The following is a 46,823-nucleotide window of genomic DNA, read 5'->3' as shown; positions in this document are numbered from 1 at the left end:
TCCTGAAGTTTTTGCACCAGAACCTCATAATCTGCCATTGAACAGTCTATGTAGGTTTCTATGTCTCTATCAAATGATTTTTGCGCCAGAACCAAATTTTCAAAAAATAAAAAGGTTTTTAGATATTTTTGTCGAAATTTACTATTTGAAACTTATTAATCAGGAGGAATATACATGAATATTAAACTAGATCAAGAACAAAGTGAATTAATTCTAAAAAAAACTGGAGTAACACTACAAGAGATTCAGCTTAATGGAGAAGATTTAAATCAAATTAGTTATGGTCCTGTTACTACCATGGCTCTGGGAGAAGAAGACCGCTGGTTTTAATAATTAGAGATAGATAGAGACAGGACAAATAATTTGATTGCCTGAATGATTAAATTATTTGTCCTCCTTGCTCTAAGAGAGGAAATAAAATATGTCCTTACTTATCGTCAACCCAATGGATGATTTTCATTGTAATTATCTGATGTATAAACTAAAAAAAAGGAATATATCTTTCACAGAATTAGGACCTGTTCATAGCAATGAATATTCCTTTATTGATAATAAGCTAATTTATAACGGGAAGGTAATAGATATAGATAATGTTCGTTCTATTTTTATTAGGAGTAACATGATTTTTACACCTCAATTAGTTAATACACCTTATATAGATACATATAATGAACAAATGCAATTTAAAAGCCAAATCGAGAATTTACGTTCTTGGCTGCAAATCATGCAACTTAATGGAGTTAGAATGATAAATCCTCCTGCAGACCATTCTAAATACTTTCAACTGTATAAACTGATTCATGCAGGATTACCTATTCCAAAAACTTGTATCACAAACTCTTACAAAAGATTAGAAGAGTTCATAAAATCAACGGATAGAATTGTATATAAACCTCTCGTAGGTGGATATTATTGTAGAGAAGTGAACGGCGATGAATTATTAAAGATGAAGTCTTTAAATTTAGAGCCCGTTATTTTTCAAGAGTATATAGAGGGAAAAGATATTAGGGTCTATACTCTAGATGGGGAAATTTTATCTGCACATGAAATTCAAAGAGAATCTAACAAATCCACAATTGATTATAGAACAGATCCTATGTTTTCGAAGGGAAAACTGAATTACAAAATGATTCATCTTCCATCTTCAATCGAGAATGTCTGCTTAGAAGCCGCGAAAATATTAGGACTTGAATTTTCAGGCATAGATTTAAAATTAAATAATAAAGGAGAATTTTATCTTCTTGAGTGTAATAGCATGCCTATGTATTTGGATCTGGAACTAAAAAATCATATAAAAATCACTGATTATATTATCAATTTTTTAAATGCCAATATCGTTGAGAATTTCGAACCTTCTTTTGAGGAAGCTACACATGAACAGACGGAGATAAACAAAAAAAGCCTGTTTGATTATAAAAGTGTTTACGAGGATTTTTATAAGTACAAGAGCGAAAAGCAAAAAATAGTGATCTTACCCATTAATAGAGAGCAAAAAAATACGCTTAAAGACCATAAAATAAACCATGACGAAGAAGATTATGTAATTTTAAGTATCAATGGAAAGAATAATGCTAAAATAATTGATTTGCAATGACAATGTGTTTAATCAGTGTAATTACATACTGTTCTAAGTTTAGGAATGGAATAACATAATGTTATATATCATATAAAACCCGCACCATAAATTAACGATTCTGTTACAAAAAAATGATAAATTACAAAAAAAGTGGTTCTGTTGCAAAGTTCTTTAACAGATAAAAAGTCAAATTCAGTACAATCAAATTTTATGCAATAGTAAGTAATCGCTGTAATTCATTGTACGTTGAAAAACCGAAGTTTGGCCGCAAACTTCGGTTTCGTTTATATAGAGCATGAATCGTTTCGATTCCTTTAATCGTACGAAAAGCATGACGTAGATTTTGAAATCCTGCAAATTTAGCAAAGCGTCGCTTTATGTGTCTATGATCCTGTTCAATACGATTGTTCAAATACTTGCTTGTATAATGAATAGTACGTGCATAAAAGCCTTGCTCCTTTAACTTGTTCCATGCACAAAGTAATGCTGGAGCTTTGTCTGTTACGAGAACCATCGGTTCTCCAAATATTTTCACTCATCTTTTCATAAAAGCATATGCAGCTTGAGGTTCTGTTGCGAAGTTTTGTTAAGGTTAAGTGGTGCCAACAAAAAGTTGTACATTTTATGCAATTGTTAGTAGCTCCTGTAATTCATTGTATGTCGAAAAACCGAAGTCTGAGCCAAGACTTCGGTTTCGTTTATATAGAGCATGAATGGTTTCGATGCCTTTCAAGGTACGGGAAGCGTGGCGAAGATTTTGAAATCCTGCGGATTTGGAAAAACGTCGCTTCACATGCCTATGGTCCTGCTCAATGAGATTGTTCAAATGCTTGATTGTACAATGAGTTGTATTTATATAAAAGCCTTGTTCTCTTAATTTGTTAAATGCACAAAGTAATGCTGGTGCTTTGTCTGTAGTGAGAACCGCTGGTTCTCCAAACGTTTTGACCAACCTTTTCATAAAAGCATAGGCAGACTGATGATCCCGTTTTTTACGAAGTTGAATATCCAATGTGTGCCCGTCTTTATCAATTGCACGATATAAATAACACCATTTTCCTTTGACTTTTATATAGGTTTCATCTAGTTTCCAAGATAATGGAACGTTTTTATTTTTCTTCTTCCAAATTTGATAGATAAGGTTTCCATATTCATGAACCCAGCGCATGATGGTTGTTGGGTGAACCGAAATACCACGCTCTTTCAAGATTTCAGATACATCGCGATAGCTTAAAGAAAAACGACAATAGTAGCCGACAGCTACCAAAATAATATCCTTTTTAAACTGTTTTCCTTTAAAATACCCCATATATCATTCTCCTGCTCACACTTTTTCTACAGGTTATCTTAGTTTAGAAATCTTTGCAACAGAACCCAGCTTGATGATCTCGTTTTTTACGAAGTTGAAACTCTCATGTATTCCCCTCTTTATCGATTGCACGATAGAGATAACACCATTCACCTTTAACTTTTATATAAGTCTCATCCAACTTCCACGATCGTTGTACATGCTTATTTTTCTTTTTCCAAATTTGGTAGATTACATTTCCATACTCATGAACCCAGCGCATAATGGTTGTAGGATGAACGGAGACACCACGTTCTCTTAGGATTTCAGATACATCGCGATAGCTTAAAGAAAAACGACAAGAGTAGCCCACGGCTACTAAAATAATATCTTTCTTGAACCGTTTTCCTTTAAAGTATCGTATTTGTGATTCTCCTTGTTCTTTTTTTCTAGAGTGTAGCCTCATTTAGAAAACTTTGCAACAGAACCCTTAAATTTGAGGTTGAAAACTCAAATTTAAAAGAAAAGAGAACCCAAATGGATTCTCTCTTCTTGGCATATTTACAACATGGAGAATATTGAGACAACTCTTTCAAAACTTTATTAGGGGAAAGTTTTAAAAAATGCCCTTATAACAATACTTACATAAATATAATATATAGTAAATTGATAGAATTGAGACTGATTATTCTTAATTTTATATAAATTAAACCCTTGCCATACTAGGAGTGCCACCAGCATTTCGAAAAAAACCCACGCTAAGCAAATTTAGACAAAAAAAGAGCCAGATTTTACCCCGTTAAGAGTAAATCGGCTCTTTAATATTCAAAGGACGTAAGGATTGTAAACTGGTTGAATGTAATCCCTCAAACTTATATTCTCCTAAGAAATTGATGTGTTCCCAACCTAAAGGGCCTCACCCTATCAAAAAAAGAAAATTGTACATTTAAAGGTGTTTGCTGTACGTTAAGACTATTTTTGCTAATACTCATTCAACAATAGGGAAAGTAAACAACTGTTTACAAAGGTATACCTTTACAAACTGAAGGACCCTATCTATGAAACATTGTTTGATAGCCGGAAGTTTCGTGAAATGGGGGATATGGGCAGATTAATGGAGGATCAATTTTTATCTTTACTTTCTTATGTTGCAGATCAAGAGCGTAAAAAAATTCGTCAGCGACAAGCTGAGGGGATTGCGGTTGCTAAATCTCAAGGTAAGCATTTAGGGCGTCCTCCATTTAACCTTTCAGCATTAAGTCAAAAGCAACTAATTATAATAGAAGAAACTTATCCAAAGTGGAAAAAAAGAGAAATAACGGGTTCTAAATTTATGGAGCTGTTAGAACTTAAGAAAAATACTTTTTATAAGATATTGAAAGAATATGAGGAGAGCAAATTATAAACTAAATAAAGAATATCAGCCGAATATTCCTTAGAGTAGGAAATTCGGCTCATTTTATGTCCAAATTTGCTTAGCGTATATTTTTGTTGAAATGTGGATGGTACCCCATCAAGTTATATAAGGATGGTAAAGCGAAAAATTATAAAGTAGCAAAAATTATTGAAAATACCTTTCCTGAAGGTATTAAGAAACGTAAAATACCCGTCACACCAACGTTTAGTATTTACATCAAAAAAAATACCCATTCTAGTTCTTAATAAGAATCCAACGCTTTTTAGCGATTATGACTGTTTTATCCATATCAACCTCATATCTTCAGTTTTTTAAAGAACAATCTGTTTGTAATTAGTTTACCACCATCTTTTGGCTAGTGTGCCAAATTGGAATTGCTCTTCCACCTAACGTTAGGCTCCCGCCTTGCAAACGTTTAAGAAAAGAGACTTCTTTTGGATAATTTGTTAAATATGAAAAAACAGACCTTCACCTGAAACAAAAGGGGCAAGTCTGTTTTTATTATTCCTATCATTTTTTATTGTTTTTTTTACTAAAATATTAATTACAAATTGACAGAACTAATTAACTCATTTCATAAGTTCATTAATATCTGGTGTTATATAGTATTCAATCAAGGCTGAAATAAACAATAACAAAACAACTAAAGAAAATCCTATAATAAAAGATGTGATATCTTTTTTATCCAAGAATTTTTTCCTTCTTTCAAGTAACAATAAAATAGAATTTTTAAGAAAAAGAAATCCTAAGGCTCCAGAAATTAATATAGCTAACATTTCAGTAATTCCATGAGGCAACAATAGTAGAAAGATTTGTCCCTTATGTTCAAGATAAGGAGATGAAACTTTTATCGCCCCCCCAAGAACCGAACCATTAACAAAAAGAATATACATACTAGATAAACCAAAACTTAAGACACCTATCATAATAAAGATACATACTTTTAAATTATTAAAAAAATAATCTGTAAATTGAGCTTGGCTATTTAACCTCATTAAATCAGTTGATTCACTATGTTTTGAAAACATATAACCGAAAACAAAACTAATCGCTACTATAACTGAAGAAATTATAAGTAAATATTTAAATTCACTAAAGAATAAGCTAATGTGTTTTTTTACAAAGTTTTTCATCCTGAAAACAACTCTCTTAGATTATGATCTGTTACATTTTCAAGCTTATGATTATTTAAATGGTATATCTTATCACTCACTTGTTCAACAAGATCTAAGGTATGAGAAGAAAGTAAGACACTACCATGCAACTTTGAAAATTCTTTTAATGCTTCCATTAATTTAATACAACTAGTTGGATCTAAACCATTGAACGGTTCATCTAGAATTAGAAGTTTCGGTTTTATAAGTAATGCAGCCGCTATCGCAACTTTCATTTTCATCCCTTTTGAATATTCTCTAATTAATTGATTTTTTTTAGATTCTAACTCAAAAAATGTTAGTATATTTTCCACATCATTTTTATCAATTTTCTTATTATATAATGCTGCAATAAATTCGATATATTCTCGACCATTTAGGTATTCATGAACCAAGGGGATATCCGGTATAAAGAACAATTCTTGGAAATACGTTTCTTCATTAGGTTGTTTATTGAAGAAATATATTTCTCCTTTACTAACTTGAATCAGACCGCAAATCATTTCAAATAATGTAGTTTTTCCAGCACCATTCTTCCCCACAATACTTACTATTTCATAAGGGTTAACAGTCAAATTTGTTTTTTTAAATATAAATTTCTCGTCAATACAAAAGCTCGCATTTTTTAAAATTAACATTCTTATCCTCCCTTTAATCTCTTTTTAATTGGTTTCCATGTTTATTCAAACGTAAATACCGCATTTTTAAATTTGCTAGCCTATAAAGAATAATAAAATAAAATACATTTAAAAGTATTGTGCTACAGAAAAAAATTGTATGGCTAGAAGATACATAAAAAATAAAGACTTCTATTGACAAGCTAATAAAAATTAAAATATTGGCTAAAATCTTAGCTTTAGCAGAAGGTAAACTTGTAATAAGTTCTACTCTGAAATTAGGATGGCTAATACTTGCTATACAATAAATCAAATTGAATAGTGCAACTTGAATACCACATAAAAATAGTATAAAAACAATATTTAATATAGGTACTTTTATAAAAATAGTAAAACAAAATAAAACTATAGTTGTTACAGTGAAATTTAAAAAACTATTAAACATTACTTGACTAAATATAACTTTTTTATTGGATACTCCTGCCAATTTAAAAAGAAAAAATTTCTCCCCGTGGATATCAATACAAGATAAAAAGCAATACGTATCAGTTGCGGTTTTCACAATCATACCTGATAAAAATAGATAAAATATCAAAATATGTTCATTGATTACATTTGGTATTCGAATATACAGTAGTACACAAACACCAACAATACAGATAATGGAACTTACTAATGGTAAATAAGTCATCATAATTTCTTGCTTTTTTTGTCTTTGTATATAAACTTTCAATAATTTAATTAAATTCAATTCCATTCTTTTAGTACTAGAAAAAGTAACCGCTTTGATTTTATCTCTAGTATTTGTTGTTAATTTTTCATACTGAAATGTTTTGCGTTCTACCTTATTTATATAATAAATAAGTAGCATATTAATTATTAATAGAATAATCGAAAATATACCAGCATTATTCACAGCCGTATGTGCAATATAATCTAAAGGTAAGTTCATTATATTTTTATACACGTATACAACAATAGAAATCTCTGAAATAATAGGATTATTGATATTTATAAGGTAAGCAAGAGAAATTATTAAAGAAATAAATTTTAAAATTGATAAACATAAAACAATAATATTAGTAAATAACTTTCTCTGTGTAAAGGAAAGCAAGAATATCGAAATTTTTATAGCATAAATAAAGAAGATTGAATTTACTGTGAATAGTAAGCTAATAAATAAATTATTAGTAGTATATAAAAAATAACTTAATACCCCAACAAATATATTGAATACTAAGAATATTTCGGTGAAGAAAATGGTTTCGAAAAATTTCATAAATAATACTGACTTAGGAGAAATAGGTTTAGTAAGTAAAATCTTTATATCATTTTTTTTATTAAGCTTACTACTTGAATTTATAATTGCTTTGTTAAGGCCAGAGACACATAAAGATACACTGAAAAAAATAGTAATATAAAATGCAGAATTATTATCTAAAAACTTATTATATAATTGATCAAACATCGTGTAGCTACCTACTACCGAAAATATGATCAAGCTGAAATAAACATAATATATGTAAGGTAAACTTAATTTAGCTTTAGGAAACTTATAATACAATAATGATTTATGTCTAAAAAATAGATATGAAAATATTTGATTCATAGTTATTCTCCTATGTAATAAATTATTGGTACCTGAAAAAATTACTCCTTATTTCTCTTTACTATGCTAAATCCAATGGTAATAAGAAAGTATTGATTGGTACATAAAATATGAAATTGTAAAAGTAAAAGTATAAATGTAATACAGCACAATCTGTGTGCTGTATTACATTTATACCCAGGATATTGAGCTAATTTCACTATTTTTCTTCTAAACTATTTAAATAGTTTAGAATGTTATTTATAAGTATGTTGTTTTTTAACTCTTCTTGATAATATATAGAAGAAACGCTTTTTAAAAGTTAAATAAATCTAATAAAACCCAATATTTTAAATTTCTAAAGTGTACAATTACGCAGCAAGAATTAGCGGACAGCAGATTTCTAAAATCCCTATTCTATGCCCACTAACATGCTTAACAACACCTCAATTAATGTCTACTAATGCTTATTGCGTAATTAGGTTCTATTTTCACATAGACTTCTAGTTCATTAAGAGAAATCTTTAATAGCAGAAGGAACATAATAATGTAAACATACTTCCAAAACAGCAAAAAATATTGCCAGTATGATTACCCTCTGCACCTTAACTTTAGTTAATACATAAAATCCACAAGCCAATAAAATATATCTCCATATATTTAACGGGCTCGTAAAAAAGTATAATGCAGCTTCATAAAAATTATTTGCATTATTTATTAAAATTGAACTTAATTTGGGGAAAATGCTGATCAGTACAGCTAGAAAAAATTTAGGAAATTGGGTGTACCCATAGATAGATAATACTTTTTTAAATGACATTTCCTTTTCTAAAAGTACAAGTGACAAAAGTAAATAAATCACAAAAGAAGTTATAAAAAAGGTTATTAATGAAAATAGGGATACTAAAAAAGCAATTAAAATGATCCATTTAGTACCTTCAATTTCAAACTGGTTTAGCACCGGATTAATTGATAATAGAGGTGTGACAATAGATAATAACAAAGGGAAAATAATTTCAGGTTTTTTATCTAAAGATCTCATAAAGTTTAGTGGGTTAATAAAAAAGTCTATAAATTTAATCATAAAAATATCGCACCTCTTGTTTAAGGTATATTTGATTTTTACAAAAGAAAATCTCCTTATAAGTTCAGGAGATTTTCTTTCTTGATTTTTACCAATTTACTGCCTGTCTAAATCCCCATTTCGCAACAGCACCTCTTATAAGTGGATAAGCTACTGCACCCCAACCGTATGTAGCACCTGCCAAAGCAATAATAGTCATAATACCCATTCCATTATTAATTGCATTTACGATAGCTTCAGCCGTAGAAATACTCAAGAAAAATTTAGCTGCAATTTCCATTACCATATATTCTCACCTCCTTTCAATAATACAATTGAACTTTTATTGTTGTTTTTTTGAATCCCCTACAATTTCTTTTCTGTAAAAATCAATTAAATTGAATATTATCCAAGCAATAAATAAGAAGTATGCAATTTTACTGTATTTTGAAAGATTGTTAAACAGAACTGTCATCACTATAAATGGAATAATCATAAATCCATAGTATCTTTTCCACCAAATAGACAAATTCCCCATGGTTTTTCACCTCTTAATTTTAGAATTCTTAATTAATAAATTCATAATCACGTTTCCATGATTCTATAAAAACATATCATTCTACATGACTTTGATTATTTATCCGAATACAAATTTGCAATCATTCATAAACTTTACAATTCATTTTAAACTTCCTTATAAATTTTATAAATGAATTAGAATACGTTATCCGCAACATCATTTTCAATTATTATCCAATCCTAAAAACCTTATAAACTAATATTAGACATATAATATAATTCAAACAAGACTATTTTTAAAATGAATTCTTTGATACAATTACTAAGAATTAACATAAAAGGTTAACTTTGTTTACTTTTTATGATATATATTATTAGCAGAATTAACTAGCAACACAGAATTAACTAGCAATTAAACTAACTCAAATCTCTCCTAGATAACCAGACTAATATACTTCTCTTTTGAACAGATACGTAACAATATAAAAGCTACAGAAATCATACCTATAAGGGATTACTCCTAAATAAATGTTTAAACATCGTTTATGAGGTTCGAACAAGATAAATGATTTGTTGTAACAGAACCATTTGAAATCCATAGTATTGGTTCAAAAACATATTAACTTGACCTAATTTTTAGTTCTCTATGCTGAACCCGCTATAATTTTTAAACCTCTATAAGCTAACTTTCAAATTCCCTCAAAACTCATATAATATCTTTATATAAAAATAAATAAATTTAAATTGCAATAAAAAAATAGTTATGAAAAATTTAGATTATCCAAACTTGTTCTCAAATAAAATTTCATACTAAAATCTTAATTTGAAATTATATATTCGAATAAACTAGCCAAAAAATAATCAATCCTCACGCAAGATTGATTATTTTTTAAAAAGTATATATAATCCAAAAAGTATATCATCATGAAAGGGGATGCATTATGTTACCAAATACAACGCGGACATCAAACAAAAAGAAAAAATGGATTATCATTGGAGTTATTGCGCTAATTGCTGCCATTACAGCTATTAATATCTTCTTGCTGCAAGGAAAAAATAAGAGCAAAGAAAAGACTGAATATATCCATTTTGAAAAAGTAACAGAACGTAAGCTAAACAATACTAAATTGATTTCTGGACAAGTAAAGCCTGGAAATATCGAAAGTTTCTACGCGGATTCCACAAAAGGGAAAGTGAAGAATATTGAGGTAAAAGAAGGGCAATCAGTAGAAAAGGGAACGAAATTATTCTCTTACGATAATGAAGAAATTAATCTTCAAATGAAGCAAGCAGAGCTTGATCAGAAGATGGCTGATATGCGTTATGATCAAGGGAAAAAGAAGATTGATTCGTTGAAGAAAGAAATTAAGAAGGCAAAAGATAGCGGAGCTGGGAAAGAAGTAACAGATCCGATGGAAGAGCAAGTAAGTGAGTTAGAAATAGCGCAAAAAACAACTGATCTTGAGAAAGAGAAAGGGAAGTTACAGAAAGAAGAGTTAAATAAAAAGCAGAAAGAGCTTACGATTTATAGTAATTTTGCTGGTGTTGTTCAAAAGTTAGATAAAGATGCGGCGCAAAGTTCATCTCAAGCGTTAGGTGGACAAGGAAAGGCATTTTTACAAGTTGCTTCTAAAGACCCGTTCCAAGTTCAAGGGACTTTAACAGAGCTTCAGAAGTCACAAATCCAAAAGGATCAAACATTCACTGTAACTGCGAAAGCAAATAATAAGAAGAAGTGGACAGGTAAGATTACAGAGGTAAGTGAATTCCCAACAAGTGCAGAGATGGGTCAAGCTGGTGGTGTAGGTGAAGCAACTCAAAATATGTCCCAATATACATATAAAGCAAGTCTTGATAGTCAAGACGGTTTATCTCCAGGTTACCATGTTTCATTACAAGTAAACTTAGAGAATAAGACGATGATTGCTGTTTCAAGTAAGAGCATTGTAGAAAAAGACGATGATGCATTTGTTTATATCGAAGAAAAAGGAAAGCTTCGTAAACAAAATGTGAAAAAAGGTGCTACTGATGGAGATTGGACAGAGATTACTGAAGGCGTAACAGTGGGGCAAAAGGTGGTTAAAAATCCTTCCGACAATGTGTATGACGGAATGGAAGTGAAAGAGAAATGATTACGCTAAATAATATTGCTAAGACGTATTATCAAGGAAAGCTTGCGGTACCGATTTTGCATGGTATTAGTTTAACGATTCAGAGTGGTGAGTTTGTTTCGATTATGGGGCCTTCTGGTTCTGGTAAGTCAACGCTTATGAACATTATTGGTTGTTTAGATCGTCCAACAGAAGGCGAATATATGCTGAATGATGTGAATATCTTAACAGCAGACGAGTCAAAGCTTGCTTTAATTCGTAATGAATATATCGGCTTTGTATTCCAGCATTTTAATTTACTGCCACGTCTTTCTGCGGTGGAAAATGTTGAACTTCCGCTCGTATATGGTGGCGTGAAGAAAGCAGAACGTCGTAAGCGTGCCTTAGAGGCGCTAGGTAAAGTTGGATTAGCGGATCGCGTACATCATTTACCGAATGAATTATCGGGTGGACAAAAGCAACGTGTAGCAATTGCAAGAGCGATTGCTAATAATCCAACGTTCATTATGGCTGATGAGCCGACGGGGGCGCTTGATACGAAGTCTGGTGAACAAGTTATGGATATTTTCACAAAGTTAAATGCAGAAGGTACAACCATTGTTATGGTTACGCATGAAGAAGAGGTAGCAGCGTATTCTTCCCGCCGCATTGTACTACGAGACGGGAAAATTACAGAAGATAGCAGGTGTGCAGTATGAGTTTACTAGATAGTATAAAGATTGCCCTATCTTCTATTCTAGCTCATAAACTACGCTCAGCCCTGACAATGCTTGGGATTATTATTGGCGTGGGCTCTATTATTACCGTTGTTGCGATTGGACAGGGTGGGGAAGCTACATTGAAGTCACAATTTGTTGGAGCTGGTAATGGTGTAGTTTCCATTCACTATACTGCTGACATGAATGATCCATTTGGTATGGAATCGATGGGACAACCTAAATTGATGGAAGAAGATATTTTTGAAATCAAAAAAATCCCAGCGATTACACATGTGATTAAGACGAATTCAAGTATGGAAACACTTGATGTCAATGATAAAAAAGATATGGTGAATATTAAGGGACTGGATAGTGAATATTTCACTGCAAATAAAATTAAATTATTAAAAGGCCGTTCTTTAAATGATACAGATGTTGAGCAAGGAAATAATGTTATTATGATTAGTTCAGGTGTGGAAGATAAAGTATTTTCAAAAGAAAATCCAGTTGGCAAGATCATTGAAATAAAAGGACAGCCAATGCAAATTATAGGTGTATATAAAGCTGAGGGTGGTTTTTTGGGAACTGGGGATTCCGAAGTTCTAATTCCACTTACATTATGGCCAACATTATATGGAACTGATGAAATTCAAAATATTTCTGTTCAAGCAAAAAATGTCGACGACCTAGATAATGCTGGGAAAAAGGCAGCTGATGTATTAAATAGTCGTAAACCAAGTGAGTTTACGGGTAAATATGAAGTGATGAATTTAAAAGAAATTCAAGAAGGAATTTCAAAAATGACAAATATCATGACAATGATTATTAGTGGGATTGCTGGTATTTCACTAGTCGTTGGTGGGATTGGTGTTATGAATATCATGCTCGTATCTGTAACAGAGCGTACGCGTGAAATAGGGGTACGTAAAGCACTTGGTGCAACACGTGGTAAAATCTTGTTGCAATTCTTAATTGAAGCAGTTATGTTAACACTTCTTGGTGGTTTAATTGGTATCGGTCTTGGATATGGCGGGGCATATATTGTTTCGACATTTGCGAAATGGCCACCGCTTGTTTCATGGGAAGTTGTTGTTGGAGGCGTATTATTCTCCATGACACTTGGTATTATTTTCGGTTTAATTCCAGCGAATAAAGCTGCAAAATTAGATCCAATTGAGGCACTTCGTTACGAATAATTTACTAGTGTAATAGAGATAAGTACCTCTATTATTCATACATATTGTTCGAGTGAATTTTTCGAATTATCCTTTAAGAGGATTATATAAATAGAAGGAGGCGCTATAATGGAAACGAATATGAACATACAAGATGTAAGTGTGAAAAAGCCATCATTATTTGGAATGATTACATCTCCTGGATTACAGTTTGAAAGAATGAAAACAAGTAAGAGAGTTTGGGGTGTATTCTTCTTAGTAGCACTGTTACAGGGGCTGCTCGGTGGTTTAAGTGCTTATGTTATGAATACCTCACCTGAGATGCTTAAAATAAAAAAAGAATTGGGTGAAATTGCTGGTCAAAGTTCACTTACAACAGAAGTTATTTCTGGAATCGGATCAAGCTTTGCTGGTGCAATAGTTGGAACACTATTTATAGCAGCTATTTATAAAATATTTATGATGTTCTTTGGTAATGATACGCCTTACAAAACCTTATTGAATATTGTAGTTTATACAAACATTGTCCTTATTATTGGTGGACTTGTTAATACAATTTTAAGTCTAATCTTTGGTACTGGAATGACTCAATATACGAGTTTAGGGTTATTATTTACGGAAGGTACATTTGCATATGGAGTTGGTAATACAATTGAAGTATTCTATGTATGGAATTTAGTCTTAATTTGGCTTGGATTACATATTACAGCTGGATTAAGCAAAGTGAAAGCATCGATTCCAATTATTATTCTATTCATTATTAAAGCGTTCTTCTTAGCGGCAATTATTGTATTAATAGCTAAGTTTTTACCAGGTATGCCAATGTAAATAAATTAAGTCATTATAAATAAGTTTAGTAAAAGATTTGCAACATTAATAACCGGTTCCTTAACATACAAGGTACCGGTTATTTTGTGTCTGAAATGTGTCTAAAATGTGTCTAAACGTACAATTTTCTTTTTTTGATATGGTGACCCATGCCCATCAACTTAAGAGCGGAAACAAAATGAACTTTTGTTCATATGAACTAAAAAACTCTTAAAATATTTGATGTCCTTAAAAGTAAGCACACCGAATAAACCCTAACGGGTTTCATTTTTAAAAAATTATGCAACTTTCTTTTGTTTTCTCAATCCACTATACTCATAGACAACACCCATAATATCAAAGACAGTTTTCTTCTCATATCTGTGGGATTTCCGTCCATTCCTCTGTAAAAGGTTGAACAGGCGGGTTAGGATCTTTGTTATCTCTTGGTTGTTTTGCTGTATTGCTTGATATAACAGAAATAGATGATCTTGGATCATCCCAATCGCTTTATATTCGCTTAATTCTCTTTTCTTCTTTTGTAAAAGCAATTGACGCATTTTAAACATAGTAGAGGAACATAGGAAAATAGCGATTAGATTTCCATATAATTGGCACTCTAATCGTTCCTGTTTTACATTACGATAATGGTCTATCTTGAAGAGTGATTTCCACGTTTTAAAGACAATCTCTATTTGCCAACGTAAAGTATATAATTCATGTACCTGTTCCATCGGAACCCATTCCCAAGGTGTATTCGTCACATACACGTTTAATCCAGCTACCAATTTACTTTTCTCTGAGTACGCTCTATTTTTAGACTTTTCTTTTTCCGCAATCTTCGCTTGCCGCTTTTGAAGTTGCTTTTCTGTTAATCGATTAAAAATAACACGTGCAAATAGTTGTTGTTTATCACCGATATAAGCATGTTTTAATTCAAATGTTTCTCCTGGCTGTAGTTGGTTTAGAAGCCGCTTCACATCGATCTGTATGTATTCCGATTGCTTCTTAATAGCACCGTTTTTAAAGTATTCTGGATTTGGATTTTTCATATATACATTCGTATTTAATTTTAAACGAGACACATAGTATGTACCTCGTTGATCCATTTGGTCTAAGTCTTCCAATGAAAAATAACCTAGATCACGAATACATAAATCTCCTGGTCGTAAGGTATCTAAGCACTCCGTGCCAAATGTTTTGTCATTATTTTTTCCTGGTCCAACTTGAAAGTTAAGAAATTCCCCACTGTGCAGATCATATTCTAATTGAATTTTGATTCCGGCTGTTTGAGCACAGCCTCCAGAGCCTGGATATACATTATCTAAATCATTTGGCACCTGAAATACGGTGGCATCTAGGATACGGATTCGTCCAAAATAAGTGAAGAGATGGTTAGAAATTTGCGTTTGTTCACATATTTTTTGTTGTAACAGTAAAGAAAAAATATGTTGTAAAAACAAAACTGCTTTAGCGTTTAAACGCTTATTTAAGCCCTCAGGGCTGAGTAAAGTACCAGTGGCTGCATGAAGCCTACTACATAATCGTACTAAGGGATCACTTGCTACTCGTTGACTGATCCAAATACAAATCGTAGCTAAGTCTGAGCCAGAAAACTTACGTTTTCGCTTTATAAATCCGATTTCTCTTGCAAGTTTTTCTAAAAATACAGGTGTAATATATCGCTGTAACTCTTCCGCAAACGGTTGTAGTTCATCTTGAATCGAGAGGTTCATAAGAAAACGTCATCCTTTCTAATCTAGCTTGTTTAGAAAGAATAACGTTTTTGGATACTTGGGGGTATTAAAATCTCTGGTTCTGGTGCAAAAAATCTAAGAAGCTTGGACATACTGATATTATCAATCTATAAAGGATGTGTATCCGTATGAAAAAGCCAACAGAATTTAAGTGGAAACATTACGAACCCGAAATTATCTTACATGTAGTACGCTGGTACCTCCGGTACAGTCTGAGTCTTCGTGATCTCGTAGAGATGATGGAAGAGCGTGGAATATGCGTAGCACATACTACGATTATGCGCTGGGTTCATCAATATGGACCAGAACTTGATAAACGCATTCGTCCGTATTTAAGGAGAACCAATGACTCCTGGAGGGTAGACGAAACTTACATAAAAGTAAAAGGACAGTGGGTGTATCTATATCGTGCAGTAGATTCTGAAGGGAACACGATTGATTTTTACCTAAGCAAAACTAGAGATGCGAAATCAGCTAAGCGCTTTTTCAAGAAAGCCTTGGCTTCTTCCCATGTGTCTCAACCTCGTGTCATTACGGTGGATAAGAATCCGGCTTATCCAGTGGCAATTCAAACATTAAAAGAAGAGAAACGTATGCCTGAAGGCATACAGCTAAGGCAACGTAAATATCTTAACAATATCGTGGAACAGGATCACCGTTTTATAAAGAAGAGAGTTCGATCCATGTTAGGATTGAAATCATTTCGTACAGCTACCTTGATTTTGAGTGGCATCGAAGCTATGCATATGATAAAAAAAGGGCAACTTCACCAAAGGGTGAACTATGCCCAAAATGAGGTTGAAGTCATTCATAAGTTATTTAAGTTAGCTGCTTAATCTCAAGGTTAATAGGATATTACTATTCTATGGTTCTAGCGAATTATTTTTGCACCAAAACCAGCTAATCGCTATTTTCCTGTGCTCCTCTACTATGTTTAAAATGCGTCAACTTCTTTTGAAAAAGAAGAAAAGAGAAATAAGCGAATATAAAGCGATTGGAATGATTCAAGATCATTTACATCTGTTGTACCAAGCTATACGACAAAGCACCATAGACATAACAAAGATTCTAATCCGCCTATTCCACCTCCTAGAGAAGAATGGACGGAAATCTCATAGATATGAGAAAAAGACAGTCTTTGATATTATGGGTGTGGTCTATGAGTATAGTGGACTTGGAAAACAAAAGAAAGCAGCATAATTTTTAAAAATGATACCTATCTAGGTTTATTTGGTATGCTCATTTTTAAGGACATAAAATATTTTAAGTTTTTTTTCGTTCATATGAACGAAAGTTCATTTTATTTTCCTTCTTAAGTTGATGGCGATGTATGGTGACCCCTAGCAGCATAAAATACAATTCCGCTATAAATATATGCGCTATATTCTCTTTTATTTTATCTTTGCACCAGAACCCATACATTTTCACTAATTCATTATGATATCGGTGTTGATTTAAAGTGTTTTGTACGAAATGAACAGATGGAATTTTTTTGGGGTGAAAATACAATGAATCTTTCCATTTTTTAATTCACACAATTTTCGAAATTAAAATCTTCAAATGTTAATATTTGTTATATAATGAAATTGTCATATCAGTCTTCAAGTAGTTTCCCTGTTGTGTCTGTTGAAATATGTTGTTTTACCCTTGCTTTCATTATCACAAGAAGAACTTGTAGTGATTCCTACAAGTTCTTTTTGTTTTTCTTATTGAATTGGAGAAGAAACTTTCAAATAAATTTTCACCATAAAAAGGAATAAATATTTTCCACGTTTCGTAGCATAGTAAAACTGTAGGAGGTGATGCATATGGCAAACAAGAATAAAAGAAATAATAATGAAGTATTGGTTCAAGCGGCTCTGGTGCAAAAACTTCAGGGAAATTGCAAATAATCTGTAAATCTTGGACATACTGATACTATTACTCTAAAAAAGGTGTGTGATCGGTATGAAAAAGGAAAATTTGTTCAAATGGAAGCACTATCAACCTGATATTATCTTATTAACGGTAAGATGGTACCTACGGTACAACCTAAGTTTTCGTGATTTGGTGGAAATGATGGAGGAACGAGGTTTGTCTATTGCTCACACCACTATTATGCGTTGGGTGCATCAATATGGACCTGAATTAGATGAATCATCTTAAGACAACAAATGATTCCTGGGAGTCGATGAAACGTATGTGAAAGTAAAAGGGCAATGGATGTATTTATATCGCGCAGTCGATTCAGAAGGAAATACCATTGATTTTTATCTAAGTGAATCAAGAGATAAACAAGCAGCCAAGCGCTTTTTCAAGAAAGCTTTGGCTGCTTCTCATATTTGTAAACCTCGCGTAATAACAGTAGATAAGAACCCTGCCTATGATGTAGCAATTCAAGAATTAAAAGAAGAGAAACGTATGCCTGAAGGCATACAACTAAGGCAAGTTAAATATCTCAATAATATAGTGGAACAAGATCACCGTTTCATTAAGAAACGTGTACGTTCTATGTTAGGATTCAAGTCATATGAAGCGGCCACTTCTATATTGAGTGGCGTTGAAACCATGCATATGATGAAAAAAGGACAACTTCACTTACAGGTGAAGTCTGCCCAAAATGAAGTTAGATTCATACATAAATGATTTGGAATTGCATCATAATCTACCATTGAACAGTCTATGCAGGTTTCTATGCCTCTATCAAATGATTTTTGCACCAGAACCTTATTTTGTTAGGTTGGTAGCAATGTGGTGCGCCTAGGGTTTTCAGAAGATAGAGACAATTTGTTTAGCTAAAGTTTTTAATCCATCTATTGTTAAGAGTGTTAATAAATCAGTAAGAGAAAAAGATAAGTTTGATTGAATAGGAATTAACGACTTCAAACCCCCACTTGTAACAGACTCAATTTTTTTAACAGTATCAGGTGAAAATGATTCAAATAAATCTTTCAGATCTTGTGCTTGTTCACGGCTACACCCTAAGGATATAGCTGTTTCTAAATGAAATGAATACTTTCCTGATTCTGTAATGGACAATGCTTGATTGTTGAGTTTTTGTGCTTTAAGTATTTTTTCACTTGAAATACTTTTAATTATTAATTTTAATTGTTCGTTATTGAATGTGGATTTTATAGTCCATTGATTTTTTATTTCTTCTTGATTTAGAATTTTAGCTTGTGTATTAGAACTAGAAAATCCAAATAAAGTAGTTATACCAAAAGCTAAGGCTACCGAGTAAGATGATAGTTTTTTACAATTCATATTTTAACATTACCTCATTTCAATAATAAGATACTAACAAACATATATTACCATTTCAAGCGTTATTTGTGTGCTATTTATTTTGAGAAATAAAATACTGAATATTCATAATTTTATTGATGTTATTAGTGTAGCTTTGTAAAAAAGTTTGATTATTTTATAATATCCTTTTCAATAATCATCATCGAGAAGCACGGTAATATCGGACTAAAGGCTCTGTTGCAAAGTTCTTTAGCAGATAAAAAGTCAAATTCAGTACAATCAAATTTTATACAATAGTAAGTAATCACTGTAATTCATTGTACGTTGAAAAACCGAAGTTTGGCCACAAACTTCGGTTTCGTTTATATAGAGCATGAATGGTTTCGATGCCTTTCAAGGTACGGGAAGCGTGGCGAAGATTTTGAAATCCTGCGGATTTAGCAAAGAGTAGCTTTATATGTCTATGATCCTGTTCAATACGATTGTTCAAATAATTGCTTGTATAATGAATAGTACGTGTATAAAAGCCTTGTTCCTTTAACTTGTTCAATGCACAAAGTAATGCTGGAGCTTTGTCTGTTACGAGAACCATCGGTTCTCCAAATATTTTCACTAATCTTTTCATAAAAGCATATGCCGCTTGATGATCTCGTTTTTTACGAAGTTGAAACTCTCATGTATTCCCCTCTTTATCGATTGCACAATAGAGATAACACCATTCACCTTTAACTTTTATATAAGTCTCATCCAACTTCCACGATCGTTGTACATGCTTATTTTTCTTTTTCCAAATTTGGTAGATTACATTTCCATACTCATGAACCCAGCGCATAATGGTTGTAGGATGAACGGAGACACCACGTTCTCTTAGGATTTCAGATACATCGCGATAGCTTAAAGAAAAACGACGATAGTAGCCCACGGCTACTAAAATAATATCTTTCTTGAACTGTTTTCCTTTAAAGTATCGCATTTGTGATTCTCTTTGTACTTTTTTTCTAGAGTGTAGCCTCATTTAGAAAACTTGGTTCTGGTGCAAAATTTCAAAATATATGCAACTGATCTAGTAAACTTGGACATACTGATAGTATGACTCTAAAAAAGGTGTGATCAGTATGGAAAAGGAAAATTTGTTTAAATGGAAGCATTATCAGCCTGAACTAATCTTATTAACGGTAAGGTGGTACCTACGGTACAATTTAAGCTTCCGTAACCTGGTGGAAATGATGGAGGAAAGAGGATTATCAATGGCTCACACCACCATTATGCGTTGGGTTCATCAATATGGACCTCAATTAGAAGAGAAAGTACGACATCATCTTAAATTAACAAATGATTCGTGGAGAGTCGATGAAACTTATATTAAAGTAAAAGGTCAATGGATGTACTTATATCGTGCAGTTGATTCAGAGGGTAATACAATTGATTTTTATTTAAGTAAATCAAGAGATAAACAAGCAGCCAAGCGCTTTTTCAAGAAAGCCTTGGCTTTTTCGTATGTTTCTAAACCTCGCGTGATAACAGTAGATAAGAACCTTGCCTATCCTGTAGCCATTCAAGAGTTGAAAGAAGAGAAACATATGCCTGAAGGCATACAACTAAGGCAAGTTAAATATCTCAATAATATAGTGGAACAAGACCACCGGTTTATTAAAAAACGAGTTCGTTCTATGTTAGGATTAAAGTCATTTAAAACAGCAATCTCTATATTGAGTGGTGTTGAAGCCATGCATATGATGCAAAAGGGGCAACTTGTTTTACCGGACAAGTCTGTCCAAAACCAGAAAGAATTTATTCATAAATTGTTTGGCTTAGCTTCATAAGATAGAAATGAAGAGAAAATTGCTACTCTATGTTTCTAAGTAATATTTTTGCACCAGAACCAGTATTTTCACTATCCCCAAGTATAAAAAATGTTATTTTTTTTAAACCAGATAAATTATTTTTCATGAAAACTGGTTTAAACTAAGTTACCCTACCATAAAATCAAGATAGGATTTATCTTCACCAAATTGTTCATTTAAAATCAAATCCTCCGAAATCATATAAGTTCCAAATAAATCACCCTTTTTGATTTCAAAATAACATGTCTTTTTTGTAATTAGACTTGTTTTCTTTTTTATATTCTCTCTAGTGATTTCTATCCAATTAATATTGTTTTGATTTTTATCTTGTTGCATTACTTTTGTGGCCCATATCGTTTTATCATTTTTAATTATAATAACGATATTGTTTTGATGCAGTTTGCCAGGATTAACATGAGCCATAATTGCATCTGTGTATTGAGCAATAAACCCTCCAATACATTCTACATTCTGTTGATCTATGATTTTCTGGATCATTTTTATTTCCCCCTTCAATTAATTAAAAATAATACTTTCTTTTGAAAAATATGTACAAACCAATACAAGTAACTTTAACATAATCTACCTATAGATGTGCCAAGAAAATTACAAGTTGGGTAGCACCAATACCCATCAAGTTAAGATAAATTTGTATCCATATAACGAAAAAAACACTATATTTTTTTGTAGAAATTACAGAAAGGATGACGCTTTCTTATGAATCTCTCGATTCAAGATGAACTACAACCATTTGTAGAAGAATTACAGCGATATATTACACCTGTATTTTTAGAAGAACTTGCAAGAGAAATCGGATTTATAAAGCGAAAACGTAAGTTTTCTGGCTCAGACTTAGCTACGATTTGTATTTGGATCAGTCAACGAGTAGCAAGTGATCCCTTAGTTCGATTATGTAGTAGGCTTCATGCAGCCACTGGTACTTTACTCAGCCCTGAGGGCTTAAATAAACGTTTAAACTCTAAAGCAGTTTTGTTTTTAAAACATATTTTTTCTTTACTGTTACAACAAAAAGTATGTGAACAAACGCAAATTTCTAATCATCTCTTTTCTTATTTTAGTCGAATCCGTATCTTAGATGCTACCGTCTTTCAAGTGCCCAATGCTTTAGAGAATATATATCCAGGCTCTGGAGGGTGTGCACAAACAGCCGGAATCAAAATTCAATTAGAATATGATTTGCACAGTGGGGAATTTCTTAATTTTCAAGTTGGACCAGGGAAAAATAATGACAAAACCTTTGGTACAGAGTGCTTAGATACCTTACGGCCAGGAGATTTATGTATTCGTGATTTAGGTTATTTTTCATTGGAAGACTTAGATCAAATGGATCAACGAGGTACATATTATATTTCTCGTTTAAAACTAAATACGAATGTATATATGAAAAATCCAACTCCAGAATACTTTAAAAATGGAGCCATTAAAAAACAATCGGAATACATACAAATCGATGTGAAACAGATTTTGAAACACCTACAGCCTGGAGAAACATTTGAATTAAAACATGCTTATATCGGTGATAAACAACAACTATTTGCACGTGTTATTTTTAATCGATTAACAGAAGAGCAACTTCAAAAACGACGAGCGAAGATTGCAGAAAAAGAAAAATCTAAAAATAGAACGTACTCAGAGAAAAGTAAATTGATAGCTGGATTAAACGTGTACGTGACGAATATACCTTGGGAATGGGTTCCGATGGAACAGGTACATGAATTATATACTTTACGTTGGCAAATAGGCGTGTCCAGATAAGGACACATTATCTAGTTGGTGAAAGTCCAATCGGGAGAATAGACTCCACTCCCGTAGCCTGAGAGGCGCCATGAAGTGAAAACAACATAGCGAAGCCCTCTGACATCACATGCAAAAGGCATGTGGGCAAATCTCCAGGTTGTAACGTACAGTGAACGTAGACGTAGCCTCGTTACACGCAATTCCGGTGGCTGAGACGGTCGATAACGTGCGAAAGCAGCAAGAACTGACCGAAACGAGTCTGAAACGGCAGTTCTCACCGGCGGGGTATCAGCGGCGACATGGAGAGAAAGATAATGTGGAAACTGGAGAAGCCCTCGACACCCGATGAAGAAACCTCATCGAGGAGACCGTCTCTATAACCGCGACCGGGAAGTGAGACCGGTAGGTGTCAGGGTGGCGGAACGGATCGTAGTACCAGAGATCTGCGTGCAGTAAAACGCGTGGGGAGGGAAGGGTCCGAACCTGTAAATATTTCGTACGACCAAAGGAGGCAAGGGTGCCATGACAAAAACACCTATTACTTTGCAGGAACTAAGGCGACGAATCTATCAAAAGGCGAAGTCTGAACCTACGCATCGGTTTTGGGGGCTATTTTCCCACATTACCAAACTAACAACCCTCCACGAAGCATATCAGCATGCGAGGAAAAACGGCGGTGCCCCAGGTATCGACGGTCAAAGTTTCGCTGATATAGAACTAGAGGGAGTTATACCGTTTCTAAAGAACATCCAAGCAGAACTGCAGGCTGGAACATATCAACCACAAGCTAATCGTAAAGTAGAAATCCCAAAAGCAAACGGCAAAATGCGGACACTGCAAATCCCGTGTATACGGGACCGTGTGGTCCAAGGAGCGCTAAAACTCATATTGGAAGCTATCTTTGAGGCTGATTTCTGCCCAAATTCCTACGGATTCCGACCAAAACGCTCCCCGCATCAAGCGCTGGCAGAAGTGCGACGCAGTGTGCTGCGTCGTATGACCACAGTCATTGATGTTGATTTGTCACGTTACTTTGATACAATCCGGCATAACATCCTACTGAGGAAAATCGCAAATCGTGTCCAAGACCACCAAGTTATGCGCCTGGTAAAACAGGTGGTAAAAGCGACAGGAAAGATTGGAGTCCCGCAAGGGGGACCGTTCTCGCCACTAGCGGCAAACATCTACTTGAATGAGGTAGATTGGACATTTGATGCCATTCGGCGTAAAACGACGGAAGGCAACTATGAAGCTGTGAACTATCACCGATTTGCCGATGATATGGTTATCACCGTAAGTGGACACTCCAGTAAGCGGGGGTGGGCTGAACTGGCACTGCGACGACTGCAGGAACAATTGGAGCCTTTGGGAGTTGAACTGAATCTTGAGAAAACTCGGATGGTCGATGTCTTACAGGGAGAGTCTTTTGCCTTTCTGGGATTTGATTTCAGGCGAGTACTGAACCGAAATAAGACCCGACACTTCATATGCATGACCCCAAAGAAGAAAGCCCGTACGGCAGTGAAAGCAAGAATCCGCGAACTCATTCAAAACGCAGGAGCCAAAACAGCACAAGACTTAGTAAAACAAATCAATGCAGTACTAACAGGATGGGTGAACTACTTTCGAGTTGGAAACTCCAGCGGAGCATTTAGCGAAGTGCGTGATTATACGGAGATGAAAATCCGTACACTGCTGACAAGAAGGAAACGGCGACGAAAGCGTAGTATCGGATGGCAGAGATGGAGTAATGAATATCTCTATGGTGTACTGGGGCTCTACTGGGACTGGAAAGTCCATTCCCTTAAAAGTGCAGAGGGATACCGATGAAAGTGTCTGCCATTTGATAGGTCTCATAACCCTTTTGATGAAGTTTATGGGGTGAGCTGCTTGAGGGAAAACCTCACGAGCAGTTCTTATGGGGAGGGGCTGGAGACGGGTCATAACTGATACCGCGCCAGTTCTTTACCCGACAGATTATCTTTAAAACGTGGAAATCACTTTTCAAAATAGACCATTATCGTCATGTAAAACAGGAACGATTAGAGTGCCAATTATATGGAAAGCTAATCGCTATTTTCCTGTGCTCCTCTACTATGTTTAAAATGCGTCAACTTCTTTTGAAAAAGAAGAAAAGAGAAATAAGCGAATATAAAGCGATTGGAATGATTCAAGATCATTTACATCTGTTGTACCAAGCTATACGACAAAGCACCATAGACATAACAAAGATTCTAATCCGCCTATTCCACCTCCTAGAGAAGAATGGACGGAAATCTCATAGATATGAGAAAAAGACAGTCTTTGATATTATGGGTGTGGTCTATGAGTATAGTGGACTTGGAAAACAAAAGAAAGCAGCATAATTTTTAAAAATGATACCTATCTAGGTTTATTTGGTATGCTCATTTTTAAGGACATAAAATATTTTAAGTTTTTTTTCGTTCATATGAACGAAAGTTCATTTTATTTTCCTTCTTAAGTTGATGGCGATGTAGCCAACGGCTATTAAAATAATATCCTTCTTGAACTGTTTCCCTTTAAAATATCCCATCTGTGATTCTCCTCGTTTTCTTTTTCGAAAGTGTAGCTTAGTTTAGAAAACTTTGCAACAGAACCGTTTTTTATATAATCACTATGTTTTAATGTAATAATAAATTATAATAAATGCTAAAAAATAAAAAAATATTTGGAAAAATAATTTAATATTTGTAATTATTTGTTTTATAATGGTAATTGATTTGTTGTGATTATTTTAAATATTTTAATAATCACTTGAAGAAATTTATTTCGGGAGGTTTCAAAATTGGGAAAAAGAGTTGTTGTTAGAGTTTTTGCATTACTATCAGTACTTGCATTATTCCTTAATGTGTTTCTACCAAGGGCTAGTGCAGAGATTATGACTCACGAAAAGTATTCGATGAACTGGAGTTATAGCAATAGTTTAGGAAAGTATATTAGAACTGAAATAATCAAGAATTCAAGTGGTCAAATTGCATATTGCTTAACTCTTGGATTAAAGTCACCAAATGGTGAAGATCTACCTGAAATGGGGAAAACAGATAATGTTGTATATAGAGTTTTATTAAATGGTTTCCCACAAAAGAGTGTAGAACAGCTGGGTGTTGCGAATCAGAATGAAGCACATTATGCCACTCAACTTGCTGTTTGGAATGCTTTAGGTCAACTTGATGTAAATGAATTGAAGCATGAAAATAAAAATGTTGAGAAAGCAGCTAAAGCTATTATAGATGCTGCTAACAGAAGTGAAGATACACAGGATATCTTCATGAATGTAATTCCAGCTGAAAAGCAAAAAGCAGAATTAAAGGGTGATTTCTTTGAAACCAACTTATATACAGTACAGACCAATGCTAAAAGTGGTTCTTATAAGGTTGTAACAAAAGATGCACCTAATGGAGTAAGAGTTGTTAATGAAAATGGCGAAGTAAAAGATCAACTTTCTGTTGGAGAAAAATTCCGCATTCAAATCCCTAAAAATACAAAAACGGGCGGATTTAACCTAAGTGTTTCTGCCAATTTGACAAAAGTTCAAGCAATTGCTTATCGCGGAACTGATACAGTTCAGGATGCTACAGTATTATTAGAGAAAAATGAAGAAAAGCTTAGTAGTAATCTTGCGGTAAACTGGGAAGCGGCTGGTTCTTTAAAAGTTAAGAAAGTAGGAGAAAACGGTGAAGTACTAACAGGAGCAGTATTTGAAGTATTTAATGCAAATAATGAATCTGTTGGTAAGATTACTACAAATAATGAGGGTATTGCAGAACTGAACAACTTACCTATTGGTACGTATACTGTAAAAGAAATTAAAGCACCATCAGGCTATGTGTCAGGTGATAAGCCACAAGCTATTGAAGTAAAGACAGGAGAAACTGGAGCTATTCAAGTAGTAAACAGTAAAATAAAAGGGAATATTGAAATTAAAAAGCTGAGTGACTTAGGCAAAATTTTACCTAATGTAGAATTTACGGTCTTTACTGAAGATGGAAAAGAAGTGGAAAAAGTAGTAACTAACGAAAATGGAATTGCTAAAGTTGATGGACTTACGTATGGTAAATACTACTTCTTAGAAACAAAAACACCAAACGAATATGTTGGAAACAAAACAAAATATCCATTTGAAATTAAAGAACACAATAAAACCCTTACTTTTACAGTTGAAAACACTGAGGTGAAAGGCAGTGTGAAGCTATTAAAAGTAGATAATGAAGATATCAGTAAGAAATTAGAAGGCGCAGTATTTGAATTAAAAGATGCAAGTGGTAAAGTAATCGGTGAATACAAGACAGATAAAAACGGTGAAATTAACGTTAAAGATTTAGCTTATGGTAAATATTCATTTGTAGAAAAGGCTTCTCCAAATGGTTATGTTCTTGTTACAGAACCAATTACGTTCGAAATAAAGGAACATGGCAAGATTATTGAATTATTGGCTGTTAATCACCTGATTAAAGGTGGTCTTGAAATTACAAAAGTAGATGTAGCAGACGGTAACAATAAACTATTGGGTGCAGAATTTACTATCTATAATGAAGCAGGAAAAGAAGTAGTAAAAGGAAAAACAGATGATAAAGGTATCGCGAAATTTGAGAAGCTACCGTATGGAAAGTATACGTACAAAGAAACAGTTGCGCCAAATGGTTATGTAATAAATGAAGAAACATTCTCGTTCGAAATTAAAAAAGACGGGGAAATTATTAAACACGTAGTAGAAGATAGAAAGATTACAGGAACACTTGAAATTACGAAGGTAGATGTTGCAGATGGAAACAACAAGATTCCAGGTGCAGAATTTACTATTTATAATGAAGCAGGAAAAGAAGTAGTAAAAGGAAAAACAGATGATAAAGGTATCGCGAAATTTGAGAAGCTATCGTATGGAAAGTATACGTACAAAGAAACAATTGCACCTGCAGGATATCTTATTAATGAGGAGACTTTCTCATTTGAGATTAAAAAAGATGGAGAAATCATCAAACATACTGTAAAAGATCAAAAGAAACCAGTTACTCCTGGTACGACACAAAAGCCAGAAGATAAAACACCACAAAAAGAGCATCCAGTAGAACAGGTAAAAGAACAACCACAGCCTAAGAAAGAAATTGAATCAAAATTTGGATGGTTACCACAAACAGGTGGCACTAACCTTGCAAGTTGGATTTCAATTGCAGCAGGAGCAATGTTATTATTGATTGGTGGGGTAGTATTCTTAAAACGTAAAAATGCGTAGGAATTAAAGAATGAGCACATCCCTTTCATTTATAAGAGGATGTGCTCATTTTCTTATATAATAAGGGATATATGAATGGTATGTATGGTTCTGGTGCAAAGTTTCCGAAGATATAAAGAGATGGGGAATATTGTGGACCAGTTTTATGAGACTATTAATGGTTCTGTTGCAAAGTTTTCTAAAGGAGGCTACACTCTAGAAAAAAAGAACAAGGAGAATCACAAATGCGATACTTTAAAGGAAAACAGTTCAAGAAAGATATTATTTTAGTAGCCGTGGGCTACTATTGTCGTTTTTCTTTAAGCTATCGCGATGTATCTGAAATCCTAAGAGAGCGTGGTGTCTCCGTTCATCCTACAACCATTATGCGCTGAGTTCATGAATATGGAAATCTTATCTATCACATTTGGAAAAAGAAAAACAAAAACATATTGTTATCTTGGCGTTTGGATGAAACCTATATCAAGGTGAAAGGGAAATGGTGTTATTTATATCGAGCAATTGATAAAGAGGGACAAACCCTTGATATTCAACTTCGTCAAAAACGGGACACACAAGCAGCATATGCTTTTATGAAAAGATGAGTGAAAATATTTGGAGAACCGATGGTTCTCGTAACAGACAAAGCTCCAGCATTACTTTGTGCATGGAACAAGTTAAAGGAACAAAGCTTTTATGCACGTACTATTCATTATACAAGCAAGTATTTGAACAATCGTATTGAACAGGATCATAGACATATAAAGCGATGCTTTGCTAAATCTGCAGGATTTCAAAATCTACGTCATGCTTCTCGTACGATTAAAGGAATCGAAACGATTCATGCTCTATATAAACGAAACCGGAGTTTGCGGCCAAACTTCGGTTTTTCAACGTACGATGAATTACAGCGATTACTTACTATTGCATAAAATTTGATTGTACTGAATTTGACTTTTTATCTGTTAAAGAACTTTGCAACAGAACCCTAAAAACTGATTTAAATAGGGTAAGTGAAGAAGGTCAGTTTTTTTTACGGATTCAAAATCCCAAAGCACCCACGACCCTTTCTTCACTTCTACTATATAAAAAATGGTTCTGGTGCAAAAATATTAGTTAGAAACATAGAGTAGCAATTTTCTCTTGATTTCTATCTTATGAAGCTAAGCCAAACAATTTATGAATAAATTGGTTCTGTTGCAAAGATTTCTAAACTAAGATAACCTGTAGAAAAAGTGTGAGCAGGAGAATGATATATGGGGTATTTTAAAGGGAAACAGTTTAAAAAAGATATTATTTTGGTAGCCGTGGGCTACTATTGTCGTTTTTCTTTAAGCTATCGTGATGTATCTGAAATCTTGAAAGAACGTGGTGTTTCGGTTCACCCAACAACCATCATGCGCTGGATTCATGAATATGGAAATCTTATCTATCAAATTTGGAAGAAGAAAAATAAAAACGTTCAATTATCTTGGAAACTAGATGAAACCTATATAAAAGTCAAAGGAAAATGGTGTTATTTATATCGTGCAATTGATAAAGACGGGCACACATTGGATATTCAACTTCGTAAAAAACGGGATCATCAGGCTGCCTATGCCTTTATGAAAAGATTAGTCAAAACGTTTAGAGAACCAGCGGTTCTCACTACAGACAAAGCACCAGCATTACTTTGCGCATTTAACAAATTAAGAGAACAAGGCTTTTATATACATACAACTCATTGTACAATCAAGCATTTGAACAATCTCATTGAACAGGACCATAGGCATGTGAAGCGATGTTTTTCCAAATCCGCAGGATTTCAAAATCTTCACCACGCTTCCCGTACCTTGAAAGGCATCGAAACCATTCATGCTCTATATAAACGAAACCGAAGTCTTGGCTCAGACTTCGGTTTTTCGACATACAATGAATTACAGGAGCTACTAACAATCGCATAAAATGTATAACTTTTTGTTGGCACCACTTAACCTTAACAAAACTTCGCAACAGAACCAGCCAATGTATAGAATTCATACTCGTGGAAACAGTATGAAGAAAGTTAAAGAAATAGAAGATGATTGGTACCCATATATCACAACTGATTGATTATAAGGTACATGCTATTAAAGCAATAAAATAGATTGATAAAACACAAGACTTCATATGTTGATGAATTCAATATATGAAGTCTTTTTTTATTTCTATACAAACCTTTTAAGCACAAAAAAGTAACGATTTTCTAGATCGTTATTTTTCTTTATCAACTAAAGTCCAAATATGTATATTTTGATAAAAAATACAAAAACCCAAATATTATCTTGAAAGTAATTATTTGTAATATTATAATAGATTTTGTAAGATTGATTATTTTGAAAAAACTAATTTTTATGTTATTGCGAATTATAGTTATAAATATGAGGAAGGTATAAAAAATGATGAATTGGATTAAAAGCGGTAAATTTACTACATATATTTTATTTGGAATTGCATTTATTTTTTCGGTTGTTTCTGTGGTAATTTCGATCTACATGGACATGGGAACAAGTGAATTTCGTGCTTTAATTGATTTAATTAATGAAAAAGGAACACCTGGTTTTGCAATTATAGGAATTATAATTGTTCTGATTATACTTTTTATTATTGTTCAAATGTTTTTTGGAGCATGTATTGCTTATTTGGTTGCAAGATTTATTTTTAGAATTTTGATAGATTTTAAGACTTTCTATCGTATAACACTTATTTTTAATTTTTTATTGTCTCTAGTGGTTATATGGGAATTGTTTTTATACAAAGGTAATGTTAGTTTCTTGGTAATTGTTACAAATCCATTGTTGATTCTTGGCTTTATTGTTCTTTTTTGGTTGCTAAAAAAGTTGGCTGATGTACATTGGTTAAAACCTCTTCTTTTCACAATTTTTGTTTTTATTAGTTATCTTGTTTTTTCAAATATTTCTTTAGGAGGGTAAAGGAAAATGAATACATTTACTTTGAAAAATTCAAAAAAAGAGTTATTAGGTATCTTAGGCTTATGTGCTGCAATGACTGTAATTGTATCATTAGCACGCATGGGTGTGACGTTCGAAATGGCTAACATTGTTTCAGGATTATCTTATTCAGCAGCACTTACAGGATTATATCGTGCACGAAGAGCATGGAAGGCTGGTAAAGGTTTGAAAAAGGCATTGACAGTAGCATTTAGTTGGAATGTTGTTGCGTTGGTTATTAGCGTACTTGGTGATTCACTTATCACGTATTTGTTAGATAATCATATTGAAACATTAGCTAAGCATTAAGATAGAGAATTAAAACAAAATTTTGAAAAGAGGGTTTTATTTATAGAGAGAAAGTGGGATTTAATTTGAACTTACAGTTCATTTATCTATTAACTAGCAAAATATGCAAAATTTTATTGAATCATATGTTATATGCCGGCGACGGACTTGGATTACAATCAAGTACGGTACGCCGTTTTCTATTTCATTTAAAATCATATCTTAAAGTTTCACTCTTGGTTATATATGTTTTTTGGTTTGTATTGGCATCGCTGTTTCAAATTTTGTTCCATTACATTCCATTATCTATAGAAAGAATGAATATTATCATTATTCTTTATATTTTGTTGTGTGTTCTTATGATGATTAACTATAGCGTTAGTGCTGATCTTCGTAGTTATGCAATTGAAAGTAATCTTGCTTTTAAACAGAAAAAAAGATTGATTTTGATGAATGAGTATCTTGGTGTTGTACTGACTTGGGGGTTTATCTTTTTATTTTCGCTTCCTTTTTTTATTATGCAGACAATTTTAAATGGGATTACAGGATTCAGTTTTATGGGACAATCTTTAATTGGTTTATTATATATGGGATTCATAATTGGTTTCGTTAAATTTGTTGTTTTTGTATTTAGTGATAGATATACAGTTGGAATTCATAGGTTGTTGATGCCAATTTTTTATATCTGTATTTGTCTTGTTTTATCCTTATATCAAACATATTTGTATTCTTTTTTGAGTGCTTTGTTTCATAATATTTTAAATGAGGGATTGGCGAAATCAATCACGAATTTGGAAGTGTTGTCGGAATTTAATTTATACGAGTATAAGATTAATCTAATAAGTTATGTTTTTGTATTTATCGTTATTTTTGTTTGTAGTAGTTTGTTGTATTTCTTTTCAGAAAAGTTGTGTATTGAAAAGGAAAGACCATCTCATTTTATGGATTATTCGTTTTTGAAGAAGCATTCTTTGTATATATTCTTGAACTTTTCAAGGGCATATGGGATTGTAAATACTGATTTTTTACTTGTGTATATTGGAACTCTTTTTGTACTTATGTTTAGCTCTCTGATTGGTGTGCAAATGGTGGATATTTCTTATTTTTCAGCTTATATACTAGTTGTTTTGTTTTTGAACTATGATACAGTTCGAGTTATATTGCTTTGCAAAAGACATAGTACTACTACGTTTTATACTGCTTTTATGTTGTCTTTTCCTTTATTAGTACAATTCACTTTGATGATTGGAATTTTTTTTCTGACAAAAACAGTACAGTTTGATACGACTGCTTTGAGATTCTTTCTGTTGGGATCTGTATTAATTATTTGTAGTATGTATTTGTATTGCAGATGTATTTATAGATTTGAAGTATTGTTTGATGAAAAATTTTTTAAAAAGATTGGGAAATTATATATTATTATATTTTTCTTGATTATTGCTGGGGTTCAGTTTTTACTGCATGGTTTTGGTCTTATTAACATAGTCTTTTCTTATTTTGTTCCTATTTTTTGTGTATATGGATTAAGCATATGGACTGTGGATAAAATTGCGAAAATAAGAGGATTTAAATATGATTAATTTGATTGATTTGAAAAAAATTTTTAACAAAATGGTTCTTTGGATTTTGTTGATTTATGGAGTTTTGTTTGCAAGTGCGTACATCTTTATTTTTTTTAGTGATGTAGCATTGGAGAGAGTTAACAGTTCGGAATTAGTCAAGTATGTACAGTGGTATGACATTTTTATTCATAACACTTTGTCTTCTTTCACTTTTATTTTATTAGGTATTTTGTCTTTTGGAGTTATTTCAACTGTATTTTTCTTGTATGATTTTTACCTAATTGTTTTTGCTGCTTATGGTGCGTATACGTACAGTGGGTCTTTTCTGTATTCGCTCACAGCTTTATTGACTCATGGTGTTGTTGAAGTTGTTGCGATTTCAATTAATGTATATCTTTCTACGATTAGCTTCAGATTTTTGATTAATTGGGTGTATAAGAAAAAGATATTCTATGTTGAGAGCAGGAATGAAATTATGAAGCTTATTGGTGTCATGGTATGTATTTTTTTAATTGCTTCTTTTATAGAAGCATTTGTGACTCCGAAATTGTTAGAATTTATTGTGGAGTGAGATATTTATGAAAATTACAGTGACAAATTTACAAAAAACATACAAGCAAGAAATTTTAAAGAAAGCCAATTTTCAGCTTGAATCTGGGAAAGTTTACTGTTTATTGGGAAGAAACGGCGTTGGAAAAACAACCTTGATGAAGATTTTATCTGGCATGTTGCATTATAACGGAGGTAGTATCGAAACTAATCCACGTCAAAAATTGGATGAAGTTTGCTATTATGTATCAGAAAAACCTACATTTCTGGATTTCTTATCAGGATTTGATAATCTAGATTTTGTACAAAAATTACATAATATGAATATGACAAGAGAGAAATTAAAGATTTTCATTGAATATTCAGGTATACAATCTTTTTCGGATGAACTAGTAGTCAATTACTCTCATGGAATGAAGCATCAATTAGCTTTGACGATTGCTTTTTTGTTGCAACCTAAAGTGTTGTTATTAGATGAACCGTTAGTGTCGTTGGATCCAATAAATATTGATATGATGCATAAAAAATTGAAAGAATATGTAAGTAAAGGAAACATCGTATTCATTTCAACACATATGATTCCGATTTCTCATAAAATCGGCGATGAGATTCTTGTATTGAAAAACGGCATTGTTCATCAAGTTGAGAATGACTTTACGGAAAGGGATCTTGAAGCGTTTGTTTTGAACAAGATATAAGATTAAGGGTTCTGGTGCAAAAATCATTTGATAGAGGCATAGAAACCTGCATAGACTGTTCAATGGTAGATTATGATGCAATTCCAAATAATTTATGTATGAATCTAACTTCATTTTGGGCAGACTTCACCTGTAAGTGAAGTTGTCCTTTTTTCATCATATGCATGGTTTCAACGCCACTCAATATAGAAGTGGCTGTTTCATATGACTTGAATCCTAACATAGAACGTACACGTTTCTTAATGAAACGGTGATCTTGTTCCACTATATGGTTCTGGTGCAAAAATATTAGTTAGAAACATAGAGTAGCAATTTTCTCTTGATTTCTATCTTATGAAGCTAAGCCAAACAATTTATGAATAAATTCTTTCTGGTTTTGGACAGACTTGCCCGGTAAAACAAGTTGCCCCTTTTTCATCATATGCATGGCTTCAACACCACTCAATATAGAGATTGCTGTTTTAAATGACTTTAATCCTAACATAGAACGAACTCGTTTTTTAATAAACCGGTGGTCTTGTTCCACTATATTATTGAGATATTTAACTTGCCTTAGTTGTATGCCTTCAGGCATATGTTTCTCTTCTTTCAACTCTTGAATCGCTACAGGATAGGCAAGGTTCTTATCTACAGTTATCACGCGAGGTTTAGAAACATACGAAAAAGCCAAGGCTTTCTTGAAAAAGCGCTTGGCTGCTTGCTTATCTCTTGATTTACTTAGATAAAAATCAATTGTATTCCCCTCTGAATCAACTGCACGATATAAGTACATCCATTGACCTTTTACTTTAATATAAGTTTCATCGACTCTCCACGAATCATTTGTTAATTTAAGATGATGTCGTACTTTCTCTTCTAATTGAGGTCCATATTGATGAACCCAACGCATAATGGTGGTGTGAGCCATTGATAATCCTCTTTCCTCCATCATTTCTACCAGGTTACGGAAGCTCAAATTGTACCGTAGGTACCACCTTACCGTTAATAAGATTAGTTCAGGCTGATAATGTTTCCATTTAAACAAATTTTCCTTTTCCATACTGATCACACCTTTTTTAGATTCATACTATCAGTATGTCCAAGTTTAGGAGATTACTTGCAAGAGCCTTGAATTTTTTGCACCAGAACCAGAAGAAAAATATGTATATACTGCAGATGGAAGCTTTATTAATGAGAAGGGTACTTCCAAGCTCAACTTCGTGACCGAGAAGAATGGAAGAACTTATTTGAGGGAGAGCGCATATAAATCGCATCCAGGCTTAGGGCAAGGTGTGATGACTCACTATTTAGCTGAGAAACTAGAAGACAACGTGCTATCGAAGAAAGCCGCTGCTGCATGGGCAAAGCGGGAAGGCGTCAAGTTCTATCTTGTGAACGAGAAATTTAGTTCTATTGAATATCTCGTACAACCGAAACTTCTTACTACACAAATTACTCGCAAGGAAGGCCTGGCGGGCTATTGGGATGGCAGAAAAATTACAGGTCCGAATACCGCAACGCATCAGCTCCAGATTCCTGTGATGAATGGCCGTGATACGACGGAAACGCACTTCTATACAGAAGGCAGCAATGAATATATGGAGATGGCTGGGTTGTTATACGTAAGTGAATCTAACGTAAAACCAATTGATGCAGGCCAATCATCCAAAGTTACGCTGCAAGCAAATGGGCATGCGAAATGGTTTACAATCCCGCAATCGGCAGTCGGGAAAATAATGTCCGTAACGTTGCCATCGAAGAGTTCGTTCGCGGTGTATGATGAGAAGGGAGTTTGCGTTAATTTTACCGTTGTGAGCGGCAATAACAAAGTAAAACTGCCGAAGAACGGAACTGTTGTATTTGCTGGGACACCGAACTCAGAATTTATGATCACGTTGAACTAGCTACAATTCAAGATGGACTTCAACAAAACCAGTACGACATATAAAAGGTGTTTTGCTGGTTTTGTTTGTATTTACGCATTAGCTTTAATTCAGGACAAAATAAGGTCTTTTATAATCAATGCAATTGGTGATTTGGTAAATTATCCTATTTTTTATCTGAATTTTCTAATTTGATTATTTCAACTTTATGAAGATAGTAGCTAGAAAAGTTGTGTGATAGTATTTTAAATAGAAAAAAAAGACAATTCTGAAAAGGGGTTTGATTTGGATGGTTTAACTATTGTAAATTTTAGGGTTACAGAGCTATTAATTGATTATTTTCATTGAGTAGAGTTTTGGCTTGTAGAATATGAAAATCAAAGAAAATTGTTCAGATAAATTAATGAAATATTCTCGTTTTTTACTGTTGTTGTAATGACGATATAACTAGAAATCATTTAATTCGTCTACGTTTATAGGTGAAAAAGATCATTTAAAGTCAGAAGTGAATGTGTAAGAACTAAAAATAAATATATTTGAATGCATAAATTAAACCAAAGATATTGAATTTTATAGTTATTGAAGTTTGAATAGTATTAAATTTTAGGTAGATATATGTAGAGTTATAAATTATGTGCAAAAAAGAGGTATTGTGTACACAAAAACATCCGTTTTAGTAAATTTAAGGAGCACATTTTATGAAAACTACCGATTCAAAAAGCCTATTAGGAAATAGGATTTATTTACAAGTTTTCTCTGCCTATTCATTGCTTATGCTTGGTGTTTTTATTGATATGTTAGCCATTATGACTATTGTTGGGTTTGAATGGGAAGTAGATCCTACCATGATTGGGTTGATTCCTGTTGCATATGCACTTCCTGGAATTATCTTTGGCTCATGGGCAGGTGTTATTGCAGATCGTTTTAGAAAAATTCCAATTATGATGTTCTGTAATCTGATGGTTGGTCTAATAACAATTGCTCTTTTATTTGTACAAAGTATCCATTGGCTCTTATTAGCATTAATGATTCGTTCTATTTTTATTGTTTTTTATTATCCTGCACAGCAAACACTAACAAGACAGATTGTATCCCCAGAGTTGCTTACTAAGGCAGTAAGTATCAACGGAATAGTCGAGCAGGGAACCAAGATAGTAGGTCCACTTATAGGAGGAGTGTTGTTGAGCTGGTTTCAGCCAGAGTTCTGTCTCATTATAAGAGCGATAAGTTGTTTACTAGCAACTTTGATTCTGATGCCCACAATAAAATTCAAAGAAACTCTTTTAAGAAAACCTGTTGATAGGGAAAAGCAAAGCACTTGGGCCGCTTGGTTACAAGGGTGGAGTTATGTATTATCTAATCGGATAATATTATCAACTATGATTTTCGTTACAATAGCTATGGCAGTATTACAATTAGTAGACTCGCAGTTCCCTACTTTATTTAAGAGCTTATTTCCACATGATAAAAGTAAAATGGGATATATCATTTCTATTATTGGTCTTGGGGGAATACTTGGTGCATTACTAACTCAAAAATTAAAACAATTTCAATATGGTTGGGTAGTATGTGGGGGTATGGTTTTAATGGGAATTGGTTTTGGAGGGATTGGCCTGATAACGCCCGGTACGGTCTTCGTTTTGGCCTATTTGATTAGTTTTATCGCTGGGATTGGAAGTGGATTGATGCTTGTATCTAATCAAGTTATTTTACAAATAGAATCCGATCAAGATCAAGTAGGAAGAGTATTTGGTATACAAAGCAGTTTAACAAACGCAGTTCTAATTATTTCTCCTGCTATGAGTGGCCCATTAGTGCATTTGGTTGGAGTAACTCAACTCTATGTTTATGGCGGGATTGGGCTTATCATCATTGGAGTAATTGGAGTTTCACTGCAGAAATATTTATGGGCTAAACATAAACACGAGCCTATAAGAGTAAATAATTTTTGAAGGGAAGATTTTTTATGACCAATGAGGAATGTTATCCATTAAGTCACCCGCAGCGAAGAATATGGTATACAGAAGTTATTCATTCTGATAAAGGGATATGTAATTTAAGATTCTTATTTAAACTTCATCGAAAAATGAATTATTCAAAATTAAACCAAGTTGTGAATCGTGTTATCAGTGAAAATGACGGTCTGTGCATCAGATTAAAAGAAAATGGGCATCAGGAACCTAAACAATATTTTATTAAACATGAAGAACAAGAATTTGAGTTTTTCGATTTCAGTTCTGTGGAGGATTCAGATTTGCTTGAGGAATGGATTGAGCAGAAAACAAAAGAAACGTTTACATTATTTAATTCAAATTTATATTATTTCGCTTTAATAAAATTAAACGATAATGAATGTGCAGTCTTTGGGAATGTTCATCATATTATCATGGATGGTTTATCAATCCAAATATTTACCAGTCAGATTGCAAAATATTATTATGAAATGCATAACGAGACTGAGGAAGGCGAAATTAAAAATTCATATGTTCAATTTCTGGCCAATGAACAAACATACTTGAATAGTAGTCGCTTTCAAAAAGATCAAAAATTCTGGTTAGAGGAATTTAAAACACTTCCATCTGTGACCGGATTGAAGCCCTATAATACGTACCAAGTTAGTACCAAAGCATCACGCGAGACGTTTATATTATCGGAGCATTTGAAGAGAAAGATAGAAAAATTTTCTGAAGATTACAAATTTAGTTTATATACCCTTTTTGTTGCTGCTTTCTCGTTATCCATGTATCGGTGGACCTCATCGCTTGATATTGCATTAGGAATGGCTTACGGCAACCGCATGACTAAAATGGAACGTGAATTGATTGGAATGATGGTGAGTACAGTTCCTTTAAGAATGGATATTGATCCAGAAGAAGAAGTGCTTTCATTTATTGGTAGGGTGTCCAGAAAACAAAGTAAATCATTAAGACATCAGAAATATCCATTTGATTTGTTATTAAAGCAGATTAATAAAGAGAATAACAGCAATGTGAGACTTTTCGGAACTACGATTGATTATAGAGATCGTGATGAAAGTGGTGACTCACTATGGATTCCAAACCGTGAAGAGGTACAAGATTTTGCAGTGCATATTGAAAATTTAATTGATATAGACTCTTTACATGTACATATTGATTATCGTGAGGAGCTATTTTCTAAAGAAGAGATAAAACGTTTTTTTAACGTTATGTTAGCGATAATAGAAAACACTTTTGAAAACCCAAAGCAGAAGGTAGCTGAAATCGAAATCATTTCTGATGAAGATAAAAGAAAAAGTTTAGTAGAGTTTAATAATCCTAAGCTTGATTTTCCACCTCAAGTAACTATTCATGAATTGTTCGAACAGCAAGCTATGATTTGTCCAAATGCTATTGCAGTTACGTATGAAAGAGGAAAAGTTACTTATAGGGAGCTAAATGAACGTGCAAATCAGTTAGCTCATTATCTGCAGAAAAAAGGAGTAGGACCTGATACTTTAGTTGGACTGTGCGTTGAACGTTCTTTAGAAATGATTGTAGGTATTTTAGGGATTTTGAAGGCTGGTGGAGCTTATGTTCCACTTGATCCAACATATCCAGAGCAGCGACTTCAATATATTTTAGAGGATGCTAGCATTCAATTATTCGTAACGCAAGAAGGTTTAAAACAATTGAAATGGTTACCAGAAAATATTAAATCGATTTGCCTGGATCGTGAAAGAGATAAGATTGAACAAGAAAGTAAGACCTTGCCGGTTTCCGATGTAAGTTCCCAAAACTTAGCTTACGTAATCTATACTTCGGGATCAACAGGGAATCCAAAGGGCGTTATGATAGAGCATCACAATGTCATTCGTTTATTTAAATCGACGGATTGTTGGTATCAGTTTAATGAAAAAGATACTTGGACTCTTTTTCATTCTTATGCATTTGATTTCTCAGTATGGGAAATTTGGGGAGCATTATTATATGGTGGGAAATTGGTTGTTGTTCCATACTGGATTAGTCGGTCGCCTAAGGATTTTTATCAATTATTGATAGAGGAAGAAGTCACAGTTCTAAATCAGACACCTTCCGCGTTTCGACAATTAATACAAGTGTGTGAACAAGAAGATAAGAATAAAAACTTGCAGCTGCGTTATGTGATATTTGGCGGAGAAACGTTAGAACCTATTAGTTTGTTACCATGGTTTCAAATGTATGGGGACAAAGAACCACAGTTAATTAATATGTATGGAATTACAGAAACTACAGTTCATGTTACATATTATCCAATTACTCAAGATGATGTGCAGCATGCTTCAAGAAGTAATATTGGAAAGCGGATTCCAGATTTAGAAGTGTATATACTAGACGCTTATCAACAACCGGTACCTATAGGTGTAGATGGTGAGCTTTATATTGGTGGGGCAGGGCTTGCACGTGGGTATTTAAATAGACCTGAATTAACTGCAGAGCGCTTTATACCTCATTCATTTAGTAGTGATCCGAAAGCAAGATTATATCGGACAGGAGACTTAGCGAGATATTTGCCGGATGGAAATCTGGATTATCGTGGAAGAATTGATCATCAGGTTAAAATACGTGGTTTCCGAATTGAGATTGGAGAGATTGAGTCTACTTTAAATGTATATGCATCTATAAAAGAAGCTGTTGTAATTGTTAGAGAAGATCAACTGGGTGATAAACGATTAGTAGCATATGTTGTAGGAGATGGAAATGTAGGCGAGTGGAGAGAGTATCTTAAAGCGAAACTACCGAGCTATATGGTCCCTTCAGGATTTGTGACAATGGAAGCCATTCCTCTAACTGCCAACGGTAAAGTTGATCGTGAGTCCTTACCTATGCCGGATGAAAAGCAGATTAACAGTGAATGTGTTGCCCCTCGTAATAGCAACGAAAAGATACTAGCTACCATCTGGAAGCAAGTATTAGGTGTTAAAAAGGTAGGAATTTATGATAATTTCTTTGAAATTGGTGGCGACTCGATTCTCAGTATTCAAATCATATCTCAAGCAAGTCAAGTGGGGTTAAAACTTACTCCAAAGCAAATGTTTGAATGCCCAACTATTGCGGAGCTGGCACAAGTGGCTATAGAAACACAAGGAGTACAAGCGGAGCAGGGAATTGTGACAGGAGATGTGCCTCTTACTCCAATTCAGTACTGGTTCTTCGAACAAGAACATCCACGTCCGGAGCATTGGAATCAATCGATGCTTTTAAGAGTAAAAGAGAGATTGGATGTGAAGTTACTAGAGGGAGCAATATTAAATTTACTCAAACATCATGATGCTTTACGTTTCCGATACGAACAGTTACCAAATGGAACGTGGAGGCAGAGAAATGAAGGCACTAATGAGCAGTCAGTACTTCATGTAATAAAACGGAAAAAAGCTAATGAACAAGTGTGGAATAAAATAATACAAGAAGAGATGAACATTAATCAAGCTAGTTTCAATTTAGTTACTGGTCCGTTAATGAGAGTAGTTTACTTTGAGGACACCTTGACTGGGAATGATCTACTATTCTGGGTGATTCATCATTTAGTAGTAGATGGAGTATCGTGGAGAATTCTATTGGAAGATTTACAGGCGGTATATAACCAGATGAAACAAGATCAAGAAGTTAGTTTACCTGCGAAAAGTACATCTTTTAAAGAGTGGTCGGAACGACTTCAGACATACAGTGATTCGGGTATTTCAAAAGAAGTACAAAATTATTGGAATGAACAAGTAGAAAAAGAAACGATGAAAATTCCAATGGACTATCCAATACAAGAAACAACAGAAGAATCGATTGATCAAGTGACGAGGACTTTAGGAGTAAAAGAAACACATACATTGTTACAAGAAGTCCCAGTGACTCATAAGACAAGGATTAACGAGGTACTATTGGCGGCATTAGGACAAGCTATTGTTGATTGTACAAATCAGAAAACAGTTTCTATTCATCTAGAAGGACACGGGAGAGAAGAGATGATTGAAGGTATTGATCTATCACGGACAGTGGGCTGGTTCACGAGTATTTATCCTGTTCATCTAAATTTTCAAGGAACTAAAACACCTATTGAAGGATTAAAGGTTGTAAAAAATCAATTGCGTCAAATTCCGAATCGCGGAGTTGACTATGGTATTTTACGTTACTTGAAAAAAGAATTACTTCCGTTTTATCAGCAAAAGCCTTCAATAAGCTTTAACTATTTGGGCCAATTTGATCAAGTGTTTTCAAAGGAATCTTTGTTTATACAAGAGACAGGGTTTACATTTTTAGATCATGCTCCAGATTCCAAGCCATCTCATCTAATTGAGGTTATCGGTATGGTAAAAGATGAGAAGTTACATTTTGTTTGGATGTATAGTAGAGAACAGTTTTCTAGGTTGAAAATTCAAGCGATAGCAGATGGTATGTTGAGGCATCTTCGTCAACTTATAAATAAACCAACAACAGAGTCTGCTTTTACAGTATCAGATTTTGTGGATGCGGAGAACCTTACGGAAGAAAGCTTGAGCAAAGTATTACTTAAATTAACAAAGAAGAGGGTGTAAAAATGGGAGACGTTATTGGGTTCTGTTGCAAAGTTTGAAAAAAGCATAAACAGGTTGGTAAATGAGGAACAATGTTTAGGAAATAGCTAGTAATTGTTGAAGTTCATTGTACGTTGAAAAGGCGGAGTCTCTTTGAAGACTTCGCCTTTGTTTATATAGGGCATGAATGGTCTCGATACCTTTTATCGTACGTGAAGCATGACGAAGATTTTGAAATCCTGCGGATTTGACAAAACGTCTCTTTACATGCCTATGATCCTGTTCAATAAGATTGTTTAAATGTTTGATTGTACGATGGATTGTAGTTTGATAAAATCCTTGTTTTCTTAATTTGTTAAATGCGCAAAGTAATGCCGGCGCTTTGTCTGTAGTGAGAACCGTTGGTTCTCCAAAATGTTTTACTAATCTTTTCATGAAGGCATAGGCAGCCTGATGATCCCGTTTTTTACGAAGTTGAATATCCAATGTGTGTCCATCTTTATCAATTGCACGATAGAGATAACGCCATTCTCCCTTAACTTTGATATAAGTCTCATCCAAATGCCAAGATAAGCGTGCAGATTTATTTTTCACTTTCCAAATTTGATAGATGAGATTGCCATATTCATGAACCCATCGCATGATGGTTGTTGGGTGAACTGAAATACCACGTTCTTTCAGGATTTCAGATACATCGCGATAACTTAAAGAAAAACGGCAGTAGTAGCCGACAGCTACTAAAATAATATCTTTCTTGAATTGTTTTCCTTTAAAATACCTCATGTCTGATTCTCCTAAATCTTGTTTTCTAGAGTGTATCTTCATGTAGAAAACTTTGCAACAGAACCCTTAAAAAACTCTAAAAACTAGTTAAAAATCTTTTAGAATCTAACTTTCTTATAATTCTATTTGCTATTTCTTCAATATTTTCATTTAGAAAGAAATGATTACCTTCAAAAGAATGAAAAGTACAAGTTTTACTTGTGTATTGCTCCCATTTTATTATCTGATCATATGTAGTAAATGCGTCATTTTTCCCATTAAATATAAGAAAATCAATATCACATGCTTGTATATGATTGTCATGAATATATGTCTCGACAATTTTAAAATCTGCTCTTAGCATGGGGAGAAAAATCTCCATTAATTCTTCTGATTGAAGTACGCCGGATGGTGTACCTCCCATTGCAATAACTTCTCTTTTAAATTGTTCATTAGAAAGATTATGTCGGATATTTTTTATTTTACTATCTGGATGATTTCTACCGGACAAAACAAGAAATTCAGGCAATACGTTTTTAGAATCCTGTATTTTTCTGGCTACTTCATAGGCGATTAAACTTCCCATGCTATGCCCGTATAGAATGTAGGGCGAATGATCTATCTGCTTAACTATACTAGTGTAGACATCATTTACGGCTTCTTCCATACTTTGGTACAAGCTTTCTTCAATTCTATATCCTCTACCAGCTAACTCTATTGGGACTACTTCAATATATGGATTAAAGTAATTTTTCCATTTTGCGTAACTAAACGCAGATCCCCCAGCATGTGGAAAGCAAAAAAGTTTAGTCTTCTGCATTGATTTTCTCCTTACTTTAAAATTTGTTTATATTTTGGCAAATTGTATAAATGTCTTTAATTATTATCTCCTGCGGAAATTCATCCCTTGTTGCACAAGCAGATATCTTATAATTTGGCTCAATGTTATATTGTCTAAAGTAAAAGTTTTGAGGTATATTCTTATATGAAATTAAAGTTCGTGACTCTTTTTTTATAGAAAATGAATTTAACGGTATATAAAGCCCTTTTCCAATCGTTTTTATATAACTTTCTTTTAATGTCCATAAATCATAAAAATAATTAATTTGCTCATCAGAATTCATATTAGATATATCATAAAATTCTTCCTCTGAAAAAAATTCATTTGCTAATTTAAGAGCCTCTATTTTTGAAACTTTCTCTATATCAATCCCTACATTAGAATTAGCAGTGGCACAAACCACCCATTCTCCTGAATGTGAAATATTAAAGTGAAAGTCAGAAAAGTTTTCAACAAAAGGTTTTCCATACTCATTATATATAAATCTAATTTCTTCATTATTAATTTTATACTTTTGGCAGACTAGAGATCGGATTAACAAATCTCCTATCAAAGTCCTATTAATATCGCATAAATTTAATAAACGCTTCATTCGTTCTTTCTTCTCATTTGAAATCAAGTTACTAAGTTGCTTAAACAAATGACTTTCAATATTCTTTGGTATTTTCACAGCTTGAATTTGTATGATAAATCACTTCCTTTTTAAAAGGATGGCTTCATATATGTGCGTTACAGAAATTCAAACTAATTTTATATCTTGTCTTTATTAAATTGCATTTACAATAGAAAAGATGCATATTTACATATCAATGAAAATATACACCTTTCCCCAGCAATATCACCAAAGTATTAGCATCTGGTACAAAAACTTCAGATCATTTACACCATACTATAAACAACTCATATAGGCTTCTATGTCTCTATGAAGCAATTTTTACATTAACCCCTTAAAAAGTAATGCTCTTGATATATTCATAATTTCCTACACTTGATGTGCAGTTATTGGGCTGCCCTATTCGTTTACACTGCTACCCTCAAATAACAACTTTAATAATCACAATTTTCGTTCATAGAGTTGCATCTTTTGTGCTCTCTACTTTTCCATTAATGCAAGGGGTGTCTCTTTTATTCCTTCTAATTTATTTAGTAGATACTTAGCTATCTTTTCAACTGCGGGGGAGCCCACTATTTCTTCATGTGATCCAGGGACTGAATACTTATTTACTCTTCCTTTTAATAAAGGTCCCCAATCTGTAAACAACTCTTTTCCTTCCTCAGCACTAAAGTAGATAACTTCTCCAAAGTATGGTATCAAATCATGCCCTGCCATGATGTTCAGGCATTTCCTATGAGCATTGATAACTTGCTTCAAATTCATAAGATCTGCATCAGGCGGTAGCACTCCTTCTATAATTAATCGCTCCACAAGCATATCTTGTTGATGGACGAGTTCTCCTTCCTGCTCTGTAAGATCTCTAGGAATGAAATGCTTAGATATATATGAGAGCATATCCTCCCTTGTTTTATGATCCTCCTCTGAAGGTACTTTAGTATCCATGAGTACCAACAACTCAACTTCTTCTCCTTGATTCCTTAGTACAGTTGCGATTTTATAAGCAATTGCACCGCCTAAAGACCATCCTCCAAGATGATATGGGCCTTCTGGCTGAACACGTTTTATTTCTTCGATGTAAAGTTGAATTACTTCCGACAAGGTCAACTCGTCAATTCCTCTCTTTTCTATGAGAGGATTCTGTAAACCATAAAATGAACAGTGGTTCTTAAGCAATCTTGCTAGTTGAATGTAACAGAATACATTCCCCATAAACGGATGAACGCAGAAGAAAGGTCTTTTCTCTGATTCTTGTAGTGGAACTGGAGCTGATACAGATTTTGTCATACCATGCTTATCACGAATAAGGCATGCAATTCCTTCCACTGTTGGATTCTTAATCAATGTAGACACTTTAATCTCTTTTCCAAACTTCTCCCTAATTTTTGAAACCAATTTGATTACAAGGAGAGAATGTCCCCCTCTATTAAAGAAATCATCATTTACATAGACATCTTCTATCTGTAGCAAATCCTGCCAGATTTTAATCAACTGATATTCAATTTCATCCCTTGGAATGATTGGTGTAGAGAAGTTATTTTCTCTTTGAATAGTTAAACTGTTCAATGCCTTTCGATCAACTTTTCCATTCGTTGTAAGAGGAATCGTATCTACCTTAATAAAGTGTGCGGGAACCATATAATTCGGTACTTGTGTCTTGAGATATTCACGCCATTCATGTATACTCCCATCTCCAACTACATAAGCGACCAATCTCTGCTCTCCTAATTTATCCTCTGTTACCAAAACTACTGCTTCTTTCACCAATGGATGACTCTCTAGATTCGCTTCAATCTCTTCAAGTTCAATTCGGAAGCCCCGAATTTTCACTTGATTATCGATCCTTCCCAAGTAGTCTAAATTACCATCAGATAAATAACGAACCAAATCTCCCGTCCGATATAAACGCTCTTCTTCATTAAATGGATGACGGATGAATCGCTCTGCTGTTAATTCTGGGCGATTCAAATATCCTCTCGCTATACCTGCACCACCAATATATAGCTCACCTGTTACACCAACTGGAACAGGTAACAAATTTTTATCCAATACATAAGTTTGAACGTTCGGCAACGGACGCCCAATTGTAACTCTCTTACTATCTGTTTTGATATGATAGCACGTTGCATCAACCGTACATTCTGTAGGACCATATACGTTATAAAAATCAATTTTTTCAGTCTCTACTAGCTGTTCCCATAATGACGGCATGATTGCTTCACCACCGACCAGTATCTTGCTTGGTACATGAACATCAGCGCTTGTTTCTAACAATCCTTCATCTATAAGTAATTGAAGTAATGAAGGTGTCATATCAAAGATTTCTAATTTGTTCTCCCGAATATAAGCT

Annotated in this window: 33 protein-coding genes and 11 pseudogenes; 25 read left to right on the top strand and 19 right to left on the bottom strand. The window is 33.6% G+C overall.

From position 1 onward, the window contains the following. The first annotated feature begins 174 nt into the window (after window positions 1-174). Window positions 175-330 carry a hypothetical protein gene (locus tag Y7E_RS33155; RefSeq protein ID WP_017150362.1) on the top strand — a complete coding sequence of 52 codons (156 nt, stop codon included), beginning with the start codon at window positions 175-177 and terminating at the stop codon, window positions 328-330. 91 nt (window positions 331-421) lie between these two features. Further along, a complete protein-coding gene (locus Y7E_RS0105880; RefSeq protein WP_017150361.1) occupies window positions 422-1,594 on the top strand; it encodes an ATP-grasp domain-containing protein in 1,173 nt (390 codons plus the stop codon). Between the two features lie 190 nt (window positions 1,595-1,784). Here Y7E_RS0105880 and Y7E_RS29205 read toward each other — a convergent pair. The 3 genes and pseudogenes from Y7E_RS29205 to Y7E_RS0105865 all read right to left on the bottom strand — a co-directional run. Further along, window positions 1,785-2,141, bottom strand: a pseudogene (locus Y7E_RS29205) (DDE-type integrase/transposase/recombinase); the annotation flags it as partial. 57 nt (window positions 2,142-2,198) lie between these two features. Further along, window positions 2,199-2,885: an IS6 family transposase gene (locus Y7E_RS0105870; RefSeq protein ID WP_017150359.1), complete on the bottom strand. Its 687-nt coding sequence runs from the start codon at window positions 2,883-2,885 to the stop codon at window positions 2,199-2,201. Between the two features lie 106 nt (window positions 2,886-2,991). Continuing rightward, window positions 2,992-3,288: pseudogene (locus Y7E_RS0105865) on the bottom strand (IS6 family transposase); the annotation flags it as partial. A gap of 636 nt (window positions 3,289-3,924) precedes the next feature. Between Y7E_RS0105865 and Y7E_RS29200 the strand changes: the two are divergent. Then, a pseudogene (locus Y7E_RS29200) lies at window positions 3,925-4,269 on the top strand (recombinase family protein); the annotation flags it as partial. A 581-nt stretch (window positions 4,270-4,850) separates the two neighbouring features. Here the strand turns inward: Y7E_RS29200 and Y7E_RS0105855 are convergent. The 6 genes from Y7E_RS0105855 to Y7E_RS0105830 form a co-directional block, all read right to left on the bottom strand. Then, window positions 4,851-5,414 (bottom strand): stage II sporulation protein M, encoded by a 564-nt coding sequence (locus Y7E_RS0105855; RefSeq protein WP_017150356.1) that lies wholly within the window; start codon window positions 5,412-5,414, stop codon window positions 4,851-4,853. Then, entirely contained in the window at window positions 5,411-6,073 is a 663-nt protein-coding gene (locus Y7E_RS0105850; RefSeq protein ID WP_017150355.1) for an ATP-binding cassette domain-containing protein, read from the bottom strand. The genes Y7E_RS0105855 and Y7E_RS0105850 overlap by 4 nt, the downstream gene beginning before the upstream one ends. 13 nt (window positions 6,074-6,086) lie before the next feature. Beyond that, window positions 6,087-7,520, bottom strand: coding sequence for a hypothetical protein (locus tag Y7E_RS0105845; RefSeq protein ID WP_237741349.1), 1,434 nt, complete (start codon window positions 7,518-7,520; stop codon window positions 6,087-6,089). A 631-nt stretch (window positions 7,521-8,151) separates the two neighbouring features. Next, window positions 8,152-8,724: a YIP1 family protein gene (locus Y7E_RS0105840; protein WP_017150353.1), complete on the bottom strand. Its 573-nt coding sequence runs from the start codon at window positions 8,722-8,724 to the stop codon at window positions 8,152-8,154. 88 nt (window positions 8,725-8,812) lie between these two features. Next, entirely contained in the window at window positions 8,813-9,010 is a 198-nt protein-coding gene (locus tag Y7E_RS0105835) for a hypothetical protein (RefSeq protein ID WP_017150352.1), read from the bottom strand. Window positions 9,011-9,046: 36 nt separating this feature from the next. Beyond that, window positions 9,047-9,241, bottom strand: coding sequence for a hypothetical protein (locus Y7E_RS0105830; protein ID WP_017150351.1), 195 nt, complete (start codon window positions 9,239-9,241; stop codon window positions 9,047-9,049). Between the two features lie 922 nt (window positions 9,242-10,163). On the opposite strand from Y7E_RS0105830, the gene Y7E_RS0105825 reads away from it, so the two are divergent. The 4 genes from Y7E_RS0105825 (at window position 10,164) to yknW (ending at window position 14,034) form a co-directional block, all read left to right on the top strand. Continuing rightward, the gene (locus Y7E_RS0105825) at window positions 10,164-11,354 is read left to right on the top strand and encodes an efflux RND transporter periplasmic adaptor subunit (protein WP_017150350.1); all 1,191 of its coding nucleotides are present in this window, start codon (window positions 10,164-10,166) and stop codon (window positions 11,352-11,354) included. Beyond that, a complete protein-coding gene (locus tag Y7E_RS0105820; protein WP_017150349.1) occupies window positions 11,351-12,031 on the top strand; it encodes an ABC transporter ATP-binding protein in 681 nt (226 codons plus the stop codon). Before Y7E_RS0105825 ends, Y7E_RS0105820 begins: the two co-directional genes overlap by 4 nt. After that, the gene (locus tag Y7E_RS0105815) at window positions 12,028-13,227 is read left to right on the top strand and encodes an ABC transporter permease (RefSeq protein ID WP_017150348.1); all 1,200 of its coding nucleotides are present in this window, start codon (window positions 12,028-12,030) and stop codon (window positions 13,225-13,227) included. Before Y7E_RS0105820 ends, Y7E_RS0105815 begins: the two co-directional genes overlap by 4 nt. Window positions 13,228-13,335: 108 nt before the next feature. Continuing rightward, window positions 13,336-14,034 (top strand): YknW family membrane protein, encoded by a 699-nt coding sequence (gene yknW, locus Y7E_RS0105810; RefSeq protein ID WP_017150347.1) that lies wholly within the window; start codon window positions 13,336-13,338, stop codon window positions 14,032-14,034. Between the two features lie 278 nt (window positions 14,035-14,312). Here yknW and Y7E_RS0105805 read toward each other — a convergent pair whose 3' ends face one another. Further along, window positions 14,313-15,749 (bottom strand): IS4 family transposase, encoded by a 1,437-nt coding sequence (locus tag Y7E_RS0105805; protein WP_017150272.1) that lies wholly within the window; start codon window positions 15,747-15,749, stop codon window positions 14,313-14,315. 149 nt (window positions 15,750-15,898) lie between these two features. Between Y7E_RS0105805 and Y7E_RS0105800 the strand changes: the two genes are divergently transcribed. From Y7E_RS0105800 to Y7E_RS0105775, 3 genes and pseudogenes are all read left to right on the top strand, one after another. Next, on the top strand, window positions 15,899-16,606 hold the full coding sequence (locus Y7E_RS0105800; RefSeq protein ID WP_017150346.1) for an IS6 family transposase: 708 nt from the start codon (window positions 15,899-15,901) through the stop codon (window positions 16,604-16,606). Window positions 16,607-16,667: 61 nt separating this feature from the next. Then, a pseudogene (locus Y7E_RS0105795) lies at window positions 16,668-16,970 on the top strand (IS4 family transposase); the annotation flags it as partial. A gap of 747 nt (window positions 16,971-17,717) precedes the next feature. Then, a pseudogene (locus Y7E_RS0105775) lies at window positions 17,718-18,395 on the top strand (IS6 family transposase). Between the two features lie 123 nt (window positions 18,396-18,518). Here the strand turns inward: Y7E_RS0105775 and Y7E_RS0105770 are convergent. Together Y7E_RS0105770 and Y7E_RS31420 are read right to left on the bottom strand one after the other, a co-directional pair. Further along, a complete protein-coding gene (locus Y7E_RS0105770; RefSeq protein WP_017150343.1) occupies window positions 18,519-19,013 on the bottom strand; it encodes a hypothetical protein in 495 nt (164 codons plus the stop codon). 286 nt (window positions 19,014-19,299) lie between these two features. Further along, window positions 19,300-19,968 (bottom strand): annotated as a pseudogene (locus Y7E_RS31420) (IS6 family transposase). A gap of 142 nt (window positions 19,969-20,110) precedes the next feature. Between Y7E_RS31420 and Y7E_RS0105755 the strand changes: the two are divergent. After that, window positions 20,111-20,818: an IS6 family transposase gene (locus Y7E_RS0105755; RefSeq protein ID WP_017150340.1), complete on the top strand. Its 708-nt coding sequence runs from the start codon at window positions 20,111-20,113 to the stop codon at window positions 20,816-20,818. Window positions 20,819-20,965: 147 nt separating this feature from the next. Here the strand turns inward: Y7E_RS0105755 and Y7E_RS0105750 are convergent, their stop codons facing one another. Further along, complete coding sequence (locus Y7E_RS0105750) at window positions 20,966-21,337, bottom strand: hypothetical protein (RefSeq protein ID WP_017150339.1); 372 nt, start codon at window positions 21,335-21,337, stop codon at window positions 20,966-20,968. A 219-nt stretch (window positions 21,338-21,556) separates the two neighbouring features. Between Y7E_RS0105750 and Y7E_RS29185 the strand changes: the two are divergent. The 11 genes and pseudogenes from Y7E_RS29185 to Y7E_RS0105675 all read left to right on the top strand — a co-directional run. Beyond that, a pseudogene (locus Y7E_RS29185) lies at window positions 21,557-22,606 on the top strand (IS4 family transposase); the annotation flags it as partial. A gap of 513 nt (window positions 22,607-23,119) precedes the next feature. Next, window positions 23,120-24,427, top strand: coding sequence for a group II intron reverse transcriptase/maturase (ltrA, locus tag Y7E_RS0105735; protein WP_017150336.1), 1,308 nt, complete (start codon window positions 23,120-23,122; stop codon window positions 24,425-24,427). A 143-nt stretch (window positions 24,428-24,570) separates the two neighbouring features. Continuing rightward, window positions 24,571-24,963 (top strand): annotated as a pseudogene (locus Y7E_RS0105730) (IS4 family transposase); the annotation flags it as partial. A gap of 440 nt (window positions 24,964-25,403) precedes the next feature. Beyond that, a complete protein-coding gene (locus Y7E_RS0105720; protein ID WP_017150333.1) occupies window positions 25,404-27,848 on the top strand; it encodes a SpaA isopeptide-forming pilin-related protein in 2,445 nt (814 codons plus the stop codon). Window positions 27,849-28,072: 224 nt separating this feature from the next. Further along, a pseudogene (locus Y7E_RS29180) lies at window positions 28,073-28,759 on the top strand (IS6 family transposase). A gap of 324 nt (window positions 28,760-29,083) precedes the next feature. Continuing rightward, a complete protein-coding gene (locus Y7E_RS0105705) occupies window positions 29,084-29,770 on the top strand; it encodes an IS6 family transposase (RefSeq protein WP_017150330.1) in 687 nt (228 codons plus the stop codon). A 474-nt stretch (window positions 29,771-30,244) separates the two neighbouring features. Further along, on the top strand, window positions 30,245-30,778 hold the full coding sequence (locus Y7E_RS0105695; RefSeq protein WP_017150329.1) for a hypothetical protein: 534 nt from the start codon (window positions 30,245-30,247) through the stop codon (window positions 30,776-30,778). A 6-nt stretch (window positions 30,779-30,784) separates the two neighbouring features. Further along, window positions 30,785-31,105: a hypothetical protein gene (locus tag Y7E_RS0105690; RefSeq protein WP_017150328.1), complete on the top strand. Its 321-nt coding sequence runs from the start codon at window positions 30,785-30,787 to the stop codon at window positions 31,103-31,105. 296 nt (window positions 31,106-31,401) lie between these two features. Then, window positions 31,402-32,664: a hypothetical protein gene (locus Y7E_RS0105685; RefSeq protein WP_154652010.1), complete on the top strand. Its 1,263-nt coding sequence runs from the start codon at window positions 31,402-31,404 to the stop codon at window positions 32,662-32,664. After that, the gene (locus Y7E_RS0105680; RefSeq protein WP_017150326.1) at window positions 32,657-33,217 is read left to right on the top strand and encodes a stage II sporulation protein M; all 561 of its coding nucleotides are present in this window, start codon (window positions 32,657-32,659) and stop codon (window positions 33,215-33,217) included. Before Y7E_RS0105685 ends, Y7E_RS0105680 begins: the two co-directional genes overlap by 8 nt. 7 nt (window positions 33,218-33,224) lie before the next feature. After that, entirely contained in the window at window positions 33,225-33,893 is a 669-nt protein-coding gene (locus Y7E_RS0105675) for an ATP-binding cassette domain-containing protein (RefSeq protein WP_017150325.1), read from the top strand. Window positions 33,894-33,963: 70 nt separating this feature from the next. Here the strand turns inward: Y7E_RS0105675 and Y7E_RS29175 are convergent. Continuing rightward, window positions 33,964-34,167 (bottom strand): annotated as a pseudogene (locus Y7E_RS29175) (DDE-type integrase/transposase/recombinase); the annotation flags it as partial. 57 nt (window positions 34,168-34,224) lie between these two features. After that, window positions 34,225-34,932, bottom strand: a complete 708-nt coding sequence (locus Y7E_RS0105670; protein ID WP_017150323.1) for an IS6 family transposase — start codon at window positions 34,930-34,932, stop codon at window positions 34,225-34,227. Between the two features lie 88 nt (window positions 34,933-35,020). On the opposite strand from Y7E_RS0105670, the pseudogene Y7E_RS0105665 reads away from it, so the two are divergent. The 3 genes and pseudogenes from Y7E_RS0105665 to Y7E_RS0105655 form a co-directional block, all read left to right on the top strand. Beyond that, a pseudogene (locus Y7E_RS0105665) lies at window positions 35,021-35,776 on the top strand (serine hydrolase); the annotation flags it as partial. A gap of 677 nt (window positions 35,777-36,453) precedes the next feature. After that, entirely contained in the window at window positions 36,454-37,707 is a 1,254-nt protein-coding gene (locus Y7E_RS0105660) for an MFS transporter (protein ID WP_017150321.1), read from the top strand. 14 nt (window positions 37,708-37,721) lie between these two features. After that, window positions 37,722-42,278, top strand: coding sequence for a non-ribosomal peptide synthetase (locus Y7E_RS0105655; protein WP_017150320.1), 4,557 nt, complete (start codon window positions 37,722-37,724; stop codon window positions 42,276-42,278). A 75-nt stretch (window positions 42,279-42,353) separates the two neighbouring features. On the opposite strand, the gene Y7E_RS0105650 is transcribed toward Y7E_RS0105655, so the two are convergent. From Y7E_RS0105650 to Y7E_RS29170, 4 genes are all read right to left on the bottom strand, one after another. Then, window positions 42,354-43,040 carry an IS6 family transposase gene (locus Y7E_RS0105650; RefSeq protein WP_017150319.1) on the bottom strand — a complete coding sequence of 229 codons (687 nt, stop codon included), beginning with the start codon at window positions 43,038-43,040 and terminating at the stop codon, window positions 42,354-42,356. 76 nt (window positions 43,041-43,116) lie between these two features. Next, the gene (locus Y7E_RS0105645; protein WP_017150318.1) at window positions 43,117-43,839 is read right to left on the bottom strand and encodes a thioesterase II family protein; all 723 of its coding nucleotides are present in this window, start codon (window positions 43,837-43,839) and stop codon (window positions 43,117-43,119) included. 16 nt (window positions 43,840-43,855) lie between these two features. Further along, a complete protein-coding gene (locus Y7E_RS0105640; protein ID WP_017150317.1) occupies window positions 43,856-44,530 on the bottom strand; it encodes a 4'-phosphopantetheinyl transferase family protein in 675 nt (224 codons plus the stop codon). Between the two features lie 423 nt (window positions 44,531-44,953). Then, on the bottom strand, window positions 44,954-46,823 hold a 1,870-nt coding region (locus Y7E_RS29170), incomplete at its 5' end, for an AMP-binding protein (RefSeq protein WP_017150316.1).

Origin of the sequence: Bacillus bingmayongensis (assembly GCF_000299035.1) — a bacterium.
GTDB lineage: Bacteria > Bacillota > Bacilli > Bacillales > Bacillaceae_G > Bacillus_A > Bacillus_A bingmayongensis.
Note: the sequence above shows the minus strand (reverse complement) of the source record. Positions and strands in the feature narration are given on the sequence as shown.

Coding starts and splice junctions, on each gene's coding strand:
- Y7E_RS33155 (WP_017150362.1), top strand. CDS start 175: ATGAATATTAAACTAGATCAAGAACAAAGTGAATTAATTCTAAAAAAA.
- Y7E_RS0105880 (WP_017150361.1), top strand. CDS start 422: ATGTCCTTACTTATCGTCAACCCAATGGATGATTTTCATTGTAATTAT.
- Y7E_RS0105870 (WP_017150359.1), bottom strand. CDS start 2,885: ATGGGGTATTTTAAAGGAAAACAGTTTAAAAAGGATATTATTTTGGTA.
- Y7E_RS0105855 (WP_017150356.1), bottom strand. CDS start 5,414: ATGAAAAACTTTGTAAAAAAACACATTAGCTTATTCTTTAGTGAATTT.
- Y7E_RS0105850 (WP_017150355.1), bottom strand. CDS start 6,073: ATGTTAATTTTAAAAAATGCGAGCTTTTGTATTGACGAGAAATTTATA.
- Y7E_RS0105845 (WP_237741349.1), bottom strand. CDS start 7,520: ATGTTTGATCAATTATATAATAAGTTTTTAGATAATAATTCTGCATTT.
- Y7E_RS0105840 (WP_017150353.1), bottom strand. CDS start 8,724: ATGATTAAATTTATAGACTTTTTTATTAACCCACTAAACTTTATGAGA.
- Y7E_RS0105835 (WP_017150352.1), bottom strand. CDS start 9,010: ATGGTAATGGAAATTGCAGCTAAATTTTTCTTGAGTATTTCTACGGCT.
- Y7E_RS0105830 (WP_017150351.1), bottom strand. CDS start 9,241: ATGGGGAATTTGTCTATTTGGTGGAAAAGATACTATGGATTTATGATT.
- Y7E_RS0105825 (WP_017150350.1), top strand. CDS start 10,164: ATGTTACCAAATACAACGCGGACATCAAACAAAAAGAAAAAATGGATT.
- Y7E_RS0105820 (WP_017150349.1), top strand. CDS start 11,351: ATGATTACGCTAAATAATATTGCTAAGACGTATTATCAAGGAAAGCTT.
- Y7E_RS0105815 (WP_017150348.1), top strand. CDS start 12,028: ATGAGTTTACTAGATAGTATAAAGATTGCCCTATCTTCTATTCTAGCT.
- yknW (WP_017150347.1), top strand. CDS start 13,336: ATGGAAACGAATATGAACATACAAGATGTAAGTGTGAAAAAGCCATCA.
- Y7E_RS0105805 (WP_017150272.1), bottom strand. CDS start 15,749: ATGAACCTCTCGATTCAAGATGAACTACAACCGTTTGCGGAAGAGTTA.
- Y7E_RS0105800 (WP_017150346.1), top strand. CDS start 15,899: ATGAAAAAGCCAACAGAATTTAAGTGGAAACATTACGAACCCGAAATT.
- Y7E_RS0105770 (WP_017150343.1), bottom strand. CDS start 19,013: ATGAATTGTAAAAAACTATCATCTTACTCGGTAGCCTTAGCTTTTGGT.
- Y7E_RS0105755 (WP_017150340.1), top strand. CDS start 20,111: ATGGAAAAGGAAAATTTGTTTAAATGGAAGCATTATCAGCCTGAACTA.
- Y7E_RS0105750 (WP_017150339.1), bottom strand. CDS start 21,337: ATGATCCAGAAAATCATAGATCAACAGAATGTAGAATGTATTGGAGGG.
- ltrA (WP_017150336.1), top strand. CDS start 23,120: ATGACAAAAACACCTATTACTTTGCAGGAACTAAGGCGACGAATCTAT.
- Y7E_RS0105705 (WP_017150330.1), top strand. CDS start 29,084: ATGGGGTATTTTAAAGGGAAACAGTTTAAAAAAGATATTATTTTGGTA.
- Y7E_RS0105695 (WP_017150329.1), top strand. CDS start 30,245: ATGATGAATTGGATTAAAAGCGGTAAATTTACTACATATATTTTATTT.
- Y7E_RS0105690 (WP_017150328.1), top strand. CDS start 30,785: ATGAATACATTTACTTTGAAAAATTCAAAAAAAGAGTTATTAGGTATC.
- Y7E_RS0105685 (WP_154652010.1), top strand. CDS start 31,402: ATGAATATTATCATTATTCTTTATATTTTGTTGTGTGTTCTTATGATG.
- Y7E_RS0105680 (WP_017150326.1), top strand. CDS start 32,657: ATGATTAATTTGATTGATTTGAAAAAAATTTTTAACAAAATGGTTCTT.
- Y7E_RS0105675 (WP_017150325.1), top strand. CDS start 33,225: ATGAAAATTACAGTGACAAATTTACAAAAAACATACAAGCAAGAAATT.
- Y7E_RS0105670 (WP_017150323.1), bottom strand. CDS start 34,932: ATGGAAAAGGAAAATTTGTTTAAATGGAAACATTATCAGCCTGAACTA.
- Y7E_RS0105660 (WP_017150321.1), top strand. CDS start 36,454: ATGAAAACTACCGATTCAAAAAGCCTATTAGGAAATAGGATTTATTTA.
- Y7E_RS0105655 (WP_017150320.1), top strand. CDS start 37,722: ATGACCAATGAGGAATGTTATCCATTAAGTCACCCGCAGCGAAGAATA.
- Y7E_RS0105650 (WP_017150319.1), bottom strand. CDS start 43,040: ATGAGGTATTTTAAAGGAAAACAATTCAAGAAAGATATTATTTTAGTA.
- Y7E_RS0105645 (WP_017150318.1), bottom strand. CDS start 43,839: ATGCAGAAGACTAAACTTTTTTGCTTTCCACATGCTGGGGGATCTGCG.